This window comes from Kitasatospora phosalacinea (assembly GCF_030268885.1).
Classification (GTDB): domain Bacteria; phylum Actinomycetota; class Actinomycetes; order Streptomycetales; family Streptomycetaceae; genus Kitasatospora; species Kitasatospora phosalacinea_C.
The window spans coordinates 113,084-170,754 of record NZ_BSSA01000015.1; the positions used below are offsets into that span (position 1 = coordinate 113,084).

Sequence of the window (57,671 nt, forward strand, 5' to 3'; positions counted from 1 at the left end):
CGCCCAGTCGCTGGCCTGGGGCCAGTGGGCGCTGGCCGACAGCATGGGCGGCACCGGCCGGGGCGCCGCCGACGCGCTCTCCGCCGAGGAGGGCCTGGCCCTGTTCGACGAGGCCGCGGCCCGCGACGAGGCCGTCCTGGTCCCGATCCGGCTCGACCTCGCCGCGCTGCGCGCCGACCCGGACGCCTTCCCCGACCGGCTGCGCGGCCTGGTGCCCGCCGCCGTCCGCCGCCCCGCGGCCGCCGACCGGCAGGCCGGGGCCGAGCCGCTGCGCGCCCGGCTGGCCGGCCTGCCGCGGGCCGGGCAGCTGGCCGCCCTGACCGACCTGGTGCGGGTGCACGTCGCCGCGGTGCTCGGCCACGCCGGGGCCGAACTCGTCGACGCCGACCGGGTGTTCAAGGACCTCGGCTTCGACTCGCTGACCTCCGTCGAGGTCCGCAACCGGCTGACCGCCGCCACCGGCGTCCGGCTGCGGGTCACCGTGGTCTTCGACCACCCCACCGCCCGCGACCTCGCCGAGCACCTGCACGGCGAGATCTTCGGCGCCGACACCGACGCCGACGGGCCCGCGGAGGTGCTCCCCGGCACCGCGCAGGACGAGCCGATCGCGATCGTCGGCATGGCCTGCCGCTACCCCGGCGGCGTCGAATCGCCCGCCGACCTCTGGCAGTTGGTCACCTCCGGCGCCGACGCGGTCGGCCCCTTCCCGACCGACCGCGCCTGGGACATGGACTACTGGACCGAGCTGGTCGCCGCCACCGGCAAGCAGCCCGAGGGCGGGTTCCTGCGCGACGCCACCGACTTCGACGCGCCGTTCTTCGGGATCAGCCCCAACGAGGCGCTGATGATGGACCCGCAGCAGCGCAAGTTCCTGGAGGTCTGCTGGGAGGCGCTGGAGAGCGCCGGACTCGACCCGGCCGCCCTGCGCTCCACCCCCACCGGCGTCTTCGCCGGGGCCATGCAGAGCGACTACGACGCGGGCCCCGCCGGGCTGCTGCCCGACAACCTGTTCCACCGCGGCACCGGCACCCTCGGCAGCGTCGTCTCCGGCCGGGTCTCCTACCTGCTCGGCCTGGAGGGGCCCGCCGTCTCCGTCGACACCGCCTGCTCCTCCTCGCTGGTCGCCCTGCACGTCGCCGCCCAGGCGCTGCGCAACGGCGACTGCACGGTTGCGCTGGCGGGCGGCGTCACCCTGCTCGCCTCACCGGAGGCGTTCGCGCTCTCCGACATCCAGGGCGGCTCCTCGCCCGACGGGCGCTGCAAGGCGTACTCCGCGCAGGCCGACGGCGTCGGCTGGGCCGAGGGCGTGGGCGTCCTCGTCCTGGAACGGCTCTCCGAGGCGCAGCGGCGCGGCCACCAGGTGCTCGCCGTGGTCCGGGCCAGCGCCGTCAACCAGGACGGCACCTCCAACGGCCTCACCGCGCCCAACGGCCTCGCCCAGGAGCGGATGATCCGCCGGGCGCTCGCCGTCGCGGGGTTGGAGCCCGCCGACGTGGACGCGGTCGAGGGCCACGGCACCGGCACCACCCTCGGCGACCCGATCGAACTCGGCGCCCTGCTGGCCACCTACGGCCGGGACCGGCCCGCCGACCGGCCGCTGTGGCTCGGCTCGGTCAAGTCCAACATCGGGCACAGCCAGGCCGCGGCGGGCGTCGCGGGCGTCATCAAGATGGTGCAGGCGCTGCGCCACGGCGTGCTGCCCCGCTCCCGCTACGCCCAGGAGCCCACCGGCGGCGTCGACTGGTCCACCGGGCAGGTCCGGCTGCTGGCCGAGAACCTCCCGTGGGAGGAGAACGGCCGCCCGCGCCGGGCCGGGGTCTCCGCGTTCGGCTACAGCGGCACCAACGCGCACGTCATCCTCGAACAGGCCCCCGCGGCCGTCGAGCCCGCACCCGCCGCCACGCCCGCCGGGCCCGTGCCCGCCGCCGCGGTGCCGCTGCTGCTGTCCGCCCGCACCGACGAGGCGCTGCCCGCCCAGGCGGCCCGGCTGCACGCCCACCTGCTCGCCCACCCCGAACTCGAACTCGCCGACGTCGGAGCCCAGTTGGCCGCCACCCGGGCCGCGATGCCGTACCGGGCGGCCGTGGTCGGCGCCGACCGCGCCGAGGCGCTGGCCGCGCTGGCCGCCCTCGCCGAGGGCCGGACCGGGCCCGCCGCCTTCCGCGGCGCCGTGCGCACCGGCCGCCGCACCGCCTTCCTCTTCCCCGGCCAGGGCACTCAGCGCACCGGCACGGGCCGCGAGCTGTACGCCGCGCTGCCCGCCTTCGCCCGCGCCTACGACGAGGTCGCCGACGCCTTCCGCCCCCACCTGGAGCACGACCTGCGCGCGGTGGCGTTCGCCGAGCCCGGCAGCGCCGACGCCGCCCTGATCGACGGGACGCCGTACGTGCTGGCCTCGGTCTTCGCCCTGGGGACCGCGCTCTTCCGGCTGCTCGAGTCCTGGGGCCGGCGCCCCGACTTCGTCCTCGGCCACTCGGTCGGCGAACTCGCCGCCGCGCACGCCGCGGGCGTCCTGCCGCTGCCCGACGCCGCCCGGCTCACCGCGCACCGCGGCCGCCTGATGGCCGCCCTCACCGGCGGCGCCGCCGTCGCCGTCGAGGCCACCCCCGAGGAGCTGGAGCCGCTGCTCGGCGACCGGGTCGCCCTCGCCGTGGTCAACGGTCCGCGCTCGGTCGTCGTCTCCGGCGACGAGCAGCCGGTGCTGGAACTCGCCGCCCACTGGAGCGCCCTCGGCCGCCGCACCCGCCGCCTGAACGTCAACCAGGCCGTCCACTCCCCGCAGATGGACCCGATCCTCGACGAACTGCACGCCGTCGCCGCCGACCTCCGCTACGGCGAGGCCCGCATCCCGATGGCCTCCACCGTCACCGGCCGCCTCCTCGAGCCCGGCGAGAGCGCCACCCCCGCGTACTGGGTCGCCAACTGCCGGCGGACCGTCCGCTTCCTGGACGCCGTCCGGGCCCTGGAGCAGGCCGGCGTCACCCACTACGTCGAACTCGGCTCCGACGGCACCCTCAGCGCCCTCGCCCAGGGCTGCCTGAGCGACCGGGACGGCGGCGCCGCGATGCTCCCGCTGCTCGACAAGGAGCGGCCCGAGACGCTCACCGTGCACCGGGCCGCGGCCCGCCTGCACGTCGAAGGGCCCGGCCTCGACGCCGGCGCGCTGTTCGCCGGACGCCCCGCCCGCCCCGTCCCGCTGCCCGGCTACGCCTTCCAGCGCCGCCGCTACTGGCCCGAGGTCGACCCCAAGGCGCTGCGCGGCGGCGGCGACCTCGCCGCCACCGGCCTGGAGGCCGTCGCCCACCCGGTGCTCGGCGCCGCCGTCGCCTTCGCCGACTCCGACGGGACCGCCCTGGTCGGCCGCCTCTCGCTCGGCACCCACCCCTGGCTGGCCGACCACCGGGTCGGCGGGGCCGTGCTGCTCCCCGGCGCCGCGCTCGTCGAACTCGCCGTCCGGGCCGGGGACGAGGTCGGCTGCTGCCGCCTGGAGGACCTCACCCTGGAACAGCCGCTGATCCTCGCCGAACGCGGCCGGGCCCAGCTCCAGGTGCAGGTCGCGGTCGGCGCCCCCGACCCGGCCGGGCGCCGCGCCGTCGCCGTCCACTCCCGGCCCGGCCCGCAGGACCCGTGGACCCGGCACGCCGCGGGCACCCTCGCCGTCGACACCGCGGCCGACCCCGCCCCGCTCGCCGAGTGGCCCCCCGCCGGGGCCGAGGCCCTCGACCTCACCGAGCTCTACCCCGGCCTGGCCGAGGCCGGGCTCAGCTACGGCCCGCTGTTCCGCGGCCTGCGCGCCGCCTGGACGCTGGACGGCGAGGTGTACGCCGACGTCGCCCTCGACCGGTCCCCGGGCTCCCAGGTGCTCGGCTTCGGCCTGCACCCCGCCGTCCTGGACGCCGCCCTGCACGCCATCGCGCTGGTCGAGGGCGAGGTCACCCGCGGCCTGCCGTTCGCCTGGTCCGGCGTCGAGCTGTACGCCACCGGCGCCACCAGGGTCCGGGTCCGGGTCCGCCCGCTCGGCGGCGGCGCCGTCTCGCTCACCCTCGCCGACCCGAGCGGCGCCCCCGTCGCCACCGTCGAATCGCTGCTGCTGCGCGGCGGCACCGAGCTCGGCACCCCCGTCGCCGCCGGCCGCCACGAGTCGCTGTACGCCGTCGACTGGCTGCCCGCCGCCCTGCCCGCCGCCCCGGACGGCGCCGCCTCCGGCGGGGCCGTCCGCACCGTCGAGCAGCCGCACCCCGGCAACGACGCCGCCACCGTCCACCGCGCCACCCGCGCCGTCCTCGACCTGCTGCAGCGCGAACTCGCCGACCGCGACGAGGTCGGACCCGACGGCCCGCTGGTGATCGTCACCCGCGGCGCCGCCGCCCTCCCCGGCGAGGACACCACCGACCTGGCCGGAGCCGCCGTCACCGGCCTGGTCCGCTCCGCCCAGTCCGAGCACCCCGGCCGCTTCGTCCTGGCCGACCTCGACGAGGACCCCGCCTCGGCCGCCCTGCTCCCCGCCCTGGCCGCCTCCGGCGAACCCCGGGCCGTGGTCCGCCGCGGCGAGGCGTCCGTCCCGCGCCTGGTCCGCCCCCGCCCGCTGCCCACCGACGGCGCCGCCGCCGCCGGCAGCACCTTCGGCGGCGAGGGCACCACCCTGCTCACCGGCGCCACCGGCACCATCGGCGCCCTGCTCGCCCGCCACCTGGTCACCGCCCACGGAGTGCGCCGCCTGCTGCTGGTCAGCCGCAGCGGCACCCTCCCCGAGGCCGCCGCCGAACTCACCGCCCTCGGCGCCCACGTCGAAGCCGCCGCCTGCGACCTCGCCGACGCCGACGCCGTCACCGCCCTGCTCGCCGGCATTCCCGCCGAGCACCCGCTCACCGCCGTCGTCCACCTGGCCGGCGCGCTCGACGACGGCGCCCTCACCGCCCTCACCGGCGACCGGCTCGCCACCGTGCTGCGCCCCAAGGTCGACGCCGCACTCAACCTCCACCGGGCAACCCTGGACACCGAGTTGAGCGCCTTCGTGCTCTTCTCCTCCGCCTCCGGCCTGTTCGGCAACCCCGGCCAGGGCAACTACGCCGCCGCCAACTCCTTCCTCGACGCCCTGGCCGCGCACCGCCGCGCCCACGGCCTGCCCGCCCAGTCCCTCGCCTGGGGCCTGTGGGCGGACACCCTCACCGGCGCCCAGCAGGCCCGGATGGCCCGCGCCGGAATGGGCGCGCTCTCCGCCGAGGAGGGCACCGACCTGCTCGACACCGCGGCCGTCCGCCCCGAGCACCTCCTCGTCCCCGCCAAACTGCTGCTCACCACCGGCAGCACCCCCGCCACCGGCGCCCCCCACCTGCTGCGCGCCCTCACCGCACCCGCCCGGCGTACCGCCGCCGCCTCCGCCGCGCCCGCCGACCCGGCCGAACTGCGCCGCCGCCTCGCGGCCCTGCCCGCCCCGCGGCGCGCCGAAGCCGTCCGCGACCTCGTCCTGGAGGGCGTCGCCCACCTCCTGGGCCACACCGACGCCGGAGCCGTCGACGCCCACCGGCCGTTCCTCGAACTCGGCTTCGACTCGCTCACCGCCGTCGACCTGCGCAACCGGCTCGCCGCCGGCACCGGACTGCGGCTGCCCGCCACCGTCGTCTTCGACCACCAGGACCCCGAGGCGCTCGCCGCCCACCTGCTCACCGAACTCGCCGACGCCACCGCGGCCCCGGCCGCCGACAGCGCCGCTGACAGCACCGCCTCCTCCACCGCCGACACCGCCTCCGACGGACTGCGCCAGCTCTTCGTCGAAGCCGTCCGGGCCGGGAAGACCCGCGAGGGCCTCGCCGTCCTCGCCTCCGCCGCCCACCTGCGCCCCTCCTTCGGCTCGCTCGCCGACCTCGGCACCGCCCCCGCCGCCCTCAGGCTCAGCGAGGGCGACGGCCTGCCCCGGCTGCTCTGCCTCTCCACGCCCGTCGCCATGGGCGGCGCCTACCAGTACGCCCGGATCGCCGCCCAACTGCGCGACAGCGCCCAGGTCTCCGTCCTGCCGATGCCCGGCTTCCTGCCCGACGAGGCCCTCCCCGCCAGCGCCGACGCCGCGGTCGAGGTCCTCGCCGCGAGCGTCCTGGACGCCGCGGACGCCGACACCCCCTACGCGCTGCTCGGCTACTCCTCCGCGGGCGTCTTCGCCCACGCGGTCGCCGCCCGGCTCGAAGCGCTCGGCCGCGGGCCGGCCACCGTGCTGCTCCTCGACACCTACCCGGTGGGCGGCGCGGCCGCCGGGAACGGCGAAGGCACCGGCTCGGCCGAGGCCGGGAAGTCCCGGGCCGAGACGGTCGTCGACATGGCCGCCGGAATGCTCCGGCAGGAGTCCGGCCAGGAAGCGCTCGACCGCACCAAGCTCACCGCGATGGCCCGCTACATGGAACTGCTCCCCACCGTCCCCGTCGCGCCACTGGCCGTCCCGACCGTCCTGCTGCGCCCCGAGCGCCGCTTCACGCTCGGCGACGACACCCCTGCCGGCGCCCCCGCGACCACCGCGACCACCGCGACCACCGGGGCCGCCGGGCCCGAGGCGGACGCCTGGCGCACCGACTGGAGCCTCGCCGACCAGGTGCGGACCGTCCCCGGCGACCACTTCAGCATCGTCGCCGACGACGCGCCGTCCACCGCGGCGGCGGTGTCCGCGTGGCTCGCCGCAGAACTGGGGCCGGGACGATCCGAATAGGGGTGGGTCGGGCCAACTACGCGTCTATAGCGTTCGAAACGGGAGACGGACAGTGACGGACAACGCCGAGGGAATGGTGGCCGGTACGCCCATGGCCAGCGAGGAAAAACTGCTCAGCTACCTCAAGCGGGCCACCACCGACCTGCGGGAGGCCCGGCGGCAGCTGCGCGACCACGAGCAGCGCGCCACCGAACCGATCGCGATCATCGGCATGGCCTGCCACTACCCCGGCGGCATCGCCACCCCCGAGGACCTGTGGCGCCTGGTCGCCGACGGCACCGACGCCGTCGGCGCCTTCCCCGCCGACCGCGGCTGGGACCAGGAACGCTGCTACGACCCCACCGGGGAACGCCCCCGCACCAGCTACGTCAACCAGGGCGGCTTCCTCACCGACGCGGGCGACTTCGACGCCGAGTTCTTCGGCGTCTCCCCCCGCGAGGCCCTCACCACCGACCCGCAGCAGCGGCTCCTGCTCGAAGCCGCCTGGGAGGCCCTGGAGCGCGCCGGCATCCGCCCCGGCGCGCTGCGCGGCAGCGCCACCGGCGTCTACGCGGGCGTCATGTACCACGACTACCCGAACAGCAACTGCATCGGCAGCCTGATCTCCGGCCGGATCTCCTACACCCTCGGCTTGGAGGGCCCGGCGGTCTCGGTCGACACCGCCTGCTCCTCCTCGCTGGTCGGCCTGCACCTCGCCGCCCAGGCCCTGCGCCGCGGCGAGTGCACCCTCGCCCTCGCGGGCGGCGTCGCCGTCATGGCCACCCCCGGCACCTTCGTCGACTTCAGCGAGCAGCGCGGCCTGGCCCCCGACGGCCGCTGCAAGCCCTTCGCCGACGCCGCCGACGGCACCGGCTGGGCCGAAGGCGCCGGCGTCCTCGTCCTCGAACGCCTCTCCGACGCCCGCCGCAACGGCCGCCGCGTGCTCGCGGTGCTGCGCGGCTCCGCCGTCAACCAGGACGGCGCCTCCAGCGGCTTCAGCGCCCCCAACGGTCCTGCCCAACAGCGGGTCATCCGGGCCGCATTGGCGGACGCGGGCCTGTCCGCGGCGGACGTGGACGCGGTCGAGGCGCACGGCACCGGCACCACGCTGGGCGACCCGATCGAGGCCCAGGCGCTGCTCGCCACCTACGGGCGCGAGCGGCCGGGGGACGGTCGGCCGCTGTGGCTCGGCTCGATCAAGTCGAACATCGGGCACGCGCAGGCCGCGGCGGGTGTCGCGGGCGTCATCAAGATGGTGATGGCCCTGCAGCACGGCGTGCTGCCGCGCACCCTGCACGTCGACGCGCCCTCCACGCACGTGGACTGGAGCGGTGGCGGTGTGCAGTTGCTCACCGAGGAGGTGCCGTGGCCCGCGGGCGAACGCGTCCGGCGGGCCGCCGTCTCCGCGTTCGGCTTCAGCGGCACCAACGCGCACGTGATCCTGGAGCAGTACGAGGAGCCCGCCGCCGAACCTGTGGAGCAGCCCGGTGGTGTGGTGGCGTGGCCGGTGTCGGCGCGCAGTGCGCAGGCGTTGCGGGCGCAGGCGCAGCGGCTGCTGGAGGCGGTCGAGGGCTGCGAACCCGCTGCGGTGGGGCGGGCGTTGGCGACGGCGCGCACGCACTTCGAGCACCGGGCGGTGGCCGTCGGCGCCGAGCGCGGTGAGCTGCTGGCGGGCCTGCGGGCGATCGCCGAGGGCGAGGAGCCCGGACAGGTCAGCACCCCCGGGCGCACCGCGTTCCTGTTCACCGGACAGGGCTCCCAACGCCTCGGCATGGGGCAGGAGCTGTACCGGGCGTACCCGGTGTTCGCCACCGCGCTCGACGAGGTGTGCGCGCTGCTGGACAAGGGCCTGGAGCGTCCGCTCAAGGACGTCATGTGGTCGGACGCGCAGGCGCTCAACCTCACCGGCTACGCGCAGTGCGCGCTGTTCGCCCTCGAGGTCGCCCTGTACCGGCTCTACGCCTCCTGGGGCGTGCGCCCCGACGCGGTGGCCGGGCACTCCATCGGCGAGTACGCCGCCGCCCACGCAGCCGGGGTGTGGTCGCTGGAGGACGCCTGCACCCTGGTCGGCGCCCGCGCCCGCCTGATGCAGGCCCTGCCCACCGGCGGCGCCATGACCGCCATCGCGGCGGCGGAGGACGAGGTCCGTGCCGCGCTGGTGCCGGGTGTGGACATCGCCGCCGTCAACGGCCCCCGCGCGGTGGTGGTCTCGGGCGAGGCCGAGGCGGTCGCCAAGGTCGCGGCGGGCTTCGAGCGCACCAAGGCGCTGACCGTCTCGCACGCCTTCCACTCCGCGCTGATGGAACCGATGCTCGACGAGTTCCACACCATCGCCGCCCAACTCACCTACCACCAGCCGACCTTGACGGTCGTCTCGACCCTCACCGGCAAGGTCGCCGAGGAACTCACCTCCCCCGACTACTGGGTGCGCCAGGTCCGCGAGAGCGTCCGCTTCGCCGACGCGATCACCACCCTCACCGCCCTCAACACCACCCGCTTCCTCGAACTCGGCCCCGACGCCGTCCTGACCGCGGCGGCCGCCCACAGCACCGAGGACCACCTGCTGGTGGCGACCCTGCGCCGCGACCGCCCCGAGACGCACACCGCCGTCACCGCCCTCGCCACCCTCCACACCCACGGCGCGCCCGTCGACTGGCACGCCTTCTACCCGGGCACCGGCCCCCACCCCGACCTGCCCACCTACCCCTTCCAGCGGCAGCGCTACTGGATCGAGGTGCCGTCCACCGACGGCGACCCGTCCGCGCTGGGCCTGGAGGCCGTCGACCACCCGCTGCTGGGCGCGGCCACCGTGCCGGCCGACTCGGCGGGCGTGGTGCTGTCCGGGCTGCTGTCCACGGCGGCGCAGCCCTGGCTGGGGGATCACGTGGTGCTGGACACCGTGCTGTTCCCGGGGACGGGATTCGTCGAACTCGCTCTGCGGGCCGGGGCGGAGACCGGCTGCCCGGTGGTGCGGGACCTGACGCTGGAGGCGCCGTTGGCGGTGCCCGAGCAGGGGGCCGCCGTCCAGGTGAGCGTGCAGGAACCGGACGGGGACGGGTGCCGCCCGTTCGCCGTGCACGCCCGGGCCCGGGGTGGTGCCGGTGCGTGGGTGCGGCACGCGGCGGGGGTGTTGGCGCCGGAGGGCGCGGAGGGGCCGGGGCCCGACCTGGTGCGGTGGCCGCCCGCGGGGGCGGTGCCGATCGCGTGGGAGGGCGGGTACGAGCGGCTGGCCGAGGAGGGGTACCGGTACGGTCCGGTGTTCCGGGGGCTGCGGGCCGCGTGGCGGGACGGCGAGGACCTGTACGCGGAGGTGTCGCTGCCGGAGACCGAGGCGGCCCGCGCCGACGCGGCCCGCTACGGCCTGCACCCGGCGCTGCTGGACGCGGCCCTGCACGTGCAGTTGCTCGCGGACCTGCCCGCGGACGGTGGTGGTGCGGGCGCTGCGGCGCCGATGGTCCCGTTCGCGTGGAACGGGGTGACGCTCGCCGCGGCCGGTGCGGCCGCGCTGCGGGTGCGGATCAGCCCGGACGGCCCGGACACGGTGGTGGTGACGGTCGCGGACGCGTCCGGCCTGCCGGTGGCGGCGGTGCGGGGCCTGGTGGCACGGCCACTGACGCTGCAACAGGTGTCGGGCGGGGCAGGGGAGTTGCTGCACCGGCTGCACTGGGAGGCGGCCCCGCTCGGGGGCGCGTCCGAGGCGGCGGCCCGGGTGCTGCGGGTGCCCGCGCCGGCCGGGGAGGGCGAGCTGCCGACGGTGGTGCGCACCGTCCTGGACGGGGTGCTGGCGGAGGTCCGCTCGCACCTGGCCGACCCGGCGGGCGGTGTGCTGGCGGTGGTGACCGAGGGCGCGCTGCCGGTGAGTGCGGGGGAGTCCGGCGATCCGGGCACGGCGCCGGTGTGGGGCCTGCTGCGGGCCGCGGCCGCCGAGAACCCGGGGCGCTTCGTCCTGGTCGACGCCGAACCCGGCGCCGGGGAGGGGGAGTTGGCGCAGGCGCTGCGCAGCGGGGAGCCCGAGTCGGCGGTCCGCTCCGGTGCGCTGCTCGTGCCGCGGCTGCGGCGGGCGCCCGCCCCGGCGGCGGACCCGCTGGGCGGCTGGGACCGGGACGGGACCGTCCTGGTCACCGGCGGCACCGGCGGCCTGGGCGCGCTGCTGGCCCGCCACCTGGTGGTCGAGCACGGGGTGCGCCGCCTGCTGCTGACCAGCCGCCGCGGCCCGGCGGCCGAGGGCGCCCGCGAGCTGTGCGCGGAACTGGCCGCGCTCGGCGCGCACGCGCAGGCCGTGGCCTGCGACGTCGCCGACCGGGGCGCCGTCGCCGCGCTGCTCGCCGACGTCCCGGCCGCGCACCCGCTGACCGCGGTGGTGCACGCCGCAGGCGTGGTCGACAACGGCCTGGTGGAGACGCTGACCCCGGAGCGCCTGGACGCGGTGCTGCGGCCCAAGGCCGACGGCGCCTGGCACCTGCACGAGTTGACGAAGGACCTGGACCTCGCGGCGTTCGTGTTGTTCTCCTCGGCGGCGGGCCTGGTGCTCGGCGCCGGGCAGGCCAACTACGCGGCCGCCAACGCCTTCCTGGACGCGCTGGCCGCGCACCGCCGCGCCGCCGGTCTGCCCGGTCTCTCGCTGGCCTGGGGCGCCTGGGCGGCGGACGGCGGCGGCCTGGCCGCCGAACTGGACGAGGCCGACCTGCGCCGCCTGCACCGCCTGGGCCTGCCGCCGATCACCGCGGCCGAGGGCCTGGCGCTGTTCGACGCCGCGCTGGGCGTCGCGTCCGGCTCGGCGTCCGGCCCCGCGCTCGGCGCCGCGTCCGGCGCGGACGGGGCGCTGCTGGTCCCGCTGCGGGTGGACGCGGCGGCGCTGCGGGCCCGCACCGACGCGTTGCCCGCGGTGCTGCGCCTCCCGGCCGCGGCGGCGAAGCGCAGCGGCGGGAGCGGCGGCGGACCGGCGGCGGGGACGCTGCCGCGCGTGCTGGCGGGGCTGCCCGCCGGGGAGCGCGAGGAGTACCTGCTGGGCGTGGTCACCGGGCGGGTCGCCGCGGTCCTGGGCCACGGCTCGGAGTCCGCGGTGCGGCCCGACCGGGCGCTGTCCGAACTCGGCTTCGACTCGCTCACCGCGGTCGAACTGCGCAACCAGCTGGGCGCGTTGGCCGGGCGCAGCCTCCCGGCGACGCTGGTCTTCGACCACCCGACGCCCGCCGCGCTGGCCCGCCACCTGCGGGAGCTGATCGACCCGGCGGCCGCCGACCCGGCCGCGCACGTGCACGCCGAACTCGACCGGCTGGAGGCGCTGCTGACCGCGGCCGACCCGGCCGCCCCGGGCCGTCCGGCGGTCGCCGCCCGGCTCGAGGCGCTGCTGCGCCGCTGGCAGGCGCAGGGCGCGACCACCGGCCTCCCCGCCGACGGGGAGCCGGAGCAGGACTTGGAACAGGCCAGTGACGACGAGCTCTTCCTCGTCCTCGACCAGGAGTGGGGCACGCAGTGAACGGGCCGGGTGCGAAGGGGCGGGGGATGGAAGACCGGACCACGGACAGGCAGGACGCGGGCACCGCGGACAAGCTGCGCGACTACCTCAAACGCGCGACCGCCGACCTGCAGCAGACCAAGCGGCGGCTGCGCGAGATCGAGGAGGCCGCGGCCGAACCGATCGCGATCGTCGGCATGGCCTGCCGCTACCCGGGCGGCGTCGCCGGGCCGCAGGACCTGTGGGAGCTGGTCTCCCGGGGGCGGGACGCGATCGGCGACTTCCCCACCGACCGCGGCTGGGACGTCGAGGCGATCTACGACCCGGAGCCCGGGAAGCCGGGCCGGACGTACGTGCGCCAGGGCGGGTTCCTGCCCGGCGCCGGGGGCTTCGACGCCGAGTTCTTCGGGATCAGCCCCAACGAGGCCCGGCGCGCCGACCCGCAGCAGCGCGTCCTGCTGGAGGTCTGCTGGGAGGCGTTCGAGCGGGCCGGGCTGGACCCGCTGGCGCTGCACGGCAGCGACACCGGCGTCTACACCGGCCTGATGTACCACGACTACATCCAGGGCAGTCCGGGCGGCAGCCTGGTCTCCGGCCAGGTCGCGTACAGCCTCGGCCTGCACGGCCCGGCGATCTCGCTGGACACCGCCTGCTCCTCCTCGCTGGTCGCCGTCCACCTGGCCTGCCAGGCGCTGCGCCGCGGCGAGGTGGAACTGGCGCTGGCGGGCGGGGTCACCGTGATGGGCACCCCGGAGATGTTCGTCGACTTCAGCCGCCAGCGCGGCCTGGCGCCGGACGGGCGCAGCAAGGCGTTCTCCGCGGACGCCGACGGCACCTCCTGGTCCGAGGGCGCGGGCGTCCTGCTGCTGGAGCGGCTCTCGGACGCGCGCCGCCACGGCCACCGGGTGCACGCGGTGGTGCGCGGCTCGGCGACGAACCAGGACGGCGCCTCCAACGGCATCACCGCGCCCAACGGCCCCGCCCAGGTGCGGGTGCTGCGCGCGGCGCTGGCCGCGGCCGGGCTGACCCCCGCCGAGGTGGACGCGGTCGACGCGCACGGCACCGGCACCACGCTGGGCGACCCGATCGAGGCGCAGGCGCTGATCGAGGTGTACGGGCGGCGCGGCGGGGCCGAGCCGCTGCGGCTGGGCTCGGTCAAGTCCAACCTGGGGCACCCGCAGGCCGCGGCCGGGGTCGCCGGGATCATCAAGATGGTGCTGGCGATGGAGCACGGCGTGCTGCCGCGCACCCTGCACCTGGCCGAGCCGACCCCGCACGTGGACTGGTCGGCGGGCACGGTGCGGCTGCTCGCCGAGAACGAGGACTGGCCCGCCGTCGACCGGCCGCGCCGCTGCGCGGTCTCCTCCTTCGGGATCAGCGGCACCAACGCGCACGTCATCCTGGAGCAGGCCCCGGACGAGGAGCCGGCCGAGCCCGCCGCCGACCCCGCGGTCGTCCCGTTCGCGCTCGCCGCCAAGACGCCCGCCGCGCTGGCCGCGGCCGCCGAGCGGCTGGCCGCGCACCTGCGCCGCCGCCCCGAGCTGGCGCTCGCCGACCTCGGCCGCTCGCTGGCCACCGGCCGCTCCGCGTTCGAGCACCGGGCGGTGCTGGTCGGCCGGGAGCGGGACGGGCTGCTGGCCGGGCTCGACGCGCTGGCCGCCGGGCGGCCGCAGGCCGGGACGGTCACCGGCAGCGCCGGGGCGCCCGGCCGCACCGCGTTCGTGTTCACCGGCGGCGACCCGCTGCCGGCCGGTGCCGCCGCCGGGCTGCTGGCCGCCTCCGAGCCGTTCGCCCGGCAGGTCGCCGCCTGCGAGCGGGAACTCGCCCCGCTGCTGGGCGGATCGGTGGCCGAGGTGCTGCGCGGCGCCCCGGGCGCCCCCGCGGCGGACCGTCCGGAGGTCGCCGCCGCGGTCCGCTGGACGGTGCAGGTCGCGCTGGCCGCGCTGTGGCGGGCGCACGGCGTCGCACCGGACGCCGTGCTGGGCCACGGCCCCGGCGAGGTCGCCGCGGCCACCGTCGCCGGAGCGCTGACCACGGCCGACGGCGCCCGGGCCGCGGTCGCCCTGGGCCGCGCGGGTGCGGCCGCCCTGCCCGACACCGTCACCCCGGCGGAGTCGTCCGGGCCCCGCCCGGCCCTGTACTCGGCCGCCACCGGCGGCCGGGCCGAGCCGGAGGCCGTCGGCACCGGGCGGTGGCTCGCCGGGCTGGAGCGCGCCGCGGACCTCGCGCCACTGCTCAAGGAGCTCGCCGGGAACGGCCACCGCGCCTTCGTCGGCATCGGACCGGACCCGCAGCTCGCCGCCCTGCTGGCGGAGTCGTCCGGCGACGGGGCGGTGGCCGTCGACACCCCGCTCGCCGCGGGACCGGACGCCCTGGAGCGGTTCGCGCACGCCGCCGCCGCCCTGCACGTGCACGGCACCACCGTGCGCTGGGAGGCGTTCTTCCCGGCCGGGCGCACCGTCGACCTGCCCACCTACCCGTTCCGGCACACCCACTACTGGACGCGGCCCGAGCCGTTCGCCGCCCTGGCCGCCCCGGCCCGGGAGGGCGCGGCGGACCGGCTGCGCCACCGGGTGCAGTGGTCCCCCGTCGAACCGCCCGCCGCCGCGCCGTCCGGGCCCTGGCTGTCCGGGCCCTGGCTGGTCGCGGCCGAGGACCACGCTCCCGGGGCCGACGCGGTGCTGGCGGCGCTGGCCGAGCACGGCGCCGAGGTGGTCCGCCTCCCCGTGGACGCCGCCGCCGCGGACCGGGCCGAACTGGCCGCCCGGATCACCGCCCTGCTCGGCGCGGAGCAGCCCGCGGGCGTGCTCTCGCTGCTGGCCCTGGACGCCCCCGCGGCCCCGGAGGTGCCCGCGCCGGGCGTCACCGCGACCGTCCCGCTGCTGCAGGCCGTCCTGGACGCCGGGATCACCGCGCCGTTCTGGTGCGCCACCCGCGCCGCGGTGGCCGTCGACCCGGGCGAGGACGTCGACCCGTCGGCGGCCGCGCTGTGGGGCGCGGGCACCGTGCTCTCGCTCGACCTGCCCGCCGTCTGGGGCGGCCTGGTCGACCTGCCCGCCGAGCTCGGCCCGGAGGCGGCCGCGCTGCTGGCCGCGGTGCTGTCCGGCCGCTCCGGCGAGGACCAGGTCGCCGTCCGCGGCGACCGGGTGCACGCCCGCCGCCTGGTCCCGGCCCCGGTCGACGCCCCGGTCCCGGCCGGGCTGCCCTGGCGGCCGGACGGCACGGTGCTGGTCACCGGCGGCACCGGCGCGATCGGCGCGGCCGTCGCCCGGCGGCTGGCCCGCTCCGGCGCCCGGCACCTGGTGCTGGCCGGCCGCCGCGGCCCGGACGCCCCCGGCGCGGCCGCCCTGACCGCCGAGCTCACCGCCGCGGGCGCCGAGGTGACGGTCGTCGCCTGCGACGTCACCGACGGCGCGGCCGTCGCCGAACTCGTCGCCGGACTACCGGAGTTGACCGCGGTGGTGCACGCCGCCGGGCAGCTGCCCGAGCAGACCGCGTTCGACGGGCTGACCGCGCAGGAGTTCGCCCGCGCCACCCGCGCCAAGATCGCCGGAGCGCACCACCTGGACCGGGTCCTCGGCGACCGCCCGCTGGACGCCTTCGTGCTGTTCGCCTCCGGCGCGGCCGTCTGGGGCACCGCGGGCCGCGCCCCGTACGCGGCGGGCAACGCCTACCTCGACGGCCTGGCCCAGCACCGCCGGGCCCGCGGCGCCACCGCCACCTCGGTGGCCTGGGGCACCTGGGCGGGCGGCGGCATGGTCGACGCCGAGGCCGACGAGCACCTGCGGCACATCGGCCTGGCCTCGCTGGAGCCCGGCGCGGCGCTCGACGAACTGTGGCGCGCCCTGGCGCTGGACGAGAGCCACCTGGTGGTCGCCGACATCGACTGGGCCAGGTTCGCCCCGGTCTACGCCGCGGCCCGGCCCCGCCCGCTGCTGCACGAACTGCCCGCCGCCGTCCGCGCCCTGGACGGCGACGCCCCGGCCGCGGAGGCGGCCGCCGACGGCCCGTCGCTGGCCGAACGGCTCACCGGCCGCTCCGGCCCGGAGCGCGCCCGGATCGTGCTGGGCCTGGTCCGCGAGCAGGCGGCGGCCGTCCTCGGCCACGACGGGGCGGGCGCGGTCGAACCCGGACGCACCTTCAAGGACCTCGGCTTCGACTCCGTCTCGGCGGTCGACTTCCGCAACCGGCTCAGCGCCGCGTCCGGCGTCAGACTGCCCGCCACCGTCGTGTTCGACCACGCCAACCCGCGGGCCCTGGCCGAGTTCCTGGAGGCCGAACTGGCCGACCTGGCGCCGGGCGGGGCCGCCGCGGTGGCCGCCGAACTCGACCGGCTGGAGGCCCTGGTCGACGGCCTCGCCCCGGAGGAGGCCGACCGGGCCAGGATCGGCCCCCGGCTGCAGGCCCTGGCGGCCCGGCTGAGCGGCGCCCGCGGCGCCGCACCCGGGCCGGACCTGGCCCACGCACTCGAATCCGCAAGCGCGGAAGACCTGTTCAACCTGCTGGACCAAGAGCTCGGATCGAGCGGAAACGGCGAGGGTTTCTGATGGCTGAGGAAGCAAAGCTGCTCGACTACCTCAAGCGGGCGACCGCCGAGTTGCACGAGACCCGCAACCGGCTGCGCGAGGTGGAGGCGGCCGACCGGGAGCCGATCGCGATCGTCGCGATGAGCTGCCGCTACCCCGGGGACGTCCGCTCCCCGGAGGACCTGTGGCGCCTGGTCGACGAGGGCACCGACGCGATCGGCCCGTTCCCCACCGACCGCGGCTGGAACACCGCCGCCCTCTACGACGCCGACCCGGACCGCCCCGGCACCAGCTACGTCGACCAGGGCGGCTTCTTCCACGGCGCGCCCGAGTTCGACGCGGGCCTGTTCGGGATCTCCCCGCGCGAGGCCCTCACCATGGACCCGCAGCAGCGCCTGGCCCTCGAACTGGCCTGGGAGGTCTTCGAGCGGGCCGGCCTGGCCCCGGACGGGCTGCGCGGCGAACGCGTCGGCGTGTTCCTCGGCAGCGGCAGCCAGGACTACTACGAGGACCTGGCGCCCGGCGCCGTCGCCGCCGTCATCGACGACTACCTGAGCACCGGCAACGCCGCCTCGGTGATCTCCGGCCGGGTCGCGTACTCCTTCGGCCTGGAGGGCCCCGCCCTCACCGTCGACACCGCCTGCTCCTCCTCGCTGGTCGCCCTGCACCTGGCCGTGCAGGCGCTGCGCCGCCGCGAGTGCACGATGGCGCTGGCGGGCGGCGTGATGGTGATGTCCGCCCCCGGCCCGTTCGTCGCGTTCAGCAAGCAGCGCGGCCTCGCCCCCGACGGCCGCTGCAAGGCGTTCGCCGAGGGCGCCGACGGCACCGGCTGGGCCGAGGGCGCGGGCACCCTGCTGCTGGAGCGGCTCTCCGACGCCCGCCGCAACGGCCACCAGGTGCTCGCCGTGGTCCGCGGCTCCGCGGTCAACTCCGACGGCGCCTCCAACGGCCTCACCGCCCCCAACGGCCCGTCCCAGCAGCGGGTGATCCGGCAGGCGCTGGCCGACGCGGGCCTGACCGCCGCCGACGTCGACGCGGTCGAGGGCCACGGCACCGGCACCGTCCTCGGCGACCCGATCGAGGTGCAGGCGCTGCTGGCCACCTACGGCAAGGAGCGCACCGGCGGCCGCCCGCTGTGGCTCGGCTCGATCAAGTCCAACATCGGGCACGCGCAGGCCGCGGCCGGAGTCGGCGGCGTCATCAAGATGGTCGAGGCGATGCGCCACGGCGTCCTGCCGCAGACCCTGCACGCCGCCAAGCCCTCCGAACGGGTCGACTGGTCCGCCGGGAACGTCCGGCTGCTCGGCGCCCGCCGCGAGTGGCCGCAGACCGGCGCGCCCCGCCGCTCCGCCGTCTCCTCCTTCGGCGTCAGCGGCACCAACGCGCACGTCGTCCTGGAACTGCCCGACCCCGAACCGGCCGCCGAGACCGCCGCCCCCACCGCCCGGCCCGCCGCCGCGCCCGTCCCGTGGCTGCTCGGCGGCCACGGCGAGGACGCCCTGCGCGCCCAGGCCGCCCGGCTGCTCGCCCACCTCGACGCGCACCCCGGCACCGACCCGGTCGACCTCGGCTACTCGCTGGCCACCGGCCGCGCCGCGCTCGACCGCCGGGCCGTCGTCCTGGCCTCCGGCGGGGCCGCCGACCGCGCCGCGCTGGCCGCCCTCGCCGCGGGCACCCCCGGCCCCGAGGTGGTGCACGGCGCCGCCGACCCCGGCCTGACCGCCCTCCTGTTCTCCGGCCAGGGCGCCCAGCACGTCGGCATGGGCAAGGAGCTGTACGGGGCGTACCCGGTGTTCGCGGCCGCCCTCGACGAGGTCTGCGCCGCCTTCGACCTCGAACAGCCGCTGCTGCCCGTGGTGTTCGGCAAGCCCCGGCTGCTGGACCAGACCCGGTGGACCCAGCCCGCGCTGTTCGCCGTCGAGGTCGCGCTGTACCGCCTGGTCGAGTCCCTGGGCCTGACCCCGGACCTGCTGCTGGGCCACTCGATCGGCGAACTCGCCGCGGCGCACGTCGCCGGGGTGCTCCCGCTCGCCGACGCCTGCACCCTGGTCGCCGCCCGCGGCCGCCTGATGCAGGCGCTCCCGTCCGGCGGCGCGATGGTCGCCGTCCAGGCCACCGAGGAGGAGGTCGCCGAGCTGCTCGGCGCGGGCGTCGCGCTGGCCGCCGTCAACGGCCCCCGCTCGGTGGTGCTCTCCGGCGACGAGGAGCCCGTCCTCAAGGTCGCCGCGCACTTCGCCGACCAGGGCCGCAAGACCCACCGGCTGAAGGTCTCGCACGCCTTCCACTCGGCCCGGATGGACCCGATGCTGGAGGAGTTCCACGCGGTCGCCGCCGGTCTCACCTACCACGCCCCGGCGCTCACCCTGGTCTCCTCGCTGACCGGCGAGGTCGCCACCGCCGAGGAGCTCGCCGACCCCGAGTACTGGGTCCGCCAGGTCCGCGGCACCGTGCGCTTCCACGAGGGCGTGCAGCGCCTGGCCGCCGAGGGCGCCACCCGCTTCGCCGAGATCGGCCCCGACAGCGTCCTGCTCGCCCCCGCGCAGGAGACCCTCGCCGAGACGGCCGGCCCGGCCGCCCTCGTCCCCGTCCTGCGCAAGGGCCGCCCCGAGCCGACCACCCTGGTCACCGCGCTGGCCCGGCTGCACGTCAGCGGCGCCGCCGTCGACCGGGCCGCGCTGTTCGCCGGGACCGGCGCCCGCCGCACCGACCTGCCCACGTACGCCTTCCAGCGCCGCCGCTACTGGCTGGACGCCCGCGGCGGCGGCGACGCCGGCGCGACCGTCGCCGCGGCCGGCCTGGCCGCCGCGGGCTACGGCGGCGGCGAGCACCCGCTGCTGGGCGCCGCCGTCACCCTCGCCGACACCGACGGCGCCGTGATGACCGGCCGCCTCTCCGTCGAGACCCAGCCCTGGCTCGCCGACCACGTCCTGGGCACCACCGTCACCGTCCCCGGCACCGCGTTCGTCGAACTCGCCGTCCGGGCGGGCGACCTGGTCGGCTGCGGCCGGGTCGAGGAGCTCACCCTCAGCAGCCCGCTGGTGCTGCCCGCCGCCGCGGCCGTCCGGATCCAGGTCGCCGTGCACGCCCCCGACACCGCCGGGCGCCGCACCCTGACCGTGCACTCCCGCCCCGACGAGGACGGCCCCGGCGCCGACTGGACGGTGCACGCCACCGGCACCGTCGCCCCCGCCGCCGACCTCCCCGCCGCCCCGGCCGGGCCGTGGCCGCCCGCCGCCGCCCGGCCCGTCCCGCTGGACGGCCTCTACGACTCCTTCGCCGCCACCGGCATCGACTACGGGCCCGCGTTCCGCGCCCTGGAGGCGGTCTGGCAGCATGGCGAGGAGATCCTCGCCGAGGTCCGGCTGCCCGAGGGCGAGACCCGGCGGGCCGCCGCGTTCGGCCTGCACCCCGCCGCGCTGGACGCCGCCACCCACGCGCTGCGCGCCACCGGCGGCGAGGACGACGGCGCCGAGCAGGGCCGGATGCCGTTCGCCTGGTCCGGCGTGCAACTGGCCGCCACCGGCGCGAGCGCGCTGCGGGTCCGCTTCACCCCGGTCGGCCCCGACGCCTTCGCCGTCGAGGCCACCGACCCGGCCGGCGGCCTCGTCGCCCGGATCGACTCGGTCGCCTTCCGCCCGCTGGTGCTGCCCGCCGCCACCGCCGCCCCGCTGTACCGCCTGGAGTGGCGCACCGTCCCGGCCGCCCCCGCCCCCGCCGCCACCCCGTACGCGCTGCTGGCCAGTGCCCCGGGCAGTGACGCCGGGGCCGTGCACGCCGCCACCGCCGCCGCCCTGGCGGCCGTCCAGGAGCAGCTGTCCGAGGAGCGCGCCGACGCCCCCGTCCTGGTCGTGGTCACCCGCGGCGCGCAGTCCGTCGACGGCGAGGACGTCACCGACCCGGCCGGCGCCGCCGTCTGGGGCCTGGTCCGCTCCGCCCAGTCCGAGCACCCCGGCCGCTTCGTCCTGCTCGACACCGACCGGGACACCGACGACGAGGCCCTCGCCGCCCTGCTGCCCGGGCTGCTCGCCACCGGCGAACCGCAGCTCGCCCTGCGCGGCACCACCGCCCGCGCGCCCCGGCTGGCCCGGCTGGTCCGGCAGCCCGAGCCCACCGCCCCGGCGCTCGACCCCGAGGGCACCGTCCTGGTCACCGGCGCCTCCGGTGCGATCGGCACCCTGCTGGCCCGCCACCTGGTCGCCGCGCACGGCGTGCGCCGCCTGCTGCTGCTCAGCCGCACCGGCCCCGCCGCGCTGGCCGCCCTGGCCACCGAACTGGCCGCCGCCGGGGCCGAGGTGCGCACCGCGGCCTGCGACGTCGCCGACCGGGCCGCCCTCGCCGCCGTCCTGGCCGACCTGCCCGCCGCCCACCCGCTGACCGCCGTCGTGCACGTCGCGGGCGTCCTCGACGACGGCGTGGTCACCGCGCTGACCGCCGAGCGCACCGCCGCCGTGCTGCGCCCCAAGGTCGACGGCACGCTCCACCTGCACGAGCTGACCGCGGACGCCCCCCTGGCCGCGTTCGTGCTGTTCTCCTCGGTCTCCGGCGTGCTCGGCACCCCCGGCCAGGCCAACTACGCCGCCGCCAACAGCTTCCTGGACTCCTTCGCCGCCCACCGCCGCGCCCACGGCCTGCCCGCGCTCGCCCTCGCCTGGGGCCAGTGGGAGCAGCCCGGCGGCATGGCCGGCACCGGCCGCACCGTCGGCACCGCGGCCCTCGCCCCGCTGACCGCCGAGGAGGGCCTGGCCCTGTTCGACGCCGCGCTCGGCACCGGCCTGGCCGCCCTCGCCCCGGTCAAGCCGAACCTCCCGGTGCTGCGCGAGCGCCCCGCCGACACCCTGCCCCGGCCGCTGCGCGACCTGGCCGGACCGCCGCGGCTGCGCACCGCCGCCACCGCCGGGGCGGACGGGGACGGCACCGCCCTCGACCGGACGCTGGCCGCGCTGCCCGCCGCCGAACGCCCCGCGGCCGTCCTCGAACTGGTCCGCACCCACGCCGCCGCGGTGCTCGGCCACGCCTCCGCCGCCGACGTCGAACCCACCGGCCAGTTCCAGCAGTTGGGCTTCGACTCGCTGACCGCCGTGGAACTGCGCAACACCCTCAACGCGGCCACCGGGCTGCGGCTGCCCGCGACCCTGGTCTTCGACTACCCGACGCCCGCCGCGCTCGCCGAGCACCTGCTCAGCGAGACCTCCGGCACGGTCGCGGCCGTCACCGCCCAGCAGGACCACCACGACGAGCCGATCGCGATCGTCGGCATGGCCTGCCGCCTGCCCGGCGGCGTCGGCTCCCCGGCCGACCTGTGGCGGCTGGTCTCCGAGGGCGAGGACGGCATCGGCCCGTTCCCCGCCGACCGCGGCTGGGACCTCGCCGCGCTGCACGACCCGACCGGGGAGCGCCCCGGCACCACCGGCGTCAACGAGGGCGGGTTCCTCTACGACGCGGGCGACTTCGACCCGGCCTTCTTCGGCGTCGCGCCCAAGGAGGCGGCCCTGGTCGACCCGCAGCAGCGCCTGCTGCTGGAGGCGTCCTGGGAGGCGCTGGAGCGCTCCGGCATCGACCCGCAGCAGCTCAAGGGCAGCGCCACCGGCGTCTACGCGGGCGTCCAGTTCCACGACTACGTCGGCAGCAACAGCACCGGCTCCATCGTCACCGGCCGGATCGCCTACACCCTCGGCCTGGAGGGCCCCGCGGTCTCCGTCGACACCGCCTGCTCCTCCTCGCTGGTCGCCCTGCACTGGGCCGCCCAGGCGCTGCGCGGCGGCGAGTGCACCCTCGCCCTGGCGGGCGGCGTCACCGTGATGGCGACCCCGGAGACCTTCGTCGAGTTCTCCCGCCAGGGCGGCCTGGCCGCCGACGGCCGCTGCAAGGCGTTCTCCGCGGACGCCGACGGCACCGCCTGGGCCGAGGGCGTCGGCGTCCTCGTCCTGGAGCGGCTCTCCGACGCCCGCCGCAACGGCCACCCCGTGCTCGCCCTGGTCCGCGGCTCCGCGGTCAACCAGGACGGCATGTCCAACGGCCTCACCGCACCCAACGGCCCCGCCCAGCAGCGCGTCATCCGGCAGGCCCTGGCCAACGCCGGGCTGACCGCCGCCGACGTCGACGCCGTCGAGGCGCACGGCACCGGCACCCGGCTCGGCGACCCGATCGAGGCCCAGGCACTGCTCGCCACGTACGGCGCGGAGCTGCCCGCCGACCGGCCGCTGCGGGTCGGCTCGGTCAAGTCCAACATCGGGCACGCCCAGGCCGCGGCGGGCGCCGCCTCGGTGATCAAGATGGTGCTGGCGCTCGGCCACCAGGAACTCCCGCGGACCCTGCACGTCTCCGCACCCTCGCCCGAGGTCGACTGGTCCTCCGGCAACGTCAGCCTGCTCACCGAGCCGGTCGCCTGGCCGCGCGGCGCCCGGGTCCGCCGGGCCGGCGTCTCCTCCTTCGGCATCAGCGGCACCAACGCCCACGTCATCCTCGAGGAACCGCCCGCCGCCCCCGTCCGGGAGCCGCAGGAGCCGCAGGCCGACCGGCCGCCCGCGCCGATCGCCTGGCCGGTCTCCGCCCGCACCCCCGGCGCGCTGCGCGCCCAGGCCGAACGGCTGCTCGCCCACCTCGACGAGGCGTACGACCAGGACCCGGTCGCCACCGGCCACGCGCTGGCCACCACCCGCTCCGCCTTCGCCCACCGGGCCGTCCTGGTCGGCGCCAAGCGCGGCGACTTCCTGCGCGGCCTGATGGCGCTCGCCGACGGCGAGCAGACCCCCGGCCTGCTCACCGGCACCGCCACCGCCACCGGCCGCAGCGCCGTGCTGTTCTCCGGCCAGGGCTCCCAGCGGATCGGCATGGGCGCCGAACTGCACCGCGCCTCACCGGTGTTCGCCGCCGCCTTCGACGAGGTCTGCGCCGCGCTCGACCCGCACCTGGACCGGCCGCTGCGCGAGGTGATCGACGGCGACCAGCGCACCCTGAACCGCACCGGCTACGCCCAGGCCGCGCTGTTCGCGATCGAGGTCGCGCTCTACCGCCTGGTCGAGTCCTTCGGCCTGCGCCCCGACTACCTCGCCGGGCACTCGGTCGGCGAACTCGCCGCCGCCCACGTGGCCGGGGTCTGGTCGCTGCCCGACGCGGCCGCCCTGGTCGCCGCCCGCGGCCGCCTGATGCAGGCGCTGCCCGAGGGCGGCGCGATGATGGCGATCGCCGCCCCCGAGGCCGAGGTGCGCGCCGCCCTGGTCGACGGCGTCGACGTCGCCGCCGTCAACGGCCCCGCCTCCACCGTGGTCTCCGGCCCCGAGGACGCCGTCCTCGCCGTCGGCGCGGCCTTCAGCCGCTCCAAGCTGCTGGCCGTCTCGCACGCCTTCCACTCCGCCCTGATGGACCCGATGCTGGACGAGTTCCGCCGCGTCGCGCAGCGCGTCTCCTACGCGCCGCCGCGCATCCCGGTGGTCTCCAACCTCACCGGCGCCCTCGCCGCGCCCGAGGAGCTCACCGACCCCGAGTACTGGGTCCGGCACGTCCGGCACGCCGTCCGCTTCGCCGACGGCGTCACCACCCTGCACGGGCAGGGCGTCACCCGGTACCTGGAGCTCGGCCCGGACGCCACCCTGACCGCGCTCGCCGCCGAGACCCTCGGCGCCGAGGCCGCCGAACAGGCCGTCCTCACCCCGCTGCTGCGCAAGGACCAGGACGAACTGCGGGCGCTGTGGAGCGGCCTGGCCGCCCTGCACGTCCACGGCCTGTCCCCGGACTGGGCCGCCGTCTACCGCGGCACCGGCCACGCGCCCGCCCCGGTCGACCTGCCCACCTACCCGTTCCAGCGCAAGCGCTACTGGTACCAGGGCACCGCGGGCGGCGCCGCCGACCAGGGCGGCGCCCGGCACCCGCTGGCCGGCACCACCACCGAACTCGCCGGGGACGGCGGCCTGCTGCTCACCGGCCGGATCTCGCTCGGCACCCACGCCTGGCTCGCCGACCACCGGGTCTCCGGCGCCGTGGTCCTCCCCGGCACCGGCCTGGTCGAACTGGCCCTGCACGCCGGGGAGCAGCTCGGCCTCGACCGCGTGGACGAACTCGTCCTGGAGGCTCCGCTGATCCTGCCCGACACCGACGGCGTGCGCGTCCAGTGCACCGTCGGCGCGCCCGGCCGGGGCGGCGAGCGCACCTTCACCGTCCACTCCCGCCCCGAGTCCGGCCCGGCCGGCCGCCCCTGGACCCGGCACGCCACCGGCCGGCTGGCCCGCGCCGCCGCCCCCGACTTCGACCTGGCCGACTGGCCGCCCGCCGGAGCCGCGCCGATCGCCCTGGACGGCCGCTACGAGGAACTCGCCGAGGCCGGGCTCGCCTACGGACCGGCCTTCCGCGGCCTGCGCGCCGCCTGGAAGCGCGGCGAGGAGGTCTACGCCGAGGTCGGCGCCGACCCGTCCGCGGCCCCCGACCCGGAGGGCTACGGCCTGCACCCGGCCGTCTTCGACGCGGCCCTGCACGCCATCGGCCTCAGCCGGGCGGGCAGCGGCGAACCCGTGCTGCCGTTCTCCTGGGAGCAGGTCGACCTGCACGCGGTCGGCGCCACCGAGCTGCGGGTCCGGGTCCGTCCGACCGGCACCGGCACCGCCGCCCTCGACCTCGCCGACACCACCGGGCAGCCGGTCGCCTCGGTCGGGGCGCTGGTGCTGCGGCCCGCCGCCGTACTGGCCCGCCCCGCCGACCCGGCCCCCGGCGCCGACGCGCTGTACCGCCTCGGCTGGCAGCGCACCGAGGGCGGCCGGAAGGCCGCGGGCACCGCCGACTGGACCCTGGTCGGCGCCGACCCGTGGGGCCTGGCCACCGCCCTCGGCACCCCCGCCCGTCCCGACCTGGAGGAGGCGTACGGCGCCCGCACCCTCGTCCTCGCCGCCGGTGCCGCCACCGGTGCCGACGTCGCCGAGGCCGCCCGGGAGGCCCTGCACCGCACCCTCGGGTTCCTCCAGGAGTGGCTCGCCGACGAGCGCTTCGCCGCCACCCGGCTGCTCGTCGTCACCCGGGGCGCCCAGGACACCGGGCAGCAGCAGCCCCGCGACCTGGTCGGCGCCGCGGTGGCCGGACTGGTCCGCTCCGCCCAGGCGGAGCACCCCGACCGGATCGTCCTGGTCGACCTGGACGACGCGGCACCGGTCGCCGGGAAGCTCGCGGCCGCCGTCGCCAGCGGCGAACCGCAGCTCGCGATCCGCGGCGGAGCCCTGCTGGCGCCGCGGATCGAACCCGCCACCGACGGCGCGCCCGCCGACACCCCGGCCTGGGACCGGGACGGCACCGTGCTGATCACCGGCGGCACCGGCGCCCTCGGCGCCGCGGTCGCCACCCACCTCGCCGCCCGGCACGGCGTCCGGCACCTGCTGCTGGTCGGCCGCCGCGGCGCCGACGCCCCCGGCGCGGCCGAACTCACCGCCCGGCTCGCGGAGTCGGGCGCCACCGCGACCCTCGCCGCCTGCGACGTCGCCGACCGGGCCGCCCTCGCCGACCTGCTCGCCACCATCCCGGCCGACCGGCCGCTGCGCGGCGTGGTGCACGCCGCGGGCGTCCTCGACGACGCCGCGATCGCCTCGCTCACCCCCGAGCGGGTCGACACCGTGCTGCGGCCCAAGACCGCCGCCGCGGCCAACCTGCACGCCCTCACCGCGGGCCTCGACCTGACCTCCTTCGTCCTGTTCTCCTCCGCCTCCGGCGTCCTCGGCGCCCCCGGCCAGGGCAGCTACGCCGCCGCCAACGCGTTCCTCGACGCACTGGCCGCGGACCGGCGCGCCGCCGGACTGCCCGGCACCTCGCTGGCCTGGGGCGTGTGGGAGCAGAGCGGCGGCACCGGCATGGCCTCCGGCCTGAGCGAGGCCGACCTGCGCCGGATCGCCGAGTCCGGGGTCGGCGCGCTCACCACCGACCAGGGCCTGGCCCTGTTCGACCGGGCGGGCACCCTCACCGACGCCGTGCTGCTGCCGGTCAACCTGGACCGCGAGGTCCTCGACCGGGCGGGCGAGGAGCTGCCCTTCCTGCTGCGCGGCCTGGTCCGCGGGCAGGGCACCGCGGCCAAGCGCGTCGCGGGCAGCGCCGAACCCGAGGCCGAGAGCGGCGGCGGCTCGCTGCGCGAGCGCCTCGCGGCGATGCCCGCCCCCAAGCGCGTCCCGGCCCTGCTCGACCTGGTCCGCGGCCAGGCCGCCGGCATCCTCGGCTTCGCCGACGCCCAGGAGGTGGCCGTCGACCGGGCGTTCAGCGAACTCGGCTTCGACTCGCTGTCCGCGATGGGCCTGCGCAACAAGCTCATGATCGTCACCGGGCTGAAGCTCCCCACCAGCCTGATCTTCGACTACCCCACCACCCAACTGCTGGCCGACCACCTGGCCACCGAACTGCTCCCGCAGGAGGAGGAGACCGGCCAGGAGGCCCTCACCGACGAACGGATCGCCGAAATCCTCGCCACCATCCCGCCCACCCGGCTGCGCGACGCCGGCCTGCTCGACGGCCTGCTCGCACTCGCGGGCGTCCGCGCCCCGCACGACGCGGACCCCGAACCGGAGGACCGCGAGCCCGTCCCGCTCAGCTCGATCGACGAGATGGACAGCGAGGCCCTGATCAACCTGGTCATCGGCGGAGCCGCCACCGACCTGGACTGACCCACCACCCCGAGGGGGCGCCCGCCGACCGACCGTCGACGGGCGCCCCGCGGCCTCCCGCTGCCCGCACGGTTTCCGCCACCCCCCTCGTCCGGCTGACGGTGCGTCATGGCAGGCTTGTCGGCCGGAGACCACCGCCGTCCGCCCGTCCGGGGCTTGCCGGGCGGGCGCGGCGGGAAGGACACGGCAGGGGCCTGCGGGGGCGGGCCGGGGACGGGGGAGCGCGATGGCACGCACACGGTTCCGCGTAGCGCTGCGGGACGCCCTGCTGGGGCTGGCCGCCTGGTGGCTGTGGCTGCCGCTGCTGGCCTTCCTGGTGTGGGTGGTCAAGCACGTCGTGTTCGGCGGCTTCGGCCAGCAGGACCAGAGCTACCGACTGCTGATCGAGCGCCAGTTCTTCCCGCACGGCGGCCCGCTGGACGCCGCGCCGCTGTTCTGGTTCCTGCTGGCGGTCGGCTTCGCGGGCAGTCTCCTCGCGGTCCGGTACGTCGTGGAGGAGTCCGGGGCGGGCCGTCGCAGCCGGTGGGCGCGGCTGGCGACGGCCGTCGTGGTGCTGGCCCTGCTCGGTTCGCTGGTGCGGGCGGGCACCGGCCTGTGGGACGACGACAAGGACGCCGGCCGGTTCTACGCCCGCTCCACCGTGCTGGACATCCCGGCGGGCGGCGCGGCCACCCCGCGCTCGGTGCTGCCCGTCACCGAGCACAGCCGCCCCGGCGACGGCGACCGCTGCGACCTGGTCGGCACCTCGGACGTCCCGGCCTGCGTGAAGACCGCCCCGATGCCGGACTTCGCCTTCGAGGCCCGCACCGCCTCCTACGCGGCCGCCACCAAGGCGCTCACCGACAGCGCGGGCCTCACCTCCGGCGTCCACCTGCTCGGCCACAGCCTGCACTACCTGCCCGGCTCCGCGGACGGCGCCGGGGCGTGGACGGCGGTGCTGGACGGCTCCGGCGAGCAGCCGATGGAGGGCGTCGCGGTCTGGGACGGCAGCTCCAACTCGGTCGCCAGCTGCGGCTTCCGCGGCGACCACGCCTTCGACCGGGCGTTCGGCGGCACCGGCGCGGTCAGCCTGCGCAACCTGCTCGCCGAGCGCTTCCCCGACCTGGTCTACAGCGACCAGGACGTCTGGGGCTACTGCGACGGCCCCGACGTCCGCACCGCCCGGCCCGTCGTCGTCATCTCGGTGGCCCGGCAGACCGCCTGGAAGCAGCGCACCGTCCTGGCCCCCCGCGGGCGTCCTGGTGCTCAAGGGCTCCGCCGACGGCCGCCCCGACGTCACCTACCGGCCCACCGCCGCCCCCGGCGACCTGCCCGGCGCGGTCTACCCGGCCTCGGTGGTGCGCTCCCAGATCCACGAGGTGCAGTGGCTCGGCGGGCGCGGCGCCAAGGACGACCGGAACTTCGGCTACGAGCACACCTCGGCCGCCGCCAACGCCACCAACCCCGGCGAGTTCCTGCTCCGCTCCAAGGCCGACGGCCACCTGTACTACGTGACGCCGCTGGTGCCCCGGGAGAGCTCCTCCCAACTGGTGGTCGCCTTCGCCGTCCTGCAGGCCGACCGGGTCGACGGCGGCCTCAACGACCTGCACGTGTACGTCCGGGCCGACGACGCGCCGTCCGTCAACCTGGACGTGCTGACCAGCCGGATGGTCTCCTACATGGCCCAGCAGACCTCGATCACCATCAGCGCGGGCCCCGGCGGCGCGCTCCAGGAGATCATCCCGTTCGGGCACGACATGTGGCGCGGCTTCGTGGACTTCAACGGCCAGACCCAGGACTACATCGACCTCTCGGGGGACGCCACCGTCACCCCCAACCTGGTCTCCCTGCGCGGCCCGATCACCCCGCCGGGCGGCCAGCCGCAACCCGAACCCACCGCGACGCCCGCGCCCGCGACGCCCGCCCCGCAGCCCACCGCCCCCGCGACCGGCTGCGGCGACGACCCGGCCCGGCTCTCCGACCGCCAACTCGCGGACTGCATCGCCGAGTTGTCCCGCACCCTGCAGGGCCGGCTGCCGGCCGGGGGCTGAGCGCCGGGCGCCCTCCCGGGCCGGTGCCGCTCAGGCCCCGGTGCCGCTCAGGCCCCGGCGTCGGCGGCGGCCCGTTCGGCGGCCGGGCGGCGGCGGGCGGCCGGGGCCAGGTGCGGGGAGCGCCAGGCGCCGTCCGCCCGGTAGAGGTCGGTGCCGGGCGGGACGATCTCGTCGATCCGGTCCAGGACGGCGTCGTCCAGGGTCAGCGCCGCGCCCTTGAGCAGCCCGTCCAGCTGCTCGACCGTCCGGGGCCCGAGGATCACCGAGGTGACGGCCGGGTGGGCGAGCGGGAAGGCGACGGCGAGTTCGGGCAGCGTGCAGCCGATGCCCTCGGCCAGTTCGACGAACTGCTCGACCGCCTCCAGCTTGCGGACGTTCTCCGGCAGCGCCGGGTCGAAGCGGTGCGGGGTCAGCGCGGCCCGCCCGCTGCCCAGGTCGACCGCGCCGCCCCGGCGGTAACGGCCGGTCAGGAAGCCCGAGGCGAGCGGCGCCCAGGTCAGCACGCCCATGCCGTGGCGGCGGGCCACCGGCAGCACCGAGGACTCCACGCCGCGGGCCAGCAGCGAGTACGGCGGCTGCTCGGTGCGGAACCGGGGCAGTGCCCGGCGCTCGGCCGCCCAGTGCGCCTCGACGATCTCCTCGGCCGGGAAGGTCGAGCAGCCGAACGCCCGGATCTTGCCCTGCCGGACGAGGTCGTCCAGCACCGACAGGGTCTCCTCCACGTCGGTGCGGTGGTCGGGCCGGTGCACCTGGTAGAGGTCGATCCAGTCGGTGCGCAGCCGCCGCAGGCTGTCCTCCACCGCCCGCAGGATCCAGCGCCGCGAGTTGCCGCCCCGGTTGGGCCCCTCGCCCATCGGGAAGTGCACCTTGGTGGCCAGCACCACGTCGTCCCGCCGCCCCTGCAGGGCCTCGCCGACGATCTCCTCGGACTCGCCCGCCGAGTACATGTCGGCGGTGTCGACGAAGTTGATCCCGGCGTCCAGCGCGGTGTGCACGAGCCGCACGCCCTCGCGGTGGTCCGGGTTGCCCACCGCGCCGAGCATCATCGTGCCCAGGCAGTAGGCGCTGACCTCGATGCCGGTGCCGCCGAGAATCCGGTAACGCATGGTTCCTCCCCTTCCGTCCGCACCCGGTGGGGCGCGCCGCGGGCCACTCTAGGAGCTCGAGTCGGCTCTAGATCAACTCCTGCGCCGCTCCCTCCTATGCTGGTCCGGTGAGCACACCGGACGGACCCGCTGCCCCCGCGACCCTGAGCATCGGCCAGGTCGCCGCCCGCACCGGCCTGAGCGTGCACGCCCTGCGCTTCTACGAGCGCGAGGGCATCCTCGCCGACCCCGTCCGGCGCGAGGGCGGCGGACGGCGCCGCTACACCGAGGGCGACGTGGAGTGGCTCAACCTCTGCATCGTGCTGCGCAGTTCCGGCATGCCCATCCCCGAGATCCGCCGCTACACCGAACTCGCCCGCGCCGGCGCCGGCACCGAACCCGCCCGCCTCGCCCTGCTGCGCGCCCACGAACAGCGTGTCCTCGACCAACTCGCCGACCTGCAGCGCTCGTTGGACATCGTCCGGTACAAGGTCGCGGTGTACGAGGACTACCTCGACGGCCTGCCGGACTGAACCGGCCGCCCCCGGCCGCCGCCCCGGCCGCCGTCCGGTCAGTACCAGGCGGAGCAGAGTCCGTCGTTCGGGCAGAACACCACGTACGTCGCGTTGTACCCGGCCCGGACGGTCAGACTGGCCGGGTCCGGACCGTAGTTGAGGTTCGACCCGGGATCCGGCGTGGCGGTGAAGGTCACCACGGTGCCCACCGGGAAGACGGCGTCGCACGTGCCGGACGTGTCGGGCTGCGGGGCCGCGTTCTCGTCGTACGTGTACGGGTCCCACGCGCTCTGGTGGCAGTTGATGCCGGCCGGGTGGCTGACCACGGTGCCGCCGCCCCAGCCGTCGCTGGTCCAGGCCGTCACGTGACTCGTCGCCGTCGTCGCCGTCGTCGACGTCGCGGCCTGGGCGTAGACGGGGGCGGCGGTGCTGACCGCGGTGGCGGTGGCCAGCGCGGCGGCGGCCACCACGACGGAGCGCCAGACGGGTTGGATGGGCATGGGAATCGCCTCCCGGGGCTCGGCCTGCCCCATGACTCCCAGTCTCCGCCCCTGCGCCGACCATTTGAACCCCCGTCGGGGGGTAACTTCCCGTTACCTCCCGCCCGCGCCCGGCAACCGAAACGCTCGGCGGTGCGCCGTCCCCGTCCCGGGCAGGTACCCTCCTACCGGTTCCTCCGGCGTTCGACTCGTCCGTCATCGTCGTCGATCGGGCGCCAGGTGACCAGATCCGTCGGGGAGAAGTGGTGGAGCAGACGAACGGCGCCGGGAACGAAGGCCTTTCGGGGCGTGAGAGCTTCGAGTACTGGCGGGAGGTGATGGGGAGGACCCGGGCCGCCGAGATGACCAGCGAGTACGCGGACAGCTTCAGCGCGCAGATGAGACAGTTCACGCTGGGGCCGGTCTCGCTGCTGGGGACGTCCTTCCCCTCGATCCGGGTCAAGCGGACCGAGCGGATGATCCGGCGCTCCGACGAGGAACTGTTCCACGTGACGGTCCTGACCGCGGGCCGCGGCGTGGCGGTGGCCCCCCGCTCGGGGCGGACCGAGGCGTTCAAGGTCGGCGACATCCACCTGGCGCACAGCTCCTACCCGTACGACACCCGGTGCTTCGGCGTGCGGGGTCCGGCTTCGGAGCAGCCCCGGGTGGAGGGACTGGCCCTCGACCTGCCGGCGTCGCTGCTGCCGATCCCCGGGCACAGACTGCTCGACCTGCTGGGGCGGAAGCTGTCGGGACGGGCGGGCACCGGTGCATTGCTGACGGACTTCGTCCTCGGTGCGGGCCGGCAGGCCGCGGTGCTGGACCCCGCCGAGGCGTCCCGGCTGGGCATGGTCGTGGTCGACCTGATAGCGGCCTGGCTCGCCCGTGAACTCGACGCGGAGAACACGGTGTCGCCGGAGGGGCGGCAGCGGGCCCTGCTGGAGAGCGTCCGGCTGTTCGTCCGGCACAACCTGCACGACCCCGAGCTGGCGCCGCCGGTGATCGCCGCGGCCCACCACATCTCGCTCAGCTACCTGCACCGCCTGTTCGCCGAGCACGCCCACGGCGAGACGGTCGCGGCGTTCATCCGCCGCCAGCGCCTGGCGAGGGCCCATCGCGACCTCGCGGACCCCGCCCTGATGCACGTGCCGATCTACGCGATCGCGGCCCGCTGCGGCATGCTCGGCGCGTCGGAGTTCACCCGCGCGTTCAAGACCGCCTACGGCCTCCCGCCCCGCGAGCACCGCAACCACGCGCTCGCCTCGCGCGCGGGCTCCCAGTAGCCCCTGGACCGGGACGACGGCATCCCGCGTCGTCGGGTGCGTGAGTCGGCGATCGTCCCGTACCTGACGGTCGGGCTCGGGCGACGGCGCCCTTTCCGCCCCGGCGTAGGCGGCCGGTCCCGCGGGCGGACCGGCCGCAAAGGTTGTGGACGCTGTGTCGATACCCGTGGAGGCTGTGCACATCCGCAAGGAGCGAAGGGATCGTTACGGTGAACCGCCGACCGGGGGGTCGATGTTCGTCGTCACGCGAAAAGCGTTGCCGCGCAATGGCGGGAGCCCCGTGTCGCACGCGAAGAATGTCGATTCCTTGGGGGGTGTGGCGTGCGGAAGAGATCCGTGCGCGGGGGGTGGGGGCGGGCTCTGACCGCCGTCCTGCTCTCCGTCGGTGTGGTGACGGGGGCGGCCGGGATACCTGCGGTGGCCCCGGCGGTGGCGGCCGAACCGGTCGGCGCCTCGGACAAGCCGGCGAAGCCGACGAGGCCGGTGTCCGAGCAGGACCGGGCGGAGGGGCTGGCCGTCGCCGAGGCCAAGCGGACCGGCAAGCCGGTGGAGGTCGAGGCCCTCAAGAGCGAGACCTCGGACGTGGTCGCGCAGCCGGACGGCCGGCTGCTGTCGACGACCTACCTGCAGACCAAGCGGGTGCGCAAGGCGGGCCGCGGTTGGGTGGACGTCGATCCGACGCTGGCGGTGCTGCCGAGCGGGGCGGTGGCGCCGAAGGCGACGACCGCCGACGTCGAGTTCTCCGGCGGTGGCAGCGGACAGCCGCTGGTGCGGATGTCGCAGGCGGGCAAGGAGCTGAAGCTCAGCTGGCCCAAGGCGCTGCCGAAGCCGGTGCTGGACGGGCAGACGGCGGAGTACCGCTCGATCCTGCCGGACGTGGACCTGAAGCTCACCGCCTCGGCGACCGGCTTCAGCCAGGTCCTGGTGGTGCACACGCCCGAGGCCGCGAAGAACCCCGAGCTGGACGCGCTGCGGCTGGGCCTGCAGGGCGACGGCCTGACGGTGAAGCAGGAGAGCGACGGCTCACTGAAGGCCGTCGACCGGGCCGGGGGAGGCACGGTCTTCGAGGCGGCGCCACCGGTGATGTGGGACTCCTCGACGCCGGCCGGCCCGTCCGCGCCCCCGTCCGCCGCGGCCAAGGCGAAGAGCGACGCGGTCCCGGGTGAGGGCGCCAAGATGACCCGGTTGAAGGTGGACCTGCCGAAGGGCGGCATGGTCCTGACCCCTGACCAGGGCATGCTGGACGATCCCGCCACGGTCTACCCGGTGATGATCGACCCGCAGTGGAACACCCCGTTGGCCAACGAGTGGGCGGGCGTGTCGCGCACGTACCCGAACCAGACGTACTGGCACTTCACCTACACCGCCGACTACGTGCACGACTGGGGCGTGGGCTACTGCGGCGACACCTCCCGGTGCGCGCCGCTGGACGTGAAGCGGGCGTTCTACCAGGTGCCGAGCGGTGCGTTCGCCGGCAAGGAGATCCTGAAGGCCACCTTCGGGACGTACGAGAGCCACGCGTACTCGTGCAACGCCCGCCCGGTGGAGCTGTGGTGGAGCGGCGCGATCTCCAGGGGCCTGACCTGGAACTCGCAGAACAACTCCGCCTTCTGGATCCGCAACATCCAGACCATCAACGACGCGAAGGGATACACGGGCTGCGCGGACGACTGGCTGGAGTGGGGCGGTGACAAGGACTCCGGGGTGAAGAACCTGGTGCAGGACGCCGCCAACGGCGGCTGGCAGACCATCACCTTCGGTCTGAAGGCGCAGAACGAGGGCGACGCCTACGGCTGGAAGCGGTTCACCGACGGTGCCTACCTCCAGGTGTACTACAACCTGCGCCCGAACCAGATCGCGATGCCGGACATGACGATGTCACCGGGCTCGGCCTGCCAGTTCGACCCGGTCAACGTCAACCGGGTGCCGCAGGTCACCGTCAACCGGGCGACCGACCCGGACGGCGACCCGATCGCCGTGCAGTTCGCGGTGGCGTGGGACACCGGCGACGGTCTGCGCCGCCGCTGGTGGTCCACCGGCGCGGAGAACAACACACCGGGCGACTTCAAGGCTTCCGGCTCGCAGTTCACCTACCAACTGCCGGACGTGTTCCCGCACAACACCCGGGTGAGCTGGGAGGCGCGGGCCTGGGACGGCAGGTCCTGGGGGCCGTGGTCCTCGGACGGCGACCCGACCGCCTGCTACTTCAACGTCGACACCTCCGTCCCCGCCGGTCCGACGGTAACCTCGGCCAACTACCCGGGCTCGACGGACGCCACCGCCTCCCTGCCGTGGACCGACGGCGTCGGCAGGTACGCCTCCTTCACCCTGAAGGCCGCGGGCACCACCGTCACCAAGTACCAGTGGGCGCTGGACAACTCGCCGTTCACCGACCTGGCCACCACCGGCGGTGCTGCGCAGACCGTCAAGGTCCTCCCGCAGACCCCGGGCCTGCACGTCCTGTCGGCGCGTGCCGTCAACGCGGCCGGTACCGTCTCGCAGCCCGAGGCGTACTACTTCAACGTCCTGGGCGGGCAGGGCCAGCGCACCGGCTGGGGCATGGACGGCAACCTGAACGGTTCCGGCGCACAGGTGCCGCTCGCCCTCGGCACCGGCGCCACGCCCGGCGCAGCCGGCCATCTCGGCAGTGCGCTGACCTTCAACGGCGACGCGCAGAACGGCTACGCGCAGACCGACGCGGCGGTGCTCGACACCTCCAAGAGCTACACCGTCTCGGCCTGGGTGAAGTTCGACGGCACCCCGAACACGCGGGTCGCGGTCAGCCAGAACGGCCCGGACTACTTCTCGTACACCCTCGGCGTGGGCATGGCCGGCGGCACCGACCCCCACTGGTCCTTCAAGATCCAGACCAACGAGGCGGGCGCGGACGCCACCAGCTACAGCATCAACTCTCCCACCGTCGCACCGACCGGGCGGTGGACCCACCTGACCGGCGTCTACGACAAGGCCGCCAACTCCATCCGGCTCTACGTCGACGGGGTCTCCGTCGGCTCCGCCCTGGTGCCGTCGTCGGTCTGGGACGGCCACGGCAGCGTGCAGATCGGCCGCGACCGCTGGAGCAAGCTGTGGTCCGCCCCCTGGGCCGGCTCCGTGGACGAGGTCAAGATGTGGGACCGCGCCCTGACCCCCGCCGAGATCACCCAGGTCGCCGCCGACCAGCAGCTCACCACCGGCACCCCCGCCAAGGCCGTCTGGCACCTCGACGAGAGCGCCGCCCCCGTCGTCGGCGCTCCCGAGGCCGACGCCCTGACGCCCTTCAACGGCCCGCAGACCAACACCACCGGCATCACGGGGCAGGCCCTGCACCTGGACGGCACGGACGACTACCTGCGCACCTCGCGGCCGCAGGTCGACGGCACCCGGGACTTCTCCGTCTCGGCCTGGGTGAAGCTGCCCAAGCTCGCCGACAGCGACAACGTCGCACGAATCGCGATCACCCAGATCGGCCAGCACAACAGCGAGTTCGCGCTGTACTACTCGGCTGGCTGGAAGCGCTGGTCCTTCGGCCGCTACAAGGAGGACACCACCGCCGACACCCTGGTGCGCACCTGGCAGCAGGACTGCACCCCCGGCACCATGGTCGGCACCGTGCCGTGCTTCGCCGGCAACACCGGCGAGTGGACGCACCTGATCGGCGTCAACGACACCACCGCCAAGAAGACCCGCCTGTACATCAACGGCTACCTGGTCGGCGAGTCCGACTACACGCAGAACTCGCCCTGGGCCAACCCCGGCCCGCTGCAGATCGGCGCCGTCAACCGCGAGGGCGCCAACAGCGAGTACTTCGGCGGAGACATCGACGACGTCCGGATCTACGACCGCGTCGTCACCACCCCCGAGGCCACCGCGATGGTGCAGCAGCGCCCGCTGCTGGCCGGCCGCTGGAAGCTCAACGCCGCGACCTCCGGCGCCACCCCCGACGAGGGCCCGTCGCACCTGGCCGCGACCCTGGGTACCGGGGCGTCGATCAACACCGGCGGCGGCCTGCTCCCGACGCCGGGCAGCCTGGCCCTGAACGGCAGCACCGGCTACGCGGCCACCTCCGCCGCCCCGCTGCACACCAACCAGAGCTTCACGCTCGCAGGTTGGGCCAACACCGCGGGCATCCCGACCCGGGACATGACGGTGCTCTCCCTGCCCGGGACCGACAACAGCGCTGTCACGATGCGTTGGCACTCGTTGGGCCTCGACGCCAACGGCAACCCCCGCGGCGAGTGGCAGGCCGAGGTCCGCACTGCCGACGCCAACGGCGCACCCCGCACTCTGATCGCCCACACCCCGCAGTACTCGGTGTGGGAGAACTGGACGCACCTGGCCCTGAGTTACGACTCCTTCAGCCGACGCCTGGTGCTGTACGTCAACGGCCAGGAGGAGAACCAGACCTGCGAAGCCGGCAGCGCCGACTGCGTCCCGCACGTCTCCTCGGCCGGCGCCCCGCAGCCCTACGAGGCCAGCGGCAGCCTGCAGTTGGGCCGCAACCGGGCCGGCGGCGCCTGGACCGAGTACTTCTCCGGCGAACTCGATGACATCTGGCTGTACCAAGGCGTCCTGAGTCCCGCCCAGCTCCTCAAACTCGCCGACTACAACAACGAACTGAACACCGCCACCGGCGTGTGACACCCCTCTCGCTTCGGGCCGGGCAGCCGCCGGCTGCCCGGCCCGACCTCTCGCCATGCCCGGAAACGGGCCCGCTCCAAGGGAAGTGGCCCATGAAAGCAGGAAGATCCGCCGTCCGGCGGACCCGAGGGAAAGTGGCCGCCGGTATAGCGGCCACCCTGGTGGGGTCGCTGCTGCCGACCCTGCCCATGGCCGCCGTCGCGGCCGCGGAGCCGTACAAGAAGCCCCCCGTGGTCTCCTCCGAGAAGCCGGTGAAGGGGCACGACACCAAGCCAAGGGCGCCCAAGGCCGACACCACCGTCAGCAAGGTCGACGGCAAGCACGGCACCCTGCCCGGCAAGGGCAGCGCCACCGTGGACGTGCCGGGCGAGCGCGGCAAGGCCGTGAAGGCCGGGAAGCTGCCCGTCTCGATCACCTCCTCCGGTGCGGTCGGCCAGGCTCAGGTCGAGGTGCTCGGGCAGGAAGCGGCCGCGAAGGCCGGTGTCAGCGGCGTGCTGTTCACCGTCACCGGGGTGAGCGACAGCTCCGGTGTCAGCGTGGACTACTCCTCGTTCGCGCAGGCCGCGGGCTCCGGCTTCGGCTCCCGCCTGAAGCTGGTGCGGCTGCCCGACTGCGCACTCACCACGCCCGAGCTGGCCGAGTGCCGGAGCCAGACCCCGCTGCCCGGCGGCAACGACACCGAGGCACAGACCCTGAAGGCGGACGCGCTGACCGCCGCCCCGGTCGGCTCCACCCGGATCGAGGCCGCCGAGGGCGTCGTCGTCCTCGCCGCCACCGCCGGGACCGCCGGTCCGAGCGGCGACTACAAGGCGACCCCGCTGGCCAGCGCCTCGTCCTGGTCGACCTCGCTGAACAGCGGCTCGTTCGACTGGTCCTACAGCATGCCGCTCACTCCGATGCCCGGCGGCCTCACCCCGGGCATCGGCCTGTCGTACGACTCGGGTGCGGTCGACGGCCGCACCGCGAACAGCAACAACCAGGCGTCCTGGGCCGGTGACGGCTTCGACCTGTCCCCCGGTTTCGTCGAGCGCTCCTACAAGCCGTGCGCGGACGACGGCGCCCCCAAGACCGGCACCGTCAGCCCCGGCGACCAGTGCTGGGGCACCGACAACGCCACGATCTCCTTCGCGGGGCACTCGGGTGAGCTGATCCCGGTGTCCGCCGACGAGTGGCGGCTGAAGGGCGACGACAACACCAAGGTCGTCCGGATCCGCGACGGCGCACGCGGCAACGGCGACAACAACGGCGAGTACTTCAAGGCCACCACCACCGACGGCACCAGCTACTACTTCGGCTACAACCGCCTGCCCAACTGGACCAGCGGCCAGCCGGAGACCAAGTCCGTCTACACCGTCCCCGTCTTCGGCAACAATGCGGGCGAGCCCTGCAACGGCGCCACCTTCGACACCTCCTGGTGCCAGCAGGGCTGGCGGTGGAACCTCGACCTGGTCGTCGACACCCACGGCAACGACATCACCTACTGGTACACCCCCGAGACCAACAACTACAGCCGCAACCTGAAGACCGCCAACCGCACCCCCTACGTCCGCGGCGGGCACCTCGACCACATCGAGTACGGCCAGCAGAAGAACGACATCTACTCGTCGACCGTGAAGCCGATGGCCCGGGTCGACTTCGGCACCGCCGAGCGCTGCCTGGAGACCACCGCCTCGCTGTGCGACGCGGCGTCGATCGACACCAACCGGCAGTACTGGTACGACACCCCGTGGGACCAGAACTGCAAGGACGGCACCGACTGCACCACGCAGTTCTCGCCGACCTTCTTCACCCGCACCCGCCTGGTCCAGGTCGTCGCCAAGACCCTCCAGGCCAACGGCACCTACCAGGCCGTGGACACCTGGGACCTGACCCACAAGTGGGGCACCGCCGACTACGACTACCAGCTCCTGCTGGACAGCATCAAGCACACCGGCAACGCCGCCACCCCCGCCGTCTCCCTCCCGGCGACCACCCTGTCCTACCGGCAGATGGCCAACCGCCTCGACAGGACCGGCGACGGCCGCGCCCCCTTCATCAAGCAGCGCCTGGGCACGGTCACCGACGAGCTCGGCGGCCAGATCGACGTCAACTACTCGGCCGCGCCCTGCGACTGGGCCGCACTGCCCACCCCGCAGAGCAACACCACCCGCTGCTTCCCGCAGATGTACCAGGCCTCCGACACCTCCCCCGTCACCACCGAGTGGTTCAACAAGTACGTCGTCGACTCCATCACCGCCGGCGACAAGAGCGGCCACGCACCCGACATGGTCACCCGCTACACCTACCTCGGTGATGCCGCCTGGCACTTCGACGACGAGGACGGCCTGACCAAGGACAAGCTCAAGACCTGGTCCCAGTGGCGCGGCTACGCCCACGTCCGGGTGCAGACCGGCAGCAACGCCGCCATGTCGACCCAGACCGACCACTTCTTCCTGCGCGGCATGGACGGCGACCGCAACAACCCCGCCGACAAGAACAGCAAGCGCACCGTCACCGTCAACGACGGCCAGGGCACCACCCTGACCGACGACAACGCCTGGGCCGGCTTCGCCTACCGCACCGAGCAGTACGACAAGCCCGGCGGTCTCGTCCTGTCCAAGACGGTCAGCGCCCCGTGGAAGAAGCAGACCGCCCAGCGCGTCCGTGACTGGGGCACCACCACCGCGAACATGACCGGCGTCAGCAGCACCCGCACCTTCACCTCGCTCGACAAGGGTGCCGGCGCCTCCTGGCGCGAGACCCGCACCAACACCACCTTCGACGACTACGGTCGGGCCACCACGGTGGACAGTCTCGGAGACGTCTCCCTCCCCGACGACGACAAGTGCACCCGCACCACCTACCTCGACAACACGGCGGCCTGGTTCTTGACCGGAACGTCCCGAGTCGAAACCGTCGCCGCGAACTGCTCCACCAGCGTCGACCGCACCACCAAGGCCGACGGAACCTCCGCCGTGCTCTCCGACACCCGCTTCCGGTTCGACGGCCAGGCCTACGGCGTCGCGCCCACCAAGGGAGACCTCACCCTCTCCCACGTCCTGAAGTCGACCACCGGCAGCAACGCCACCTACCTCGACAGCGCCACCTCCTACGACGCCTACGGTCGCGTCCTGGCAGCGACCACGCTGGTCTCCTCGACCGTGTTCGACCTCACGGGCGCCAACAGCCCGGCCACCACCGCGCTGTCCAACCCCCGGACCACCACCACCGCCTACACCCCGGCCACCGGCCGACCCACCAGAGCAGTGGTGACCTCCCCGCCGGTCACAGCCGGCGACGCCGCCACCAAGCAGACCGTCACCACCGACTACGACCTGCTGCGCGGTCAGGTAACCGACACCCTCGACGCCGACAACCGCCGCACCGACGTCATCTACGACGCACTGGGCCGCACCCAGAAGGTCTGGCTGCCCGACCGTTCCAAGGCCAACAGCCAGAGCCCCGACCAGGAGTACGCGTACACCGTCTCCAACGGCCAGATCGCTTCGGTCGCGAGCAAGACCCTCAACGAGGACGGCTCCCAGCAGACCTCCTACACCCTGTACGACAGCTTCGGCCGCACCCGCCAGACCCAGACACCCGGCCCCGGCGGCGGCCGGATCCTCTCCGACACCTTCTACGACGAGCGCGGCCAGGCCTACCTCGCCTACGCGCCGTACTACGCCGCCGGCGCCCCGTCCGCGACGCTGCGCAACGTCGACGACACCACCGGCGTCGAGACCCAGATCCAGCAGGAGTTCGACGGCCTCGGACGGGTCGTCAAGTCCACCACCCTGGCGGGCAACGGCGCCGGCACCCCGTTGAGCACCACCCTCACCGAGTACAACGGCGACCGCGTCACGGTCACCCCGCCCACCGGCGGCACCCCCACCACCACCGTCACCGACGCGGCCGGGCACATCACCGAACTGCGCCAGTACAGGTCCGCGACGCCTACCGGCGCCTACGACTCCACCACCTACGCCTACGATCCGGCCGGCAACCGCACCAAGCTCACCGACCCGTCCGGAACGGTCTGGACCTGGGTCTACGACCAGCACAACCTGCTCAGGAAGGCGGTGGACCCCGACTCCGGAACGTCCACGAGGACCTACGACGACCTGAGCCGACTCGTCAGCACCACTGACGGGCGCGGGAAGACCGTCGCCCGCGTCTACGACAACGCCGACCGCCTGCTGGAGACCCGGGACGGCTCGGCCACCGGCCCGCTGCTGACCTCCCAGTCCTGGGATCCGGTGGGCAACAAGGGCCAGCTGTCCAGCAGTTCGAGCTACTACACCATCGGCGCCACCACCTACGAGTACAAGACCGCGTACTCGCTCTTCGACACGATGGGCCGGCCCACCCGCAGCACCGTCACCATCCCGTCCGTCCCCGGTCAGGAAGCCCTGGCCGGCAGCTACATCAGCGGCACCACGTACCGCCTGGACGGCCAGGCCAAGACCGTCTCCTACCCGGCAGCGGGCAACCTCGCCGCCGAGACGGTCTCCTACACCTACAACGACCTCCACCAGCTGCTCACCGTCAGCGGCTACCAGACCGAGCAGCTCTACAGCCTCACCGGCAAGCCGACGCAGTCGACGTTCTCCAACGGCACCGCCGGCAAGCAGGTCATCGTCACCAACGCCTACGAGTTCGGCACCCAGCGGCTGGCCTCCAGCCGCACCGACCAGGCAGGCATCGCCGACCCGGTCCGGGCCGCCGCCTACACCTACGACCAGGTCGGCAACGTCACCTCCGTCACCGACACCTCGCGCTCCGGCACCGACCGGCAGTGCTTCAGCTACGACTACCTGGCCCGCCTGACCGAGGCCTACACCCCCAACACCGGCAGCTGCACGGCGCCCAGCGGCACCCAGCTCGGCGGCCCCGCCCCCTACTGGACCAGCTGGACGTACAACACCAACGGCACCCGGGCCACCGAGACCCGCCACGACACCACCGGCAACACCGGCCAAGACGCCACCACCACCTACACCTACCCCACCCCCACCACCGCCCACCCGCACGCCCTCACCTCCACCAGCACCGTCACCGGCGCCCTCGGCGCCCCCGTGGTGGAGAGCTACGACTACAACGCGAACGGAGCCACCACCGGCCGGCACCTCAAGCCCGCGGGCAACAAGACCACCGACCAGACCCTGACCTGGAACAGCGAAGGCGACCTCAGCCAGATCTCCGCCACGGTCAAGAGCGTCAACGGCTCCACCACCACGACCACCAACCAGACCACCGACTACCTCTACGACGCCGACGGCAACCGCCTGATCACCCACACCCTCGACACCGCAGACCCGGCGGCCGAGAACTGGACGCTCCACCTCGGCAGCACAGAGCTCAACCTGGTCAAGGGAGCCGCCAAGGCCACCGCCACCCGCTACTACGCGCTCAGCGGCGCCACCGCCGTCCGCACCGACGACAACAGCCTCACCTTCCAGACCGCCGACCACCACGGCACCGCCGAAACCAACATCGACGCCACCACCGGCGCCGTCCAGCAACGCCGCACCCTCCCCTTCGGCACCCCCCGCGGCACCAAGCCCACCACCTGGGCCGGCACTCGCGGCTTCCTCGGCGGCACCAACGAACCCACCGGACTCACCCACCTCGGAGCCCGCGACTACGACACCACCACCGGACGCTTCATCAGCGTCGACCCGTTCTTCATCGCCACCAACACCCAACCGCTCGCCTCCTACACCTACAGCGGCAACAACCCCCTCACCCTCAGTGACCCCAGCGGCTTGATGTATCCCGCCTGTGGCGCCTCGTGCGACACCACCCCCTACATAGGGCCCGCACCAGCTGCCCACTGCGCGACCAACAGCTGCGCGACCGAGACGGGCACGCACGAATACGTCGAAGGGGAGAAGAACGCCAGAAATACCACCTCCCAGGACCTGCGCAATGCCAAGAGCTCGAAGAAGAGCAGGCCAGGTTTCCTGGACGGGGTGGGCCACGTATTCGGCGGAATGGTCGACTCCGTCAAACAGATGGGATCGGACATCAAGGGGTGCGTCTGGGACCACGTCGGCAGGTCCTGTGGTGAAACAATTGAAGCCTTTGACCCCGTCAGCAGGGTCGAAGGGATCGTCAGTCAGGGCGTCCAAATAGGCAAGGACGTTGCGAACGGCGACTACGCGTACGCCCTGGGAGAGCTCACCGCGCTCGGTGCCTCCAGTCTCGCGAAAAACGGGGCAGGGCGCATCAAGGACAAGGCACTCGACAAACTCGCGGAAAGCTCCGGACTGGGCGGAAAGATCTTCGGTAACTCGGATTTCGCCGAGCGTCTCCAGCTCCCGGGGTGCCTCACCGGAAAGAACAGCTTCCCGGCAGGGACCCGCGTCCTCCTCGCCGACGGCTCGACCAAGGAAATCGAGCACCTGGACAACGGCGACCTCGTCCTGGCGACTGATCCCACCACCGGAACGACGCAGGCCGAACCCGTAAGCGCAACCATCGTCACCGCAGACGACTCCGAATTCACCGATCTGACGGTGCTGAGCTCATCGGGCCCGCAGAAAATCACCTCTACGGCACACCACCCCTTCTGGGACGCCACCGACAGCCGCTGGGTCGACGCGCAGGACGTCCAGATCGGACACCAGTTCCTCGGTGGTGACGGGGAAAAGTACACCGTAGAAGCCGCGACCACCAGGCATACCGAACCCAGGGCCGCATACAACCTCACCATCCGCGGACTCCACACGTACTATGTACTCGCAGGGGCGACGCCGGTCCTGGTTCATAACTCCGGAGGAGACGGTCTCACTCCGGCCGAGCAGCAGATTTCGCAACAAGCCCAGAGTATCTATAGGTCACCTGAGTTTGCGACGCTCAGGGGCGCCCATGCCGCCGGTGAGTATGCGCAGATTTCCGTGAATGGAGTTACCGTGGTCTATGAGCCCGGACTTCCCAGCTCCGGCTTCACACTATTTGGCGAGCATGGATTCGCTATGGGCCCGGAGGCATTTTCTAGCGAGGCTGAGACAGGGAAGACCGTACTGCACGAGATGCACAGGCTCTCTACCTCGCAGGCGGCGTCTGGCGTGAGTGCTGAACTGGCCAGCGGCGAGACCCAGTCGGCGTTCGACTTTGCGAACAAGGCGTACTCGACGTGGGGATGTGGGTGATATGGAAATGCGTGAGTGGATCTCGGCGGTGTCGTCCATTTTGAAGGACCCGACATCGCGCGTAGAGTGCCCTAACTGCCGCCAAGGTGTCCTCGCCGTGGATTATCTCGGACAGACGGAATCAGTGAACGAGGCGCGAGTCCATTGCACTCATTGCGATGCCGAGTCATGGGCTAGGAATCCACCTGCCCCGCCGGCATCTCTCTAGGGTCGCTGGATAATCAAGAAGCCCTGCCAGAGAAATTCTGGCGGGGCTTCTTGGCGTCTTGACGGCAGTAGTTGACGGCAACGTCAGCGGACGGGTGCTGCACAAAGCGGCGGGACGTCGCCGTCGTCGGGGTCAGCGGCGGGCCCGGAGGCCCCGCCGAGGGTGCGGCCGAGGAGGTCGATGGCGTCCCGCTGGAGGCGGAGTCGGACGTGTGCGTAGACGGTGGCGGTGACGCCGATGTGGGCGTGGCCGAGGAGTTCCTTGATGACGACGAGTTCGACGCCTTGTTCCAGGAGGAGGGTCGCGGTCGAGTGCCTCAGGTCGTGGAAGCGGATCTGTCGGAGGCGGGCGCGGCGGAGGAGTGCGTTGAAGTGGCGGGTGAGGGTGGCGGGTTCGATGGGGTGGCCGTCGGGCCGGGTGAAGACGTGGCCGCTGTCCACCCAGCCCGCGCCGGCCTTCTCCTTCTCCAGGGCCTGCTGCTTCCGGTGGGTGCGGAGTGAGAGCAGGCAGGGGGCCGGGAGGGCGATGCGGCGTTCGGAGCTGACTGTCTTGGTGGGGAGGGTGGTCAGGCCGCCGGTGCGTGTGCGCTGGAGAGTACGGCGGATGCTGGCCGTGCTGGCGTCCAGGTCGAAGTCTTCCCAGCGCAGGCCGAGGAGTTCGCCCTTGCGCAGTCCGGTGCGGAGGGCGAGTTCGAACAGCGCGTGGAGGCGGTGGTCCTGGGCGGCGGCGAGGAAGGTGCGGGCCTCGTCGGCAGTGAGGGGTTCGAAGCGGCGGGGGCGGGGTGTGCCGGTGCGGACGTTGCGGGCGACGTTGCGCGGGATCTCTTCCTCCCGGACTGCGTGCTCCAAGGCGGACTTGAGCACGGAGTGGATGTAGGCGAGGGTCAGCGGTGAGAGCCGCTTGCCGCAGCACGTGCCGGTCGCGCAGCAGCGGGGCTGGTCGCGGGCGGCGTCGATGCCGCGTGCGCAGCACTGGCAGGTGGTGCGGAGCTGGTTGAGCCAGGTGCGCACGTCCTTGGCGGTGAGCTTGGCGAGCTTCTTCTTGCCGAGGCCGGGGATGAGGTACTGGTTGGCGCAGGCGGTGTAGCGCGCGTGGGTGGTCTCGCGGAGGTGGTGGACGGCGACGTTCTCCAGCCAGTACGTCAGGTACGCCGCCAAGCTGCCCTGCGCGGAGACGACCGGGACACCGCGGTTGCTGGTGGCGATCTTCTCGGTGAGTTTGGCGGAGGCCTCGGCGCGGGTGGTGCCGTAGACGCGGACGCGCTTACGGGTGTTGCCAGGCGCGAGGACGTATCCAGCGGCTTCCCAGCGCCCGTCCTTTCACTGGTAGACGGTGCCGTCGCCGTTGGCGCGGCTGCGGCGGGAGGCGGGGGTGTCGCGGGGTGTGGTCATCAGGCGGCGTCCTGTTCGAGTCGGGTGCGGATGAGGTCGGTGAGGGCGTGAGCGGGAATGCGCCGGGCGCGGCCGAGGGTGATCGAGGCGAGTTGGCTCGACCGCAGCAGGTCGTAGACGGTGGAGCGGCTGATCTTGAGCCGGGCCATGACCTCTGGGACGGTGAGGAGTTCGTCGTCACGCACCGAGAGCCACTCCCGTCCGCTTGCTCGGCGGTGCCACGGCAGCAGCGAGTCGCGCGAGTTCGGGGGTGAGGCCGATGCCGGAGAACGCCCAGTGCGAGAGGACGAGCGTCGAGGTCTCGTCGGGCCCGGTTGCCGGGGGCGTGGCCTGTGCGCGTTGCCAGTCGGCGCGGGCCTGGCGGAGCTCCGCGAGGGTGGTGGAGTAGGTGCGGGTCTTGGTGGAGAAGTGGCCTCGGAAGCCAAGCATGTGCGCCCAGGACCTGAGCTTGAGGTCGGCGAGTTCGGGTCGGGCTCCGAGGTCCCAGGCGGTGCGGATCATGGTCTCGGCGTGGACGGGGATGTCCCACTGGGCGAGTTCGCCGATCAGCCGGAGGCGGCGGTCGAGGGTTCCGGCGGCTCCCTCGGCACCCTTGGTGGCGTACTTGGCGATGTACGCGGCGACGGCCCGCTCGGTGACCTGGGTGCCACCGTCGAAGTCGGCGGTCCGGATGGGGCGTACGTCGAGCTGGGTACCGAACTCGAAGGTGGTTGTCTCGCCGCTGAGTTCCGGCCCGACGACGGAAGTTCGGGCAGCGGCAGCGCGTATTGCGTCGGTCAGCATGTCGACGGTGGCCCAGTTGGGTGGGAGGGACGTGTTGCCTTCCGGTCCGTCGAGGCGGATGACGGCGTGGAAGTGAACGAGGCCGCGTCGCTGGTACTCGGCGACCTTGGCGTACGACACCTTGACGACGGTGGACAGTTTGCGCTGGGCCACCCCGGCGAGGCGGGCGACCTCACGGCGGAGGTTGAGCATGAACCGGGAGCACAGGGCGGGTGCGTGGGCGTTCCAGAGCACCGCGCCCTGGTAGTCGTAGCGGTCCGGGGCGAGGGCCGAGCCGAGGGCAGGGTCGTCCTCCGCGTGGGCCTGGCCTCAGCGGCAACGGCGGGCTGCGTTCGAGCTGCCGGTGGGGCGGTTGTGGACGGGGCCGAAGGATGGCGCGGTGAAGGTGGCGAACACCCGAGGGTGGCGGCCGACAATGTCGGGGACGGTCTTGCCGCCGCGCAGGCCGGCGGTGATGAGCTGGAAGGTGTCCTGGCGGTAGACCTCGGCGCAGGACGGGCAGCGGGTGGCGCGGCGGTTGCCGCAGCGGACGAGCAGGCAGCCGGCGGGCATCTGGGCGGAGCCGAGGTGGCGCAGGACGAGGCCGGTCGCGGTGTCGACCTCGGTCCGGTGGCCGTCGAGGCGGACCGGGCGGGAGCACCCACCGAGGGTGCTCAGCTGGCGGACCAGGCTGGGGAGCTTGCCGAGGGAGCCGAGCGAGGCCAGGTCCTGCGGCGACAGCGGAGGGGCGGTCGGGGTGTCGGGGGTGGGGAACGTCATGAGGGCATGACCCTTCTGCGTCACGGCGCGGGCGTGCGGCGCCGGAGGTAGTGGAGGGGAGGGCCCCGGCAGGGGCGGAGGTAGGAGGTCACGCCCCTGCCGGGATGGGGTCTGCGGGCGGCGGAGGGCCGCCGGGATCTGGCACGGAAGCGGAGGTGAGCGCGCATCAGGCGGCCTTCACGAAGTCGGTGCCGGTCGGCAGGTCGCGGAGCTGGAGTCCGGAGCGGCACATGGCGTCGCTGATCTGCCAGCACGCTTCGGTGGGCAGGTAGACCGAGCGCATCCGCACGGGGGTGCGCATGTCGCCGATGGAGGCGATGGAGACGCCCTGGGGCATCTCGCGGTCGGCGGCGCTGACCTCCAGCTCCCGGCCGTCGGGGTAGAGGTGGAGGAAGTCCTCGACGGTGTCGACCCGGTGGCAGATGCGCGCGGACAGGTTGGTGCGCATCGCGGTGGAGAGGACGTCGGCGGAGGGCTTCTGGGTGATGAGCCAGAGGCGGATGTCGAACTTGGCGCCCTGGCTGGCGATGGCGAGTAGCTGGGCCTCGAACCGTTCGCGTGCCTTGCGGTCGGAGTGGCGGGTGTAGTTGGCGACCTCGTCGATCACCACCAGCAGGAGCGGCAGTTCCTTGCTGAACGCGGTGATGCGGTCGGTGCGGGCGGACCAGAAGAGCTTCTCGCGGCGGTCCATCTCTTCCCGGACCCAGGCGAGGACGTCGGACGCCTCGTCTGGATGCACGGAGGCGGAGACCTTGTGGGCGGTTCGCCACCAGGGCGCGGCTGCCGCGAGGTTGGGGTCGATCACCACGAGCTGCACGTCCCGCATGAGCGAGGCGTAGGCGAGGAGCGTGTTGACGGTGATCGACTTGCCGGACCTGGTGACCCCGGCGATGAGGCCGTGGGCGCTCTTGGCCAGGTTGAGGCGGATGCGCTGCCCGTCCTCGTCCCAGCCGAAGAGCACGTCATCGGTCGTACTGAGCGAGCCGGGCTGGACCGCGACAGTGCCGTCGGCCCGGAACAGCGGCGAGGGCATCAGGGTGTCGAGTGGTTCGCGGCGGAATCCGCGTGCGGTGATCTGGCCGGGCTTGGGCTGGGTGATCTTGACTCGGGTCATGCCCCAGCCGTTGCGCAGGTCGTCGGCGGCGTCCTGCCAGGCTTCCAGGCCGACGCGCGGCAGGGTGGTGGCGGTGACGGTGACGCCGAACTCGTCGGCCTTGGTGGTGATCCGGGGAATTCGGATCTTCGGCTTGATCGGCTTGCCGTCGGTGTTCAGGTGCTCCAGGCCGATCGGGGTGGCGTCCTTGGCGGCGAGGTCGGCCATGGGGGCGAGGCGCTTCCAGGTGCGTCGGATGCGGCGGGCCTGGCCGAGGCTGATCCGGGTCTCGGTGTCGGCGCGCAGCCAGCGCACGGAGACGAAGACCATCCGCCCCAGCAGCAGGGCCGTGGCCGGGACGAGCAGCCAGAGCAGGGTGTCGGGCGATATGTACGGAGTGGTCGTCAGCATGGTCAGGCCGCCTTCGCGGTGATGGCGGAGGCGCGGAAGGCGATGCCGTGTCGGGCCTGGCCGTTGAAGTTGTTCTCCCACGGGGTGGCGACGAGCCGGGTGAAGGCGACGAGCGCGCCGGGCGTGGTGCCCTTGGCGAGGCCGGTCTCGGGAATGGTGACGGAGATCATCTCGGCGCGGCCGTCGAGGACGAACATCACGTCCGCGACGAGCAGCTTGGCGCCGGTCTCCTTGTCGACGGCGATCTCGCCGGTCTGGAAGTCCTTCACCTTGTCGCGGACGACGCCGAGCATCGCGGTCGCGCCGGTGGTGTCGACGGGGATGTTGCGCATGTGTTCCTCCGGGAACGGGTGGGGTTCGTGTGGCCGCTGGTGCGATCACGTGCCGGAACGTTAGCACACTCCATCCGACCCCATCCAAGTCCATCCCTATCCGAATGGTTTCCACCCCATCCATGGCTGACTACCCTGGTGACCGGCGGATGCGGTTGGCACCGTTCCGCCTTCAACCCGCACACCCGACAGAGGGGGACTGGTGTCCCAGCCCGATGGCCTTCGCTTGACCTTCGAGCGCATCGCCGACGACCTGAAGCAGCAGATCAGGGACAACGCCCTGCGGCCAGGACAGCTGCTGCCCTCGCAGAGCCAGCTCATGAAGACCTACAAGGCGTCGAGCCTGACCGTGCAGAAGGCCATGGCCCTGTTGCGGGAGGAGGGTTGGGCGGTCTCGAAGCCCGGCAAGGGCACCTTCGTCAGCCAGACCGTCGACCTAGAGCGCGCCTACCAGACGATCAGCGCAGACCTGGAGCGCCAGATCCGCGCCGGCGACCTCACCCCCGGGATCAAGCTGCCCTCGCGCGAAAGCCTCGCCGAGCAATACGGCGCTCCCGTCACGGCGGTCGACGCGGCCATCCGCAAGCTCCTCGACGAGCGGTGGCTCACCCGCGACGTGTCCGGCAGCGCGCCGGAGGTCTTCGTGCGGAGTGCGGACGACCCGACGATGGCATCGCGCCTCGCCTACGAGCAGCTGGCAAAGAAGATCGCAGACGGGACACTCCAGGAGGGGACCGAGCTCACCGATCAGCAGGTCGCCGACATGTTCGGCATCGACGAGCAGGCCGCCCACCACGCGCTCGTCCTCCTGCTGGTCGAGGGCGAGGGCACGCGCATCCGTCGCGGCGTCCCCACCGAGACGGGCGGCATGAGGGTCGTGGAGGCTGTTGCCGTCGGCCAGCTCACGGCGGTCCCGGGCGCGCTGGAGACCTACAGCGGCCCGTCTCCGGAGGAGCTGATGACGCGCCAGCGCATCCAGCACCTGGCCGACGTCCTGGAGGACGCGCTGGAGCAGATCGAGGAGATGCGCGAGCGCATCGAAGCCCTGGAGGCCGGCGCCAAGCCGAAGAGGACGACAACACGGAAGCCCGGCTGACCCCAGCGGTCCTGACGAGCGGGATCACCCGGTCGGTTATGGTCGTCCGCTGTTCACGCCGGGTCTTGGCGGGCGGCGTACCGTTGGTGAGGAACGAAGTCGCAGGTTCAGGGGTGGCCATGGCGGAGAGCATCGGGGACCGGATCGGGCGGTTGCGCCGACGTCGGGGCATGACGCAGGAGCAGCTCGCGGAGGCGTCCGGGGTGTCGGTGGCGACCATCCGGAAGCTGGAGCGCAACGACCGCGAGAGCGCCCGCATGGGCACGTTGCGCCAGCTCGCCCAGGCGTTGGGCGTGAAGACGACGGACCTCATGCAGACCGGTCCGATCGAGGCACCGGTCGCCCCGGAGGTCGACCCGGCCGGGATTCTGGCGATCCGTCGGGTGATCACACCCGCCCGGGGCCTGGGCCGGGTGACCCACGCTGATGACGCTCAAGACGCCCCGACCATCACCGGGGTACGCGCGTCGGTGCGCGAAGGTAACCGCCTCTACCAAGGCGATGACTACGCCGCGACGCTGGGAGCTCTGCCGAGCGTGTTGACCGAGGCTGCCCAGGTCGCCGAACTGGCAGAGGGTGAGGCCAGGTTGGCGGCGCTGGAAGTGCAGGCGCAGGCGTACCAGCTGGCTGGGTCCACGCTGATCCACCTTCGGCATGACGATCTCGCCTACCAGGCGCTGAGCCGGGCCATCGACCTGGCCGAGCGCAGCGGCAACCAGGTCCTCGGTGCGTCCGCGGTGGTCTCGCTGTGCTGGCTGCTGCTTCGGCAGCGCCGCTTCGACGAAGCCGAAGACGTGGCCGTCGCCACGGCGGACGCGATCGAGCCGTCCTTCCGGCACTCCACTGCCAGCCATCTCGGCACGTGGGGCTGGCTGCTGCTGCGGGGATCGGCAGCGGCCGTGCGCAACAACCGCACTCCGGAGGCGGACGAGATGCTTCGGCAGGCCAAGGCCGCCGCCGTCCTGGTCGGCCGGGACGTGATCGACTACCACGAGTACTGGACGACCTTCGGCCCCAACACGGTGGCCATGAAGGAGGTCGAGAACGCCATGGTCCTGCGCGAGTACGGCAAGGCCCTCCAGCTCTCCGGACAGGTCACCGCCCCCGCACGGTCCACCTCCAACAACCGCAACCGCCACCTGCTCGACCTCGCCGCCGCCCACACCGAACAGCGCGACTACGCGCCGGCCACCGACATCCTGATGGGCATCAAGCAGGCCGCCCCGGAGTGGCTGCGTTACCAGCGATACGCCCGGGACATCGCCACCACCCTCGTCACCCGACGCAAGCGCGGCCTGTCCCCACAACTCGTCGAACTCGCCGACTTCCTCGCCGTCGAACTCTGACCAGCCCGGCAGAGACACCATGTATCAGATCCACAGCGGGCGGCAGGCGAACTGACCCCGCACGTTCCTGGGCCACCCGGTGCAGACGCCCGACGATCTCAGTAACCGCACGAACGGCACGGACCGACACTGCCTCGGTCCTGCGCCGAGCCGAACTGAGATGGGACGAAGAGATGACCAAGCCCGCGAAGCCCACCGCCGTCGTCTACCTGTGCACCGCCAAGGACGAGCCCGTCGTCACCCGGCAGGCGATGTGCGAGCGGATCGCCCGCGAGTCGGGCCTGCACCTCGCGGGCGTAATCCACGACGACGAGGGCGCCACCGAACCCGACCAGCGCCGAGGACTAACCTACGCCCTGCAGATGCTCCTCGACGGCGACGCCGACACCATCATCGTCCCCACCGGCGAGATGCTCTCCGTCCTGCCTGACGAGAAGGCCCGTGTCAGCCGGTCCGTCAGGAAAGCCGGCGGCCGAATCATCGTGGCCAGCGAGGTGAGCACCCGTAGCTGAGCCCGGCTTCTTCGCCCTCGCGCAAGGCTGTCGCTTAGGGATACAGGGAGTGGGCCTCTCGGCCATCGGCTGTGCCACAGTCCAGCGCGGACATGGCCGGTCCAGTGAACAGCGGTGGCGGGCAGGCAGGTTCAGCAGTTCAGCAAGACGCGGCTCGGTGGTGGAGTACGTCGAAACTTTCGTTACGGGTTCAAGGCGGCCCGCTTGCGCGGGCCGCGCGCGCCCGCAGGCCGAGCCGCCCCGCGCTTCCTGTCTACGCCCCACCGCGCGACGGCCCGGCCCCCTGCGCGCGCAAAAGCGGAGAAAGGGCCAGGCAGGGCCCGGTGATGGCCTGGCAGCAGGCCAACGACGGGGCAGGCCAGGGAAGGCGGGATCGGCCAGCATCCGAGCCGCGTCTCCGGGCTGGCGCTGACCGGGAGGGCCGAGGCGCTCGCCGTGGGCAGGGTGGCCCAACACTGACGCACCATGGCGGGACTCGGTGCTCGGGCGCGGGCCGGGCGGCGAAGCGAGCTCTACCCACCTACCCGGGCCGGGGCCCGCGTCGGGCAAGGCCAGGGGGCCACTCGGCCAAATTGCGGGCAGGCCAAAGCCTGCCCGAGATCGCGGGCAAGCTTACGGCCCCCCTGACCATGCCCGACCCCAACCCGGGCAGGACGCCGGCCAAAGCCCGCTCCACCGCCCTCACTGCCACCCGCCACAACCCCCAGTGGTGTAGACCTCTGACGGCAACGCTGACGGCAACAGGGGCGGACAACAACGCACTTCCACGCACGTTGACGGACCGGTAGATTGCCGCTCACCTGCGAAAACGCAGCCAGAAGGGGTCGCCTATCACACGTACTATGTACTCGCTGGAGTACGCCGATTTTGGTTCATAATGGCGGCGAGGCGGGTCCGGGTCAGGTTTACGTATGGCGCGCTGTCACGGATCCTGAACTCGCGGACATCTCAAAAAACCGAACTTGGAAGAGCCTAAATAATGCCAAGTGGTTCTCTTTTATCGAGCGAGGTGCCGCCGAATATGCCCGAAGGGCTAACGCGGGCTACCCTGATGATGGGGCTTACACCATGATTCGCACTACGGTCAATATGGCGGATCTGCCAGAAGGTGCTCGCATGGAGTATACTGCCGATGTTATTGATGGCGGATTTACTCTCAGTGATGATCAATTGAAGATCCTGGGGAGGCCGGCAATCATGACCAGCATGAGCACTGGCGTAGGCTGCAAATGAGATATGTAATTGCAGCATCCACGGAGCGGATGGTCGAGGCATGCAGGAATGCCCTGGGTGGCAGGTCAGGGGTCGAGTTCCGGGTTGGCTCGGTACCTGAAACTGGGGTAGACTGTGATGCTGCGATTTTGAGCTTCCCGCTTGCCCATGAACGCTATTACGGAATGCCGCGAGTTGGTGTGGCGCAGGCTCTGGTGAATACGCGAGGCGATGGTGCGCCAAGCATAATCCTGGCAACCCCTCCCGCTCCTCCGCAGACCTTAGTGGGTAGTGGTAGCGATTCCGAGATTGAGAGGCACGTATTCCATGTCCTCGACTCGTGCGTGACTGAGTTTGCGAATGCCTTTCCTGGGCGCGAGGAAAGCTCGAAGATTCTTATACATCTAGAGGCGGCTGGAATTGATCGAGGGGACCTTGCCGCACCCGTCAAGGGGGTTTCGAAATTCCTTTCGCAGGCGCGGCCCGTTGTAGGTGAATAAAGCACCAGAGGCCCCACCGGAACCCTTCCGGTGGGGCCTCTGGGCTGTCTTGACGGCAACGGTTGACGGCAACGTCAGCGGACAGGGGCTGCGCAGAGCGGTGGTTCGTCGCCGTCGTCGGGTCAGGTGGTGGTCTCGTCGGGGTTGCGGAGGGCGTTGCCGAGGAGGTCGATGGCGTCGCGCTGGAGACGGAGCCGGACGTGGGCGTACACGGTGGCGGTCACGTCGATGTGGGCATGACCCAACAGCTCCTTGATGACGACGAGTTCGGCGCCCTGTTCCAGGAGAAGGGTCGCCGCCGAGTGCCGTAGGTCGTGGAAGCGGATATGGCGGAGGCGAGCGCGACGGAGGAGTGCGTTGAAGTGGCGGGTGAGGGTGGCGGGTTCGATGGGTGGCCGTTGGGCCGGGTGAAGAGGTAGCCGCTGTCCTTCCAACCCGCGCCGACCTTGTCCCTCTCCTGGGCCTGCTGCTTACGGTGGGTGCGGAATGAGGGCAGGCAGGGATCGGGAGGACGATGCGGCGTTCGGAGCTGACTATCTTGGTGGAGAGGGTTGTCAGGCCTCTGATACGTGTGCGCTGGGGGGTGCGGCGGATGCTGGCCGCGCTGGTGTCCAGGTTGAGGTCTTCCCAGCGCAGGCCGAGGAGTTCGCCCTTGCGCAGGCCGGTGCGGAGAGCGAGTTCGAACAGCGTGTGGAGGCGGTGGCTCTGGGCGGCAGTCAGGGGGATGCGGGCCTCGTCAGCGGACAGTGGGTCTCCTCCTCTCCTCGATCGTGCCCAGACCATCGGATCGGGATGGCTCAACCGCAACAGCCCCGATGACTGTGCCGAACTCGTCACTCGCATCCTGCGTGCGTTCACCAACCCTTCCCTCAAAGGAGCCACACGGCTTACAGATGCCTGTGGCCACCGAAGCGGTGGCCACAGGCATCGTCGAACAGCGGATCCCTTCGCCGCACCCGCACCGGAGAACTTGGCCTGGCCCGAACCGGCGTTGAGGATCGACCGCCGCTGACCGCACACTCATGTGCTCGGCGGACGCGGACGTTGGCCGGGCACGCGTCAGCCGCGGTCGTCGTCGTAGCTGCTGGTGCCCTCGTCCAGGAGGGGGCCGTCCGTGGCCGGGTGCTTGAGGTGGGTGGGGGCGAGGGCGCGCAGGCCGTGGTAGCCGAGCAGGGTGATCAGGGTGCCCAGGGCGATGCCGCCGAGTTCGAAGTTGTCGGTGAACTTCAGCGTGACGTTGCCGATGCCGACGATCACGCCCGCCGCGACCGGGACCAGGTGGAGCGGGTTGGTGAGGTCGACCCTGTTGTGGATCCAGATCTGCGCGCCCAGCAGGCCGATCATGCCGTACAGCACGACGGTGATCCCGCCCAGCACCCCGCCCGGGATCGCCGCGACCACCGCGCCGAACTTCGGGCACAGGCCGAACAGGATCGCGAAGGCGGCCGCGCACCAGTACGCCGCCGTCGAGTACACCCGGGTCGCCGCCATCACGCCGATGTTCTCCGCGTACGTGGTCGTCGCCGGACCGCCCACCGCGGTGGACAGCACGGTGGCCGCGCCGTCCGCCATGATCGCGGTGCCCATCCGGTCGTCCAGCGGGTCACCCGTCATCTCGGAGACCGCCTTCACGTGCCCGGCGTTCTCCGCGATCAGCGCCACCACCACCGGCAGCGCCACCAGGACCGCCGAGGCCGAGAAGCTCGGCGCGTGCAGCGAGGGCAGGCCGATCCAGTCCGCCTTGCCGACGCCCGACAGGTCCAGGCGCCAGTGCTCCGTCGGGGCGCCGCCGCCCACCGGGGAGTCGATCTTCCCGAAGAGGCGGTCGAACAGCCAGGACACGGCGTACCCGAACACCAGCCCCAGGAAGATCGCGATCCGCGACCAGAACCCCCGCAGCACCACCAGCGCCAGCGCCGTGAACGTCATCACCAGCAGCGCCGTCCACTGGTCCTGGGGCCAGTACGTCCCCGCCGCCACCGGCGCCAGGTTGAAGCCGATCAGCATCACCACCGCGCCCGTGACCACCGGCGGCAGCACCGCGTGGATCACCTTCGCCCCGAACCCCTGCACCACCGCCCCGCACGCCGCCAGCACCGCACCCACCACCAGCAGCGCACCCGTCAGCGTCGCCGCGTCCCCGCCCTGGGTCCTGATCACCGCCGCCACGCCGACGAACGACAGGCTGGAGCCCAGGTACGAGGGGATCCGCCCCTGCGTCACCAGCAGGAAGAACACCGTCGCCACGCCCGACACCATCACCGCGAGGTTCGGGTCCAGCCCCATCAGCACCGGCGCCACGAAGGTGGCCCCGAACATCGCCACCACGTGCTGCGCCCCGAGCCCGACCGTCCGCCCCCAGGACAGCCGCTCGTCCGGCCGCACCACCGCCCCGGGCCGCGGCGAGCGCCCGTCCCCGTGCAGCTTCCACCCGAACCCGACCTTCATCCCGCTGCTCCCTCTCCGACCTGCCCGAACACGTGTCGCGCCATGATCCCCCACCACCCGGGCGGCACCCCACCAGGGCGGGCGTGTCACCGGTCGGTTCGACCGGCGACCCAGGCCAGGGCGCCGGAGAGGTGGTGGAGGAAGTCCTGGTCCCGGTAGGCGCGTTCCTCGTGCCCGAGCGCGGTGACGAAGCAGCGGCCCGCCGCCACCCGGTGGCACCACACCAGCGGGTGGTCGGCGCCCATGGCGCCGCCCCGGTAGCCGCGCTCGTCGACGCCCGCGAGGACCCGCACCGAGGCGCGCGGGTTGACCGTGAAGTCGTACCACTCGTCGGTCCACTCCCACCGCTCCGGCAGGTGCGCGGTGGCGGGGTGGCGGCGGTCCTCCACCGTGACGGTCGCGGTCTGCACGTCGGGGTGCCCGGCGAACCGGGCCCCGCCCAGCAGTTCGGCGTAGAAGGGCCAGTCGGGTTCGGTCGCGCGGCGGAGTGCAGGGCGAGGAACCCGCCGCCGGTGCGCACGTGCTGCTCCAGGGCCCGGCGCCCGGCGTCGTCCAGCACCTCGCCGCTGGTGGAGGCGAACACGACGGCCGCGCAGCCCGCCCGGACGGTCCGCCCCAGTACGGCCGGGTCCTCGGTGTGCGTGACGGCGAGACCCTGGGCGGCCCCCAGGTCGTGGAGGGCGGCGACGGCGGCCGGGATCGAGGCGTGGCGGTAGTCGGTGGTGCGGGTGAAGACCGCCACCAGGGGAGGGGTGGGCACGGGGCTCCTCGGGGGAAGCGCCTCCCGCGGCCTTGCGTTCCGGTCCGTCGGACGGCGCAGGGCGAGGGGACGGCGTAGGGGCGAAGGGTCGGTGCAGGGCGAGGGGCGGCGCGTACGGGGGCGGCGCGTACGGGGGGCGATGCGTACGGGGGCGGGGCAGGCGGGTGTCAGGAACGCCGCGGGGCGTCGTGGTGCGCGGCCAGGACGGCTCCGGCCCGGTGCAGCCAGCGGGCCGGGTCCCGGCGGGCGGCCAGGGGCGAGCCGGCCAGGGCAGAGAGGGTCAGGACGCCGGGGGCCTCCGACACCCCGGCCACCACCGCGGAGGGCACGCCGGCCCCGTCCGCGATCCGGACGACCTCGCCGACCGCCTTGCCC

22 protein-coding genes and 4 pseudogenes (2 of these 26 running past the window's edge) are annotated in these 57,671 nt (G+C 73.8%); 12 read left to right on the forward strand and 14 right to left on the reverse strand.

From position 1 onward, the window contains the following. From QSK52_RS21915 to QSK52_RS21930, 4 genes are all read left to right on the forward strand, one after another. Window positions 1–6,694, forward strand: partial view of a type I polyketide synthase gene (locus QSK52_RS21915; RefSeq protein WP_285737827.1) — the 3' portion only. It extends 4,628 nt beyond the left edge of the window; the window shows 6,694 of its 11,322 coding nt (coding positions 4,629–11,322); its start codon lies beyond the left edge, outside the window; it ends in the stop codon at window positions 6,692–6,694. Window positions 6,695–6,785: 91 nt separating this feature from the next. Next, window positions 6,786–12,152, forward strand: a complete 5,367-nt coding sequence (locus tag QSK52_RS21920; protein WP_285737828.1) for a type I polyketide synthase — start codon at window positions 6,786–6,788, stop codon at window positions 12,150–12,152. Further along, window positions 12,149–16,678 (forward strand): type I polyketide synthase, encoded by a 4,530-nt coding sequence (locus QSK52_RS21925; RefSeq protein ID WP_435053317.1) that lies wholly within the window; start codon window positions 12,149–12,151, stop codon window positions 16,676–16,678. Before QSK52_RS21920 ends, QSK52_RS21925 begins: the two co-directional genes overlap by 4 nt. Then, on the forward strand, window positions 16,675–27,282 hold the full coding sequence (locus tag QSK52_RS21930; protein WP_435053320.1) for an SDR family NAD(P)-dependent oxidoreductase: 10,608 nt from the start codon (window positions 16,675–16,677) through the stop codon (window positions 27,280–27,282). Before QSK52_RS21925 ends, QSK52_RS21930 begins: the two co-directional genes overlap by 4 nt. Before the next feature lie 369 nt (window positions 27,283–27,651). Here QSK52_RS21930 and QSK52_RS21935 read toward each other — a convergent pair whose 3' ends face one another. The 3 genes from QSK52_RS21935 to QSK52_RS21945 form a co-directional block, all read right to left on the reverse strand. Continuing rightward, window positions 27,652–27,870 (reverse strand): hypothetical protein, encoded by a 219-nt coding sequence (locus QSK52_RS21935; RefSeq protein ID WP_285737831.1) that lies wholly within the window; start codon window positions 27,868–27,870, stop codon window positions 27,652–27,654. A 36-nt stretch (window positions 27,871–27,906) separates the two neighbouring features. After that, window positions 27,907–28,089, reverse strand: a complete 183-nt coding sequence (locus QSK52_RS21940) for a hypothetical protein (protein WP_285737832.1) — start codon at window positions 28,087–28,089, stop codon at window positions 27,907–27,909. A gap of 84 nt (window positions 28,090–28,173) precedes the next feature. Beyond that, a complete protein-coding gene (locus tag QSK52_RS21945; RefSeq protein WP_285737833.1) occupies window positions 28,174–28,359 on the reverse strand; it encodes a hypothetical protein in 186 nt (61 codons plus the stop codon). Between the two features lie 164 nt (window positions 28,360–28,523). Between QSK52_RS21945 and QSK52_RS21950 the strand changes: the two genes are divergently transcribed. Beyond that, a complete protein-coding gene (locus tag QSK52_RS21950) occupies window positions 28,524–29,312 on the forward strand; it encodes a hypothetical protein (RefSeq protein ID WP_285737834.1) in 789 nt (262 codons plus the stop codon). 47 nt (window positions 29,313–29,359) lie between these two features. On the opposite strand, the gene QSK52_RS21955 is transcribed toward QSK52_RS21950, so the two are convergent. After that, entirely contained in the window at window positions 29,360–30,418 is a 1,059-nt protein-coding gene (locus QSK52_RS21955) for an aldo/keto reductase (protein ID WP_285737835.1), read from the reverse strand. Between the two features lie 107 nt (window positions 30,419–30,525). Here QSK52_RS21955 and QSK52_RS21960 point away from each other — a divergent pair, with 107 nt between their 5' ends. Beyond that, entirely contained in the window at window positions 30,526–30,930 is a 405-nt protein-coding gene (locus tag QSK52_RS21960; RefSeq protein WP_285737836.1) for a MerR family transcriptional regulator, read from the forward strand. A 38-nt stretch (window positions 30,931–30,968) separates the two neighbouring features. Here QSK52_RS21960 and QSK52_RS21965 read toward each other — a convergent pair whose 3' ends face one another. Then, window positions 30,969–31,412 (reverse strand): hypothetical protein, encoded by a 444-nt coding sequence (locus tag QSK52_RS21965; RefSeq protein WP_285737837.1) that lies wholly within the window; start codon window positions 31,410–31,412, stop codon window positions 30,969–30,971. Window positions 31,413–31,729: 317 nt separating this feature from the next. Between QSK52_RS21965 and QSK52_RS21970 the strand changes: the two genes are divergently transcribed. The 3 genes from QSK52_RS21970 to QSK52_RS21980 all read left to right on the forward strand — a co-directional run bounded on the left by QSK52_RS21970 (window position 31,730) and on the right by QSK52_RS21980 (window position 44,445). Beyond that, the gene (locus QSK52_RS21970) at window positions 31,730–32,674 is read left to right on the forward strand and encodes an AraC family transcriptional regulator (protein ID WP_435053321.1); all 945 of its coding nucleotides are present in this window, start codon (window positions 31,730–31,732) and stop codon (window positions 32,672–32,674) included. 483 nt (window positions 32,675–33,157) lie between these two features. Beyond that, on the forward strand, window positions 33,158–37,312 hold the full coding sequence (locus QSK52_RS21975; RefSeq protein WP_285737839.1) for a LamG-like jellyroll fold domain-containing protein: 4,155 nt from the start codon (window positions 33,158–33,160) through the stop codon (window positions 37,310–37,312). A 134-nt stretch (window positions 37,313–37,446) separates the two neighbouring features. Next, window positions 37,447–44,445: a polymorphic toxin-type HINT domain-containing protein gene (locus QSK52_RS21980; protein ID WP_285737840.1), complete on the forward strand. Its 6,999-nt coding sequence runs from the start codon at window positions 37,447–37,449 to the stop codon at window positions 44,443–44,445. A 291-nt stretch (window positions 44,446–44,736) separates the two neighbouring features. Here the strand turns inward: QSK52_RS21980 and QSK52_RS21985 are convergent. From QSK52_RS21985 to QSK52_RS22005, 5 genes and pseudogenes are all read right to left on the reverse strand, one after another. Further along, window positions 44,737–46,044 (reverse strand): annotated as a pseudogene (locus tag QSK52_RS21985) (tyrosine-type recombinase/integrase). Then, window positions 46,044–46,229, reverse strand: coding sequence for a helix-turn-helix domain-containing protein (locus QSK52_RS21990; RefSeq protein WP_285737841.1), 186 nt, complete (start codon window positions 46,227–46,229; stop codon window positions 46,044–46,046). The pseudogene QSK52_RS21985 and the gene QSK52_RS21990 overlap by 1 nt, the downstream one beginning before the upstream one ends. Continuing rightward, window positions 46,222–47,586 (reverse strand): annotated as a pseudogene (locus QSK52_RS21995) (replication initiator). Before QSK52_RS21995 ends, QSK52_RS21990 begins: the two are co-directional and overlap by 8 nt. 166 nt (window positions 47,587–47,752) lie before the next feature. Further along, window positions 47,753–49,090 (reverse strand): FtsK/SpoIIIE domain-containing protein, encoded by a 1,338-nt coding sequence (locus QSK52_RS22000; RefSeq protein WP_285737842.1) that lies wholly within the window; start codon window positions 49,088–49,090, stop codon window positions 47,753–47,755. Between the two features lie 2 nt (window positions 49,091–49,092). Then, complete coding sequence (locus QSK52_RS22005) at window positions 49,093–49,422, reverse strand: hypothetical protein (RefSeq protein ID WP_285737843.1); 330 nt, start codon at window positions 49,420–49,422, stop codon at window positions 49,093–49,095. A gap of 226 nt (window positions 49,423–49,648) precedes the next feature. Here QSK52_RS22005 and QSK52_RS22010 point away from each other — a divergent pair, with 226 nt between their 5' ends. From QSK52_RS22010 to QSK52_RS22020, 3 genes are all read left to right on the forward strand, one after another. Beyond that, entirely contained in the window at window positions 49,649–50,518 is an 870-nt protein-coding gene (locus QSK52_RS22010) for a GntR family transcriptional regulator (protein WP_285737844.1), read from the forward strand. Between the two features lie 119 nt (window positions 50,519–50,637). After that, window positions 50,638–51,864 (forward strand): helix-turn-helix domain-containing protein, encoded by a 1,227-nt coding sequence (locus QSK52_RS22015; protein ID WP_285737845.1) that lies wholly within the window; start codon window positions 50,638–50,640, stop codon window positions 51,862–51,864. Window positions 51,865–52,037: 173 nt separating this feature from the next. Continuing rightward, the gene (locus QSK52_RS22020; RefSeq protein ID WP_285737846.1) at window positions 52,038–52,376 is read left to right on the forward strand and encodes a hypothetical protein; all 339 of its coding nucleotides are present in this window, start codon (window positions 52,038–52,040) and stop codon (window positions 52,374–52,376) included. Window positions 52,377–54,210: 1,834 nt separating this feature from the next. Here QSK52_RS22020 and QSK52_RS22025 read toward each other — a convergent pair. The 4 genes and pseudogenes from QSK52_RS22025 to QSK52_RS22040 form a co-directional block, all read right to left on the reverse strand. Further along, window positions 54,211–54,841, reverse strand: a pseudogene (locus tag QSK52_RS22025) (site-specific integrase); the annotation flags it as partial. 306 nt (window positions 54,842–55,147) lie between these two features. Then, a complete protein-coding gene (locus tag QSK52_RS22030) occupies window positions 55,148–56,536 on the reverse strand; it encodes a uracil-xanthine permease family protein (protein WP_285737847.1) in 1,389 nt (462 codons plus the stop codon). An 86-nt stretch (window positions 56,537–56,622) separates the two neighbouring features. Next, a pseudogene (locus tag QSK52_RS22035) lies at window positions 56,623–57,296 on the reverse strand (ThuA domain-containing protein). A 167-nt stretch (window positions 57,297–57,463) separates the two neighbouring features. Beyond that, on the reverse strand, window positions 57,464–57,671 hold the final stretch of the coding sequence (locus tag QSK52_RS22040) for a glycerate kinase (RefSeq protein ID WP_285737848.1). 902 nt of this gene lie beyond the right edge of the window; only the last 208 of its 1,110 coding nucleotides appear in the window; the start codon falls outside the window, past its right edge — the gene reads right to left on this strand; its stop codon occupies window positions 57,464–57,466.

What these genes read in the sequence shown, in the direction of transcription:
- QSK52_RS21920 (WP_285737828.1), top strand. Translation starts at nt 6,786, where the DNA reads ATGGCCAGCGAGGAAAAACTGCTCAGCTACCTCAAGCGGGCCACCACC.
- QSK52_RS21955 (WP_285737835.1), bottom strand. Translation starts at nt 30,418, where the DNA reads ATGCGTTACCGGATTCTCGGCGGCACCGGCATCGAGGTCAGCGCCTAC.
- QSK52_RS21965 (WP_285737837.1), bottom strand. Translation starts at nt 31,412, where the DNA reads ATGCCCATCCAACCCGTCTGGCGCTCCGTCGTGGTGGCCGCCGCCGCG.
- QSK52_RS21970 (WP_435053321.1), top strand. Translation starts at nt 31,730, where the DNA reads ATGGGGAGGACCCGGGCCGCCGAGATGACCAGCGAGTACGCGGACAGC.
- QSK52_RS22000 (WP_285737842.1), bottom strand. Translation starts at nt 49,090, where the DNA reads ATGCTGACGACCACTCCGTACATATCGCCCGACACCCTGCTCTGGCTG.
- QSK52_RS22005 (WP_285737843.1), bottom strand. Translation starts at nt 49,422, where the DNA reads ATGCGCAACATCCCCGTCGACACCACCGGCGCGACCGCGATGCTCGGC.
- QSK52_RS22015 (WP_285737845.1), top strand. Translation starts at nt 50,638, where the DNA reads ATGGCGGAGAGCATCGGGGACCGGATCGGGCGGTTGCGCCGACGTCGG.
- QSK52_RS22020 (WP_285737846.1), top strand. Translation starts at nt 52,038, where the DNA reads ATGACCAAGCCCGCGAAGCCCACCGCCGTCGTCTACCTGTGCACCGCC.
- QSK52_RS22030 (WP_285737847.1), bottom strand. Translation starts at nt 56,536, where the DNA reads ATGAAGGTCGGGTTCGGGTGGAAGCTGCACGGGGACGGGCGCTCGCCG.